Here is a 57,671-nt window from a genome sequence, read left to right as displayed (position 1 = left end):
CATTTATCTATCGGGAGAAGACGAGTTTTTAAAAATTGGAAACTTTGTTGCAGATAGTGTGCGTGGTAAGAATTATTTGGATTACCCTACTCGCATTCAACAGGGAATTATACTGCATCGAGAAATAGACACCTATACAGATGCACATCCTATTTGGCGAGCGAGTAAAAAACTATTAGTTCCGCGATATAACCATTACGCCGCTGTTATTGTAGATATGTATTACGACCATTTTTTAGCTAAAAACTGGCACCTATTCTCTGCAATACCACTGCCTGAATATGCTGCTACTTTTTACAAGTCGCTACAAGACAACTTTGAGGTGCTTCCTGAGCGAGTACAGAAGTTTTTACATATTATGGTAGATGAAAATTGGTTGGTAAAATACAGTAGTATCGAAGGATTAAAATACATATTAACGCAAATGGATCGACGAACAAAAAACGTTTCTAAGATGCAGTTTGCAACAGAAGAATTGCTATTACATTACACTATATTAGAAGAACACTTTTTGTCATTTATGACAGCCTTACAAGAGCATTTAGTATCGTTTGAAAAAACAGATCGCTTTTTATTGAAATAGATCAGCAAACACTGCTTTTTTTATAAAAGTTATTTCAATTTGTACTTTACAAAAGTTGTCTTTTACACTATTTTTGCACTATGAAAATTATTAATCTACCAAAAATAAAGTATTACGCTAACCAAGTTTTTAAATATTCAGAGGGAATATTATTCTTCCTAAAGTCTATCTTAAACAACAGGCAATTTTTATACCTTTCCTGTGTGTTAGTAGGAGCATCTTCAGCAATTGCGGTTATTATACTTAAGTATTTTGCCCACTCTGTTTTTCGCTTCGCTTCTTATATTGATAGTTTATCTCACCTACCGTACACCAACAGTATCTTGCCTATCATCGGTATCTTGCTAACGGTTTTTATCGTCAATAAATTCTTGAATGGTTCGATTGAAAAAGGGACTTATCAGATTATGATTGCGGTAGCTAAGAAGTCGGGAATTATGCCCCGCAAACAAATGTACTCACAGATTATTACCAGTTCACTTACCGTTGGTATGGGAGGTTCACTGGGATTGGAGTCGCCTATTGCGATTACTGGTGCGGCATTTGGTTCTAATTATGCTCAAAACTACAAGCTAAATTATAAAGATAGAATACTCTTATTAGGGTGTGGGGTTGCCGCAGGGGTTTCTGCTGCCTTCAATGCACCTATTGCTGGGGTATTGTTTGCTATTGAAATCATCTTGGTAGATATTTCTGTTTCGGCTTTTATTCCAATTATGATTTCAGCTGCAACGGGTACGATTGTTTCTAACCTAATCATTAAAGAAGACATCTTATTATCGTTTAAACACCAATTGATGTTTGACACTGGTAATACGGCGTACTATGTGTTGTTGGGAATCTTATCTGGTCTTTTTTGTGTGTATCACGCGAGAATGTTTAGAAAAACAGAACACTTCATTTCAAGTTTTGCTGGTAGTATATACAAGAAAGCACTTTTAGGAGCCTCGCTTTTAGCTGTTTTAATCTTCTTATTCCCTACGCTATTTGGAGAGGGATATGAGAGCATTAAAATCTTGACAAGTGAGTCGCCTCAAGATATATTAAACAATACATTGTTAGCTAAATTCTCATCTAACCAATGGGTATTGGTACTTTTTGTATTAGGAGCAGCTTTAGTGAAAACCTTTGCCGCTGGTTTAACAATGGGTAGTGGTGGTAATGGAGGTAACTTTGCTCCTTCTCTATTTGTAGGGTCTTACTTAGGGTTCGCTTTGTCTAAGATGTTACAAATCGTAGGACTGAAAGAAATACCAGTGCAAAACTTTACCGTAGTAGGTATGGCGGGAGTTATTAGTGGACTATTCCACGCTCCGTTAACAGGTATTTTCTTAATTGCTGAAATTACGGGAGGGTACGGATTAATGGTTCCCCTATTAATCGTATCGTCAATAAGCTTTGCTATTTCTAAGCAAATGGAGAAATACTCAATGGATATTAAGTCGATTGCTAATTCTGGAATGGTGTTTACATCAGACAAGGATTCGAATATCTTATCTACTATTGTGGCGCAAGATTACATTAAAAAAGAGATAAAAACGATTACATTAAACAATACCACAGCTGATGTGGTTAACTTGTTTTCAAATACGGATCAAACATTTATTCCGGTATTAGATGATGACGAAAAAATACTGGGAATTATCAATTTAAACCACGTTAGAGGAATTATATTTAGCAACTTCCACACGAAGTTTACTCCGTTAAAAGATTTGATTGAAAGCCCGATTACAGTGTCTTATAACGATTCAACTAAAATTATAATGCAAATATTTGAAACTAATAACCTTGATTTTGTATTAGTTCAATACCATAAGAAGTATGTTGGGTATATTATTAAGTCTGACTTATTGGAGGCTTATCGTAAAAATCTAAAGTCATTACTGATTGATTAAAATAAAAAAGGCTCCTAAATAGGAGCCTTTTTTTAATGTAAATTATGTCTTTTTTAGTTTCTTACTTAATGAAATAGAACAACAAAACAACAAAACCAATCCCTTATAAGTAGCCAGCTCAAAAGAAATTAAAATAAAAAATCTATTTCAGAAAACAAATAACATAATTGTGTTGAACTACTTTGCCTTCGTAATTCTTGTACAAATATAGGCCTTTAAACTACCTATAAAATATACAACAGTTCCTTTTAACATAATGTATCCTTTTTAGATACTGAGGTATGTGCCTCCTTTTTTTCTTAAAACCTTCCAAAAAAACTATATCTCAAGCAATTATTTGTTAAATATAGAACAACCTTTCACTTACAATTATTACTTTTACAGAAGCAGTCTCTAAAAAATGCGCTCATTCAAGCTTACTGATTTTAAAACTAAGCGTTATGATTTTTACAACTTGTAATTGCAATCCTAATACTATCAACTAAATAGCCTTATTGTTTATTTTTATGGATAACAGTATTACTTTCTCTTTCAGCTTTTTGTAAATATTTTTTAAAGAATAGCTATATGATAATAAAAACAACAAAAGTAAATGCACAATAAATTCGTTAAAGAGTTACTGAAACAAAATGAAAGCTCTCAGTCTTTTTTAGACAAACGTAGAATTGAAAAATATACAGATATTCTATTTCACTTCCTTTTTCAATTGGAAGACAAGAAATATTTATCTGAAGAAGCTTTAAATATTAGGTTGTCAACTTTAAAGATTGAACTTATCTCTATTCTTTTTAACATCAACAACGATGTTGAGAAGTCAGAGAGAATTGCTGATGACTTCTTTGAAGCATTGCCAGAAATATTCTTTACTTTACAGTCTGACGCTAAGGCTATTTTGGAAAATGACCCTGCTGCTACTTGTTTGCAAGAGGTTTATATTGCTTATCCTGGCTTCTATGCAATTGCTATTTATAGATTTGCAAACCAGCTTCAGAAGCAAAAAGTGAAATTACTTCCACGTATTTGGACAGAGCACGCGCATAGTAAAACAGGAATTGATATTCACCCTGCTGCTACGATTGGTGCAAGCTTCTGTATTGACCACGGAACAGGTATTGTAATTGGTGAAACTTGTGTGATTGGTACTAACGTAAAAATCTACCAAGGTGTTACTTTAGGTGCTATTTCTGTGTCAAAAGACAAAGCAAATACAAGAAGACATCCTCATTTAGAGGATAATGTTATTATCTACTCTGGAGCTACAATTCTTGGAGGAGATACTGTAATCGGACACGACACCGTAATTGGTGGTAATGTTTGGTTGACAAAAAGTGTAAAACCACATTCAGTTATATATAGTAAGAGTAAAAGTTACTCTAAAGATCAAGATTACCCCGAACCAATCAACTTTGTAATATAACTATTAATTAAATTAATGAAAAAATGAAAGTAAACAATGTATTAGAAGCTATTGGGAACACGCCTCACATCAAAATTAATAAGCTATTCCCTAAAGACATTAATGTTTGGATTAAATTAGAAAAACAGAATCCTGGAGGAAGCTTAAAAGATCGTATTGCATTAGCTATGATTGAAGATGCTGAAGCAAAAGGAATTATCAATAAAGATACAGTTATTATTGAACCTACTTCTGGTAATACAGGTGTTGGTCTTGCTATGGTTTGTGCGGTTAAAGGATACAAATTAATCTTGGTTATGCCAGAGTCAATGAGTATTGAACGTAGAAAGCTAATGGCTGCTTATGGAGCTAAGTTTGTTCTTACACCTAAAGAATTAGGAACAGCTGGTGCTGTATCTAAAGCTACTGAAATGGCTGAGGAGATGGACAACGCTTGGGTACCTCAACAGTTTAATAATATGTCTAACCCTGAAGTTCACAAAAGAACTACGGCACAAGAAATTATCAACGACTTCCCAGAAGGACTTGACTATTTAATCACTGGTGTAGGTACAGGTGGACATATTACAGGGGTTGCTGAAGTGTTAAAAGAGAAATTCCCTAACTTAAAGGTATTTGCAGTAGAACCTCTAAACTCTCCTGTTTTAAGTGGTGGTAAACCTGGTCCTCACCCGTTACAAGGTATTGGTGCTGGTTTTATTCCGAAAGTGGTAAACACTGCTCTTTTTGACGGAATCATCACAATAGAGAAAAATGAAGCTTACCAATACACAAACAGAATTGCAAGTGAAGAGGGAATCTTAGCGGGTATTTCTACAGGGACTTCATTAGCGGCTATTGCTAAGGAATTACCGAATATGAAACCGGGAGCTACGGTTCTAACGTTTAACTATGACACGGGTGAAAGATACTGGTCAGTTAGCGACTTGTTTGACGAAAAAGCTGCTGAAATAAAATAATATAGATAAAGCTACCTAAGTGATTAGGTAGCTTTTTTGTTTTTACAAATATGTATGCTTCACTCATTACTATCCCCCTCTTCAATTCATCACATTTTACTCATAAAAATTCGCTCATACCCCTTCACTAAAGGCTTAACGCTTTATTTGCATTTACAAATTGAACTATTATCAATTTAAATCGTACTTTTGCTTTTCATAACAGAAAATTTTATAAAGACATGCTTAGAAGATCTTTTCTTATTGCAGGACTTGCTTTTACAGCTTTAACTGCTTGTAAATCGGTACCACAAGGTACAGTTTCTACATCAGCAAACGCATTAAACAATATTGAAGTAAACGGAAAACTTTATTCTGCTGTTTTTCAACAAAATGCAGCTGAATACCAAGCTTTATGCGCACAAGCTTTCAATATCGCTACTTTACAGTTAGACCGTATTTTAGAAGAAAAACACAGCAAACCAATTGCAATTGTAACTGATATCGACGAAACTTTCTTAGATAACTCTCCTTATGCTGTACAAATGGCAAGAGAAGGTAAATCTTATGACCAAGCTTCTTGGACTGAGTGGACTAAAAAAGGAGATGCTATTCCATTGTTAGGTAGCCAAGAGTTCTTTAACTATGCTGCTTCTAAAGGTGTTGAAGTTTTCTACATCACAAACAGAAACCAAAATGACAAACCAGGTACTATGAAAAACTTGGTTAAATATAACTACCCTTATGCTGATGATGCTCACGTAATTGTGAGAACTGCTGAGTCAAGCAAAGAAACAAGACGTCAAAAATTAAGCGAAACTCACGAAATCGTAATGCTTTTAGGAGATAACCTTTCTGATTTCTCAACTGCTTTTGACAAAAAAACACAAGAAGAACGCTCTCAAAACGTAAAGTCTAACCAAGAGTTATTTGGTAAAAAGTTCATCGTTCTTCCAAACACTGGTTATGGTGATTGGGAAGCTGCTTTATTCCAATACCGCAAAGATTTGACTAAAGAGCAAAAAGACGAAATCTATAACAATAGCGTAAAAGGATTTTAATAAAACACAATTATAACTAATAAACACTTTTTAAACATGAAAAAATTAGTAGCTATTTGCTCTATCTTCGCTTTAGTAATCGGAACTGCTTCTTGTAATAGTGATGATAATAATAAAATTAGACCTGAAGGAAATATGGAAGGAACTTGGTATGCTGATCAAGTTATTTACAGTTTCAATGGTGATAATTTTAGTAGAAGTTTTATGGAATTAAGAGGAACTGATGCTGTTTCTGAAACTGATAAAATTGTTATTAAAGAAAACAAAGTTACTCTTTTTGAACATAAAATTATAGAGGGTAAAGAAACTCAAACAACTGGTACTATTGATGGAAAATTAATGACTTTTGAAAAGTATAAAGATAACCCTCGTACAATAATTACAGGTAATGACAAGGAGTTAAAATTACAATATAACTTTACTGCAAAAGAAGGAAAAGCTCCAATGATTGTTTCATATTCAAGAGTTAAACCTGTTTTTGTTCCTGAAAATAAATAGTAATTAATAATATTACTATAAATACATATAAGCCCTATAATCTAATTATAGGGCTTTTTTTATGCTTCACTCTGCCATTTACAATTGACAGGCAAACCATTTCCACTAACTGATAAATAAAACCAATCAGTTGCTCTAAATACACAAATAAGCCAACTTCTCTTCTTCAATTGTTACTCTTTTTCTATTTACCCCCTAAAAAATGAGTAACCTACATTTTAAAAAAGAACAAAAAGATGAAGTAACCCCACTTTTTTATAAAAATGATTCAACTTTTTTCTTATCTCAGAAACTTGTGAAACACGCAAAAAAGCTCTACTTCAAAACAATTTATTCAGTTCACTTTTCATTATTAGTAAAAAAGGAAAACTAAGATAATGTGATAGTTATGTAGAAAGACACTAAATAAGACACTTTACAACTACTCACTAAAACACCGACTACAAACTCCTTTTACCCCTACTTTGTCCTACAAACATTAAGCTACTGCTTATTATCAATAATGTAAAATTTATCATTTTATTAAGGTTTGTAATTTCATTTTATTCAAAAATATGTATATTGAAACCCGTTAATCAGCAAAAAAACATAATGAAACCAATTAAAAAAATTAAGCCAAAACCAATTACTTTATTCCAATCGCTAATACCAATGGTATTGTTGATGATCCTACTTGCTATCAACGTTTTTGTATTTGAAGACGAAGCTTTAGCGGGAACCAATCAGTTCGTACTACTTATTGGGGGACTTATTGCTATTGGTGTTGGACTATACAATAAAGTTGACTACGAAGACATCATCAAAAAGATTACTAAAAACGTACGTGAAACTACACGTGCTATCTATATCCTACTTTTAGTAGGTGCTTTATCTGGAACGTGGTTGCTAAGTGGGGTTATCCCAACAATGATTTACTACGGTCTACAAATATTAGAACCTCAAATCTTCTTACCTGCTTGTGTTATTATCTGTTCAATTATTTCATTGGCTACTGGTAGTTCGTGGACTACTTCTGCTACGGTGGGTATTGCCTTAGTGGGTATCGGAAATACAATGGGGATTCCGGTGGGAATGATTGGTGGAGCTGTATTGTCTGGAGCTTATTTCGGAGATAAACTATCACCTTTATCTGATACTACAAACTTAGCGTCTGCTATGGCTGGAACTGATTTGTTTACTCACATCAAGTATATGTTATACACTACGTTGCCAACGTATATCTTAACCTTGATCATTTTTATTATTATTAGTTTCAATATCGACATTGCAGATAATATTGATATTACATCTACTTTGAGTGCTATTGACTCTACTTTTAATATCTCTCCTTGGTTGTTTGCTGTGCCTATTATCGTAATCGGTGCCATCTTAAAAAAGATCAAACCTATCTTAGCTTTGTTGTTAGGAACACTTTTAGGAGCTGTATTTGCTTTGTTCTTCCAACCAGAAATTGTAGCTGTAGTGGGACAAGGGCAACAATTAAACGCTTACACTGCTTATAGAGGGATTATGAATGCCATTACAACAGACATCGCAATTCTTTCACCTATGGAGAGCTTAAACAGTCTTTTTGAAGCAGGGGGAATGAAAAGTATGTTAAACACAGTGTGGTTAATCATCTGTGCTATGTTCTTTGGTGGAGCTATGGAAGCAATTGGTGCTTTAAAGAAAATCACTTTAAGTTTATTGAGCATTGCTAAGTCGATGTTTGGACTATTTGCAAGTACAATGGCGAGCTGTGTGATTGTAAACTTAACTGCTTCTGAGCAATACTTATCTATTGTAGTTCCTGGTAAAATGTTTACAAAAGCCTACAAAGAAAGAGGCTTAGCACCAGAAAACTTGAGTAGAGCATTAGAAGATTCGGGAACAGTAACTTCTGTTTTAATTCCTTGGAACACTTGTGGGGCTTACCACTCAGGGGTATTGGGAATTGATACTTTTGCGTATGCGCCTTATGCTTTCTTCAACATTATTACGCCTTTTGTATCTTTAGCTTACGTAGCGTTGGATATCAAAATACGTCGTTTATTTACTCCTAAAGCAGCTTAATTAGCTACTTATAACATAACGAAAACTCCTAAGGTTGCCCTGATAAAACGGCACTTTAGGAGTTTTTTTATGTCCTCATATCAAACACAATGCTCTTATTAATAGCTGTTATACACTCTTAAAAGCTACAACAACACCCCCTTAGTAGTCTTACAAATCACTATAACACGAGTTTGACCACGCTATAAATGTGAGTTTAATCAATGTAAACAATCTGCTATACCTCTTAGAAATAAGCATAAAAAAAGACCGTTTGCATATACAAACGGTCTTTTTATGGTTTACATCAACCCTTAGACTATCTTGAGTAGTTAGGTGCTGATTTCGTAATTGTAATATTGTGAGGGTGACTTTCTCCAATTCCCGAAGCTGTTAATTGAACAAAACGAGCTACCTCTTGTAAAGTAGGAATATCCTTAGCACCACAGTATCCCATTCCGGCTCTTAAACCTCCGATAAACTGTAACATACTTTCGTTTAATTCCCCTTTGTAAGGTACACGCCCTTCAATTCCTTCTGGAACTAATTTCTTAACGTCATCTTCTACATCTTGGAAATAACGGTCTTTAGATCCTTGTTTCATTGCTGCAACTGATCCCATACCTCTATAAGCTTTGAACTTTCTTCCTTCAAAGATGATAGTTTCACCTGGAGATTCTTTCGTACCTGCCAACATTGAACCTAACATAACACAGTCTGCCCCAGCTCCAATAGCTTTAGGAATATCTCCTGTGTAACGTAGTCCACCATCACCAATAACAGGAATACCTGTTCCTTTTAATGCAGCTGCCACTTCCATAATTGCTGAGAATTGTGGGAATCCTACACCTGCTACTACACGTGTAGTACAGATAGATCCAGGTCCAATACCTACTTTCACAGCATCTGCTCCGTTCTCTACTAAGAATAAAGCTGCTTCTGGAGTAGCAATGTTACCTACAACCACGTCAATTTCTGGGAATGCGTTTTTAACTGCTTTTAATACACCAACAACACCTTGTGAGTGTCCGTGTGCTGTATCGATAATTAATGCGTCAACACCTGCCTTAACAAGTAATGAAGCTCTATCTACTGCGTCTGCTGTAACTCCTAAAGCGGCAGCAACACGTAAACGACCAAATTTATCTTTATTTGCGTTTGGTTTTAATGTAAGTTTAGTGATATCACGGAAAGTGATAAGACCAACTAATTTGTAATCAGCATTGACTACTGGAAGTTTTTCAATCTTAGCTTCTTGAAGAATTTCTTCTGCTTGTTGTAATGTAGTACCTTCAGCAGCAGTTACTAAATTCTCTGTTGTCATAACCTCTGTAATAGGACGGCTGTTTACTTTTTCAAAACGCATGTCTCTATTTGTGATGATACCTTTTAAAATACCTTTATCATCAACAATTGGAATACCTCCGATGCTGTATTCAGCCATCGCTTTTTTAGCATCCCCTACAGTTGCTTCTAACGAAAGAGTAACAGGATCTATAATCATTCCTGATTCTGCTCTTTTTACTTTGCGAACTTCTTTTGCTTGCTCCTCAGCTGTCATGTTTTTGTGGATTACACCAATCCCTCCTTCACGAGCCATAGCAATAGCCATATCGCTTTCCGTTACTGTATCCATCGCTGCAGATACAATTGGAACATTTAAAGTAATGTTTTTAGAAAATTTAGTTTTTAAGCTTACTTCCCTTGGTAAGATTTCCGAATAGTTAGGAACTAATAAGACGTCATCGTAAGTTAATCCTTGACCGATGATTTTAGCTGTGTGTGCTTTCATGTGCAATTGTAGTTGAATTGCACGCAAATTTAGCTTTTTTCTACAAACTAAAAAAATCTAATGATAAAAATTAAATATTTTTAACGCTTCATTATAAGAACTCTCAAATGACATCGCACTTAAATTAGTGTCAACCTTGTTTGCTGTGAAGTAACTTAGCATCTTCTCAGTAGGCATATTCCCTGTTAAATCATCTTTTGCCATCGGACATCCTCCATACCCTTTTATAGCGCCATCAAAGCGAATACAACCTGCTTTATAGGCTGCATCTACTTTTTCAAACCAACTATCTGCTGTGGTATGTAAGTGTGCTCCAAACTCAATATCTGGGTATGCTTTAATTAAATTGCTATATAAATAGTCGATTACCTCTGGTGTAGAACTACCCACAGTATCTGAAAGCGAAAGAATCTTCACTCCCATTTTTGCCAACTTCTCTGTCCAATTACCCACAATATCAACATCCCAAGGGTCTCCATACGGATTACCAAAGCCCATTGATAAATAAGCTACTACCTCTTTGTTTGACTTTGTTGCTATATTTAATATCTCATCTAAAGTAACAATTGACTCGGCAATAGTTTTATGTGTGTTACGCATCTGAAAGTTCTCCGAAATAGAGAAAGGAAAACCTAAGTATTGTATTTCCTTGTGTTCTGCTGCTTGCTCTGCTCCTCTTGTGTTGGCAATAATAGCCAATAACTTACTCTCCGTTTTAGACAAATCTAATTGACTTAAAACCTCAACAGTATCTTGCATTTGAGGAATTGCCTTAGGCGATACAAAACTTCCAAAGTCAATCGTATCAAATCCCACGCGAAGTAAGGATTGGATATACTGAACTTTTTTCTCAGTCGGAATAAACATTTTAATGCCTTGCATAGCATCGCGAGGACATTCTATTATTTTTACGGTTGGCTTCATAGTGTTTCAAATATATAAGAAAAGCATTGAATTCACAAAATGAAATATTTGAATTTTACAGCCTAATGAATAACGACTTATTTCATTGATACAATGCATTATAACCCCAAAAAAAGCTCCTTACTCATCAAGTAAGAAGCTTTTCTATCTATTTTTATTTTTAGCTCAACAGTAAAAAAATACCTAAACCGCTAAAAACCACTATCTGTAACCATTTCAAAAACAGATTAACCATTTTGTTATCCCTCATATAATCTGTTAGCTGTGCGGCTATACTGCAAATTATGAAGAAAATCACAAGGGCCTCCGTAATAAACACACCTCCTAAAACTAATACTTGGTGTTTTACACTTCCTGCTGCTTCTGATATAAACCCTGGAAATAATGCTAAAAAGAACATCATTACCTTCGGATTTAGGATATTCATCAATAATCCCTTTTTCATAAAACCGACTACGGTCTTATCGTTCTTTCCTGTTTGATTTTCCTCAATAACGATGGCGTTCTCTTCTTGAAAAACCTTATAAGACAACCAAAATAAGTACAACGCTCCAAATAACTTAACTCCCTTAAAGATGAGTTCAGATTGAATGATCAAAGCGGAGATACCAAAAGCAAACAATGACAAGTGAAACATTAATCCGCCCATTTGTCCAATTACCACGGCATATCCGTACTTTTTCCCTCTCGTTATACTTTGTGACACTACGTATAGTAAGTCAGGTCCTGGTGTAATAATTAATAAAAAACAAGTAATAAAAAAAGTATAAAGTACTTCAGTTGACATAGTTTTAATTAATATTTAGAAAGAATCTCTTCGTTTATTTTTTTGATTAATCCTGGTCCTTCATAAATAAATCCAGAATATAATTGAATCAAGCTCGCACCTGCTTCTAATTTTTCGATTGCATCCTCTGGCGAGTGAATACCTCCTACTCCAATAATAGGGAATGCTTTATTACTTTTTTCAGATAAGAAACGAATAACCTCTGTACTGCGTTTAGTCAATGGTTTTCCACTTAATCCTCCTGTTTCTTCTTTGTATGGCGAAACCAACCCTTTTCTCTCAATTGTAGTATTTGTTGCAATTACTCCCGCAATCTTCGTTTCTGCTATAATATCAATGATATCTAACAACTGCTCATCTGTCAAATCTGGAGCAATCTTTAATAGAATAGGCTTTGGTTTGTCTTTTTGTGCATTCTTTGTTTGCAACGCATTCAACAATGCCGTAAGTGGCTCTTTATCTTGCAACGCACGTAAATTAGGTGTATTTGGCGAACTCACATTCACTACAAAATAATCTACATACGGAAACAACGCGTCATAACAAATGTTGTAATCGTCAATTGCATTCTCATTAGGTGTTACCTTATTCTTACCGATATTACCTCCAATAAGAGTGCCCTTGTTCTTTTTCAAACGTTGAACTGCTTCTTCAACACCTCCGTTATTAAATCCCATTCTGTTAATTAATCCGTGGTCTTCTTTCAAGCGAAACAAGCGTTTTTTAGGATTACCAGGTTGTGCTTTGGGAGTTAATGTACCAATCTCAATAAATCCGAATCCGAAATTCTCCAATTCACTGTATAATTTCGCATCTTTGTCTAATCCAGCTGCTAACCCTACTGGGTTTTTAAACTTTAATCCAAAAACTTCTCTTTCAAGACGGGGATCATTAATTTGACAATTAGCTCGAATTAGAGCAGAAACTCCAGGAATCTTATTGACTAATTTTAAAGTACTAAAGGTAAAATGGTGTACTTTTTCCGGGTCAAACCTAAAAAAGATAGGCTTTATAAAGCTTTTATACATAGCCGATTACTTGTGTAGTTGTGTGTTTAAATTTTTGCAAAGGTATGCTTTTTACTCCTTATTTCATACCTCCATTTCACTACATTTTGAACCAATTTATCAAACGGTTAATTTGATGAGATTTTTATATTTAAATCCAATATAAATAAGACAGATTCTCAGCAATCTCACACTTTGTTTCGTAAATTGTGGGGAAATAAAAAAGAACATATCTTATGTTACCACTGCAATATCAACAATTCAATGATGAATTAGCGAAACAAATTGACTCTAATCGAATTATTACCAACCCTATACAACTTTTAGCGTATGGTACGGATGCGAGTTTTTATCGCTTAATTCCTAAAGTCGTAGTTCAAATTCACAATGAGAAGGAAGCAATTGCAACACTACAAACGGCTGCTAAATATCAATTACCTGTAACTTATCGCGCTGCTGGAACGAGTTTATCTGGTCAGGCAATTAGCGACTCTATTTTAATGGTGGCTACGCATAAATGGAAAGGCTACGAAATATTTGACCAAGGACTAAAAGCAAAGTTCCAACCGGGAATTATCGGTGGACGTGCAAATATCATCTTAGCGCCGTATGGCCGTAAGATTGGTCCGGACCCTGGTTCTATCAACGCAGCTATGATTGGGGGAATTGCTGCTAATAATGCCAGTGGTATGTGCTGTGGTACATCGCAAAACTCATACAACACCATTGCTGATATCCGCATTGTGTTTTATGACGGAACTGTTTTGGATACTGCGGATGAGGATAGTAAACGTGCTTTTCAAGCGAAACACCCTGAGATATTAAGAGAAATTGGTTTCCTTAGAGACAACATCAAAAATGACGATGTACTTTATGACCGTATCAAACGCAAGTTTAAAATAAAGAATACAACTGGATATAGCATCAACTCTTTCATTGATTATGAAGACCCTTTTGACATCATCAAACACTTGATGATTGGTTCGGAAGGTACGTTGGCGTTTATTTCTGATATTACTTATAATACCGTAATCAACTACAAGCACAAAGCGTGTACGTTGATGATTTTTGAAACTATCGAAAAAGCGTGTCAAGCTGTGCCTTTCTTAAAGAAAAGTCCGGTTGCTGCTGTTGAATTATTAGACAGAAATAGTATTCGTTCTATTGAAGACGAGCCAGAAGCTCCTGACTATTTCAAAACACTTCCAGAGTCGGTTTGTATCCTTCTTGTTGAGGCACAAGCAGAAAACGATGAGGAAATGCAGTCAAAACAAGCACAAATTAGAGAGGCTATCGCCACTACTCCTACTTATAAACCATTCGAATTTACGTCTGAACCTAAGCAATATGCCTTCAATTGGAAAGCCAGAAACGGACTACTTCCTACAACTGGTGCATTGCGTAAAACAGGGACAACGTGTATTATTGAAGACGTTGCTTTCCCAGTTGAGAAACTGGCTGATGCTTGTATCGCTATGAAAGCCTTGTTTGCCAAACTGAACTACCACGATGCTGTGCTTTTCGGACACGCCTTAGAGGGTAACTTACACTTAGTATTCTCTCAGGATTTCTCTACAACAGAGGAAGTGAGTCGCTATGCACAATTGATGGATGAATTGGTTGAAATTGTGGTTGACCAGTTTGATGGTTCTCTAAAAGCAGAACACGGAACGGGTAGAAATATGGCGCCTTTTGTGGAAAAAGAATGGGGGGAACAAGCGTATAAAGTGATGTTGAAAGTGAAAAACATCTTTGACCCGCATAACTTGGTTAACCCAGGGGTGATTATCAACACAAATCCTCATATTCACTTGGAGAACTTTAAACCGTCTCCTGCTACAAACGAAATTGTAGATAAGTGTATCGAGTGTGGATTCTGTGAGTCGCACTGTGTGTCTGAGGGATTAACGCTTTCGCCAAGACAGCGTATTGTAATTGGTAGAGAAATTGCTCGTCTTAAAAACACGGGGGAAGATGCTACGATGTTAGAAAGTTTAGTTAGCAATGCACAGTACTATTCAGACGAAACTTGTGCTACTGACGGTTTATGTGCTTTAGCGTGTCCGGTTAAAATCGACACAGGTAAGTACATCAAAGATGTTCGTAAAGCATCGTTAACGCCTAAAAACAGAAAAGACGCAGAGTATTACGTTGATAATATGGACCGCTTTACGGCTTTAGGGCGTACGGGATTAAAAACAGTGCGTTTCTTCCAAAACGTATTGGGTAATAAAAATATGTACAATATATCTGCTGGAATCAGAAAGATATCTAATAATAAAGTACCACAGTGGAACGTGGCAATGCCAACGGGTACAAAGAAAACAATTAAGGAAACGGTGGTTAATCCTAACCAAGACCTAAAAGTTGTGTACTTCCCTTCTTGTATTAACAGAACAATGGGTAAATCAAAAGACTATCCTAAAGACGATGTGGACTTGACAGAGAAAACAATCCAACTTTTAGAAAGAGCAGGATACACAATCATCTATCCAGAGAATTTAAACAACCAATGTTGTGGAATGCCATTCAGCAGTAAAGGGTTTAAAGAAGAAGGATACAAGAAGTCGAGCGACTTAGAACAGGCGTTGTTGAAAGCATCTGAAAACGGAAAATACCCTGTGTTATTTGATATGAGTCCTTGTTTCTATACTTTCTACGAATCTCATAAAGGGGGCCAACTAAAAATGTATGACCCTATTGAGTTTATGTTAGACTTCATTATGCCAATCTTACCAGTGAAGAACCCAAGAAAGGAAATATCAGTATTCCCAGTGTGTTCTGTAAAGAAAGTAGGCTTAGAAGGCAAGTTGTTAGAGCTTACCAAAATGTGTGCTGAAAAGGTAAACTACATCGACAGCAACTGTTGTGGTTTTGCTGGAGATAGAGGGTTTACATTTCCCGAGCTAAACAAACACGGAAACAGACATCTGAAAGAACAGATACCAAGTAGCTGTAAAGACGGATTCTCTACCAGTCGTACGTGTGAAATAGGACTAACAGAATACGGCGACGTAAACTTTAAGTCTATTTTCTATCTTATCGACGAAGTAACGAAATAACAAGATTTACATATATTCACAAAAAGGGCAGTGTATCCAATGATTCACTGCCCTTTTTGGTTTTATACAACTGCCTTTACAATCAAGTACAAAAACACCCTATCCGTTTTTATGACGAACATACGTCAATCGCGTACGACCGTTATCCAGTACATCTTCTCTTTCTAAAATCATATTGTTTGCTTGAGAAACCTTTATAGAAGCTATATTCTCTTGGTACATACGACAAACAACTTTCACCCCGTTTAACTCGTTAAACACCTTGTAAATTAAGGTAGCACATATTTCTTTCCCCAACCCTTTATTCCAATAGTTACAATCCATTATATACCCCAATTCGTATTCATTTGCAAAAGACTCATAGTTATAAATACCTGCTTCTCCTATTATAGAAGACGTAACAATATCCGTTACCACAAATAACTTTCTGTCCGATTTAGGCGAAAATCTATCCATCACATCTTCTCTCGTTATAGTCCCCTTTTTAAAAGGAATAAATCTCATATTTTCTTCCTTATTATATAAGTTTTCGAAAAACACTACATCCTCAGTTGGATTAAAATCTCTCAACAATATATTTCTCATAGTTGGTATAAATCAGACTACAATATAAAGATTACAGCATAATAAAGCTATAAAAACAAAAACGGCAACGTACTTATACTTCAAAAAAAAGGCAGCCTATCTACTGATACACTGCCTTTTCGTATTTAAAATAACCTTAATTTATTCATATAACCTCTTATACGCTGTGCTAATAGCATTGCTTATATCAGAAGCAAGCAAACTGTAAGGGTGAATACTTTCAACCGCACAATCCCCTGCTAATCCGTGTAAATAAACGCCTACAATAGCCGCATCTTCTGCTGCATACCCTTGTCCTAACAACGAAGTTATAATTCCCGTTAACGTATCACCAGAACCCGCCGTTGCCATTCCCCAGTTACCTGTCGAGTTAAAGTACACCTCCTCACTTGGCGTTACCACCATCGTATGGGCACCTTTCACTACAAAAACAAGGTTGTGTTTTTTAGCCATCGTTTTCACCTTTTCAATCTTATCAAAATCGCTGTCCCACGTTCCAATCAAACGAGAAAGCTCCTTTTCGTGGGGAGTCAAAATAGTTTGAGCTGGAACCTTATCCAAGCATTTTTGCTCACTGATAATGTTTAAGCCATCTGCGTCAATTACCATCTTAGCTTCTTTAGCGCCCTTTAAAAAGGCAACAAACCCTTTCGCCGTTTCCTTACTCGTTCCTAATCCGCAACCAACCCCTACTGCATCGTAATTTGATACATCAGGAAAGTTTACCAATTGCTTTTCATCCTCACCAACCAAACACATAACCTCAGGAATAGCTGTTTGCATTGTTGTATATCCACAACCTGGTATATAAGCAGTTACCAAGCCACTTCCCGACTTCATTGCCGCTTTAGACGCCAACACCATCGCTCCAATCTTACCAAAACTACCTCCCATTACTAAGGCGTGTCCAAAACACCCTTTGTGGTCAAACTTACTTCCTTTTTTCAGCTTGCTCTTAACCCTGTCTTTATCTACAAAATAGCTCGTAGTTTCTGCCTTAGCAATGGCATCAGCATCCAAGTTTATATCCACTACCTCAAACTCCTTCACATACTCCTTAGACTCGGGTAATAGCAGCGATAACTTAGGCAACTGAAACGTATAAACAATATTGGCTTTGAAAACATTAGCCGTTTTTGGCGTACTCACATCAGCAAATAATCCAGATGGCATATCAATAGACACGCGGTCATAGCACTTCACTTCATTGATAAGTGTAAAAAAGTCGTTCCATTCATCGCCTAAAACCTCAGACAACCCAATGCCAAACATTGCATCAATAACAATGTCGTCTGGCTTAATCTTAATCTTCGTTTTAGGTGTAAACTTCTCAACGGCAATATCTCTTTCTTCTAATAAATCTTGATTCTGCACACTTTCTGGCGTGTACTTTTTGGCTTGTAACAAGTAAACGCGTACAAAAGCCCCTCCTTCTTTCAAAAGACGTGCAAGTGCTAATCCATCTCCCCCATTATTCCCCTTGCCACATAGAATAACAAAAGAAGTTTGGTACAATTTATAACGGTCTTTCAACTTGTCAAAAACCTTCGTTGAAGCACGCTCCATTAACTTAAAAGAGGAGATATATTGACTTGCTAAAGTTTCCTTATCAATAGCAAGAACTTGTTTCGAATTTAAAATTTTCATGGTGGTCAATTAATTTGTTGTTTTAATAGAAACTAAAGATAGCAAATTGTCTATTGCAAAAACATGCAGTAGCAAGAAACGCGAATATATTAACACAAAATAGAAACCCTTAAAAAGCATTGTCAATGTCTTTTCTAACTTTTAGTATCTTTGGGTAATCCGAATCGGTTATCAGAATGAAATTATATATAAAAAATATGGTGTGTGAGCGATGCAAAATGGCAGTAGAAAACCTATTGCTATCCACTCAATATACCCCTATAAAAGTTGAACTTGGCGAAGTAGAAATCAAAGAAGATCTGACACCCTCGCAAATGAATAGTTTAACTGAAAAACTACAAAGTTTAGGTTTTCAAATATTAGACAATCAAAAGAGCAAAACGGTTGATAAAATTAAAACCGTATTGATAGAGTTAGTACAAAATCACAATGCTTATTTAGAAACCCCTTTATCGGTTTATATCACAGATAAGATTGGACAAGATTACCAAAGTTTAAGCCAGTTATTCTCTCAGTTAGAATCAACAACCATAGAGCAATACTTCATCTGCTTAAAGATTGAGAAGGTAAAAGAACTCTTGGTTTACGACGAACTGACATTAAAAGAAATCACTTTCTCATTGCACTATAGCAGTGTAGCCCACCTGAGCAAACAGTTTAAAAAGGTAACAGGGCTAACTCCTACTCACTTTAAAACTACGGGATCACAAAGGCGAAAAGTGATTGATAAATTATAGTATACTATTTACTTTTAAGAAAGACTTTATCTCTACCCCCTGTACGCATCCATCTAAAATGCTTTATTGTCACATTGAAGAATTTAGCAGAAACTTTTGTCTTTCTATCTTAAAAGCAATTACTTATAACTAAGTAATATGTTTCGAAAACCTTTAAAACAGGATTAGAGAAGTAGTATGAACATAGTTAAACCAATGAGTTAGGTTAGTAATAGCTACTTGAGTTTAGTATATTTAAATTATACATTCTATATAAATAATCAGCTAAGTCATCTTCCTTTTTAATACTGGATATAAGTTAAATAGCATTCTCATTACAGACTTCTTTCATACTTGTTTCACATAAATACCACACAAGTACCACACACCTTCGGTAAAAAGGGCTTTTTTCCGAGCCTCTGTGGTACTTGTGTGGTAGATGTCTCGAACATGGTCCGTTTAAAACTACTCTTTTCTATCTTCTTTATTGCAAGCATTACATTTTAAATCTTCGCATATTTTATTTTTTATACAAAAGAAATGTTTACACTCCCTCCCCATCTATTATGCCTGTTCTTTAATCACAGATCAGTATAAAACACAAAAAAAGCCTGCAATCTTCCTTGCAGGCTCTTATCTAATTATCACAAAAATTCTATTATTCTATTGTTTTTTGAAGCGAGGTAATTTGTTTCCAACCTATACGGCAAACAAAACCCTAACTTTTACTTAGTAACGACTTACAATCGCTCTTCTAAGTTCTTTTTAACGTGGTTAAACCACTCTTCTCTTAAAATACTAAGTATTACCGTATCTCTGCGCGAACCATCGTTAATGATAATCTCTTTGCGCAACACACCTTCTTGTACTGCACCTAAGCGTTTCATTGCCCCGATACTTCTTTCATTTCTGGCATCAGCGCGAAACTCTACGCGTTCCATCTCCATAAACTCAAAAGCGTATTTCAACAGTAAATACTTACAATGCACATTAATTCCAGTACCCTGTGTTTGCTTGCTATACCACGTATAACCAATTAGCAAACTCTTTTGTTTGTGATTAATACCGTAAAAACGAGTAGAACCAACGTATTTCTCTTTTTCTAAATCAAATACAATAAACGGAAGTGATGTACCTTTATCCCGTTCATCTAACGCGTATTGGATGTAATCTTTAATCCCTTGTTCGCCAACCAACGGGGTGTGAGCATACTTCCAAATATCCGTTTCATTAACGACATATTCGAGTAAGTCTTCCCAATTGTATTGCTCCAATGGTTTTAAAAGAACACGTTCGTCTGTTAATACAATATTTTTCATCAAAGTATTATTTTTTCACCTTCGATATCTCTTTCACTAACACATAGCGAAATGATGAGGCATCAGCCGGTGGATTAGGTACTTCTTCTCTTCTAACCTCAACTTTGTATTCAAAACCTTCTTGATAGTCTAATCCTTCAATTCCTTGATACATCAATTCCCATTCTGCATCTTCTCCTTGTTTAACTAACAAACACTTCATCGGACCTACCCCTACACAATCTTCTTTTTGAGGAGCAATGTACAATGTCATAATATCTTCTAATTCATCTGTAACCTCAATCGAATCAGTAGCTACTTGTTCTACTTCCGCAACCTCTTTTACAGGTTCGTTTGCTTGTTCTCCCTTACACGAAGTAAGTGTACCTAAGGCAATTGCAACTAACAGAATTACTTTTCTCATACTTTATTTAGTTATACTTATGAGGTAAAAGTATGAATTATATCTAAAAATCAAATCTTTTGTACAGATAAATAAAAAAAGAGCTCCCTAAATAAAATAGGAAGCTCTTGGCATATCGTTTAAACTGTTTCTAATAATGACTCGTGTAATTCTGGCTTTTCTTTTACAAAGCTATCAACCCATAAGGCTAATTGGTCTGCCTCATAAGGCAGCATATTATCCATTATTTTTTCTAATTCTTTGTAAAAAAGCTGAGGGTCAAAGCTCACGTTTTGTAAAACCACTTTCGCGTACTCTAACATTTCTCCTGTTTTCATAGTAAAAATATCTCATTAACATTTCTTACACAAATATACTAATGATATATCATATCCACCAATAACACATTCATTAATGTTAAAAAATCATATTACACTACCATTTAATCACAAAACAACCACAATAACACAAACAAAAGCCTTTAAATTCAGTAATCTCACTTAAACGCAACAAGCATTTCTCTTTTTCCTGGTGGTCCAGGTACCTTTTCTGTTCTAAATCCTACTTCTTTCATCGCTCGTTTAATAGGACCTCTACACGCATAGGTAACTAATACGCCTCCTTTACTTAATGCGTCATATACCTTTTGAAAGATTGCGACAGACCATAAGTCGGGTTGAAACTGATAACCAAATACGTCAAAGTAAACCAAGTCAAAATAACCTGCTTCTAACTGCATATCTTCAAACTTGCTGTGCATTTTATATAATGAGAATTCGTCTGAAATGCGATTCAACACATTCCACTCTCCGTAGTGCATAGCTTGAAAATTAGCCTCGTCTTCTGCCTGTGAATACAGAGCGGTGAAGCTAAGGGCTTTCATTTCTTCTTCCGTAACCGGATATGCCTCTACACTGTGATACTCAACTGTTTTACCCGCATTTCTTGCTTCCACTAAGGTTAAAAAAGCATTTAACCCCGTACCAAACCCCATTTCTAAAATGCGCAAACTCGGCTTTTCTATTCTGTCAAAACCATTGTTGATATACACGTGTTTGGCCTCTTGAATAGCACCGTGTATAGAGTGATACGTTTCTCCCCAATCTTCTATCTTGATTGAGGTTGACCCATCGGATGTTGTGATTACATTTCTTTTCACTGAATCTTTAATTTTTTTATTCTCGGTATTGGGCCACCACATTTCTGTTGGTGACACGTTAAACACGAATTGATAATCGCGTTGTACTCTTCTATTTTATTGCCTTTCTTACTTTCGTAAAATGCTTTTTCATAAGCTAAAAACTCCTTTGCTTGTGTTTCAAAAAACATATCGCGGTCAGTCGGATCGGTCATCTTTGCCTCCATAAGCTTTAAATGACTTTCTGGAAACTCGCCAAACTCCGTTTCTCCTGCTTCTAACTTTGCTTTAATAGCTAAAGCATTAGCGTGCATTTCTTCCATCAACTGAGCCATCGGACTCAGTGCATACATTTTAAAAGGCGTGTTCTCCGTTGTCTTTTCTTCTGTAACAACCTCTTGTTTCGCTTGCTTATTTTGACAAGCAAACAAGATAAGTGCTGTAAACACAAGTAAACTAATGCGCTTTAATACCAGCACCTTACTTCGCTTTATCAATTGCAATTCCATCTGCTACAAAGCTGTACGTTACTTTAGGGTCCACAATAGCGGCAATTTCCTCGTCAGACTTACCAGCGTCTTTTGCGTAGTGCTTTAATTCGTCTACAGAAATCACAGATACAAACGCCTTCCCGTCAACAACCACTTCGTGACCAGCTGCATTCATTGGAGCAAAGAATCCGTAATCTGTAAAGCGTACAAAACTATTCTTATCTCCTGGTAATTCAACACTCATCCAACATCCCTTTTTCTGACATACCTCAACAATATTAGATTGAAACTTTACTTGAAGAGTATCACCTGCCTGCATCGTTTTAAACTTCTCAAGCATCTCGTCTTTTGACAAGACATCTGCAAGGGCAATGCTATCACCGAAATACTCATATTTAGTAGCATCAAACATTTGTTCTGCCACAGGAGCAGTTTTTTCATTTTTACATCCCGTAAAAACCAAGGTTAATAAACCTAAACAAGCAACAACTTTACGCATAGGATTCCATATTTATTATAATAGTGTAAAATTAAGTCAAAAAAATACACCAAAAACAAATCGTTTAGATAAACAAAATTCATTGATTATGATAATTTCAGTAATTAATTTTGATTAAACAATAATTATCACCACATTTTAGATAAAGTTCAACAACAAACTATTTTTGAGTCCTTTTTTTGATAATTTTGTAAAGTCTTGCTTTTTTAATACATTGCAAGCATAAGTTCAAATACACGACAATTAAAAAAACATTATAAGAAATGAGTTCACAAACAATTAATGATTTCTCTATTCAAAAAGTAGAAAAATCTAAAATAGCTTCAATTGATTTTGAAAACGTAAAATTTGGTTCTGTTTTTACTGACCATATGTTAGTTTGTCATTATAAAGATGGTAAATGGGGACAAGTAGAAATCAAACCTTACGGACCAATGTCATTTGAGCCTTCTATCAATGTATTTCACTACGGACAAGCGATCTTCGAAGGAATGAAAGCATACAAAGATACTGAAGACAAAGTTTGGTTATTCCGTCCACAAGAAAACTGGAAACGTTTCAACAAATCTGCTGAGAGATTAGCAATGCCACATATAGACGAAGAGAGATTCGTTGGAGGTTTAAAAGCCTTATTAAACTTAGATAGAGATTGGGTACAAAAAGGAGAAGGTAATTCTTTATATATCCGCCCATTTATGGTAGGTACTCACCCTGGTGTTGTAGCTGGACCATCTACTGAGTTTATGTTCTGTATCATTTTATCTCCAGCTCGTACATACTACTCTGGAAAGGTAAAAGTTCAAATCGCAGAACACTACAGCCGTGCTGCTAATGGTGGTGTTGGTTCTACTAAATGTTCTGGTAACTATGCTGGACAATTCTACCCAACTAAATTAGCTCAAGATGCAGGATACCAACAAGTAATCTGGACTGATGATGCTACTCACACTAAATTAGAAGAAGCTGGAACAATGAACGTATTCTTCAGAATTGGAGATACTTTAATTACTGCTCCTACAAGTGAGCGTATCTTAGACGGTGTAACTCGTAAGAGTTTAATCGAAATCGCTAAGAGCAAAGGAATCAACGTAGAGGTTAAATCTATCGTTGTTCAAGATTTACTTGACGCACACGCTAAAGGTGAATTAAAAGAAATCTTCGGTGCTGGTACTGCTGTAACTGTTGGACAAATTGAAGGATTTGCTTTCCAAGAGAAATACTACGAATTACCAGAAGTTACAGATGAAGATTCTTTCGCTATTCAATTGAAAAAAGCGCTTCAAGGTATTCAACAAAAACACATTGAAGATACTTTTGGATGGACTCAAAGCATCTAATTACATCTTTTTAAAGATATATTTACAAAACGGCAGAATTCCTGCCGTTTTTTTTGTACCTCATATCAAGGTTTTGCCTATTTTTGCTAAAAAATAATTATGTTCACACCGGGTCAATTACAATTTGCTCTTTTTTTTATAATTACGTTTACCATTGTATTGATTATAATGTATAGAAAGGATTTGAAACTACACCGTATCTATTATAAAAATAGACTATGGGTACTTCTTGCATTCCTTGCTTTTATTGGTTCTCTTTTCATTTTGAAAAACCTTTTAAAATAAGTTATTCACTGTACTGAAGCGTTATGAAAATTCTGAAATATTTCTTCTTATTATTCGTGTTGGGACTTGTGTCCCTTTTTGTATTTATTCTTACTCAGAATCCTGAATACAAAGTAGAACGCAAGTTTACTGTAGATGCTCCTAAACAAGTAGTTTACGAATACATCAGTAATTTAGATAACTGGACTGACTGGATGAAATCAGAAAAGGTTGGGAATGGTATCTATGATATTGAATTAGAAAAATTAGGAAAATATACTATTCGTCCTGAATATACACACCCTTATGATAGCTTGTCTCAAGATATCTTGCACGATGCTACTATTTCAAATATAAAGTGGAAACTTGATAGAAAACAAGGGAAAACAAATGTGTCTTTTTCTTTTTCAGGTACGTTAGATTTGAAAACTAAAATCATCACTTTCTTTTCTGGAACGCCTAATCAAGTAGCTACAAATAGTATTGATAAAAACATCAACGCTTTTATTGTGTACTTTATCAAACAGTACAAAGATTACACCGTAACAATTGGAGAGGTACAAAAGAGTACACCTACTAATTATGTGTATGTGGAACACCTTTCTTCTTTAGGATCGTTAAATGACGATTTGGTTGCTATGCACAAAGAGCTTGACCAATTCTGTAAAGACAATAAGGTAACAAAAACAGGGGATCCTTTTTTACTGTTAGGAGAAGAAAAATCAAGAGAAACGATTAATTATAAATTTGCTATTCCGATTAAAGAAGACATCTTCTTAAATGAGGAAGAATGCTTTAAAGTGGCAAGTATTGATTCGAGCAACTACTTTGAATCGACTTTAACAGGTTACTATACTTTCTTGCCTGAGGCGGTTCAACAAACAAGAACAGCTATCGCTAATCAAGAAATGCAAATTAAAACAGACGAACCGTTTGTTTTGGTATTGAGAAATTCTGTTATTGATTCCCGATTAGCATCTGAATGGAAAACAGTGATTAAAATTCCAATCATTAAAAAAGAAGCGCCTGTTGTACCGACTTACCACTATGGTACGTCACACACTGGTGGTGCAACGCGTGATAGCATTACAACGGCTATTACACCTGCTGCTACAACAACAGTAACTCAACCTGTAAATACAGCACCTGTGGTTCCAACTACTCCACCTACGGAGGAATAGAAACGACAACTGCTTTAACTAATAAAAAAGGGTATCAATTCACATTGATACCCTTTTTACTTGTATGATCTATTGTAATGCAGGATTACTTGCCAATAGTGCTTTAGCTTTTGCTAAGTCCTCCGGTGTGTCTATCCCTACTCCAATATGTGTCGTAATTGCCATTTTAATGCGTTTACCATATTCTAAGTAGCGCAACTGCTCTAACTTTTCTGACGCTTCTAAAAACTTCATTGGCAGCGTAGTAAACTCTAACAAAGCAGCTTTTCTAAAAGCATAAACCCCAATGTGTTGGTAATACTGTACGCTCACTTCTTTATCACGCGGATAAGGAATAACCGATCTTGAGAAGTATAAAGCGGTATTTGTATCGTCAACCACCACTTTTACATTATTAGGGTTTTCAATAACCTCCCACTCGTTAATCGGAGTCATTAAAGACGCTAAATCAACTTGCTTCGTATGGTCTGCCTCAAAGATTTCAATCAAACGCTGTAGATTTTCCTTACTTACAAAAGGTTCATCTCCTTGTACATTAATAACAATATCAGCCTCCATATTTTCCACCGCTTCAGCTATACGATCACTCCCACTTTCGTGTGATTTGATACTCGTAACTGCTTTTCCACCGTGGGCTACAATATCATTGTAAATTAAGTCCGAATCTGTTACTACAAATACATCGCTAAAAAGTCCGGTTGCTACAGTAGCATCATAAGTTCTACGAATTATCGTTTTCCCTCCTAAATCTTCCATTAACTTACCAGGAAAACGCGTTGAAGCATAACGCGCTGGTATTACTGCTATAACTTTCATCTGTGTCTAAAATTAAGTACTCAAAGATAGTAATTTCATTACAACCAACGGAAAAGGATAGCGACATTTCACAGGACAAATACACACTACTTTGTGTACATCGATCAACAAAATACCCTTGTTTTTATACTGATGCCATACTTTAACACCCAATACGTAGCCAAAAGTGGTAATTGCAACTTATCAAGCAATCCTTGGCATAATTATAGCGTACGTTCAACCCTAAGATGCTAATGCTGTTTCCTTCTGAATTCTCGCTATTTTTTACTGTGTTGGTGGTGGAGATGAAAGAAGGTTAAACAGCATAAATCAGAGTTTTTTTAAATATCAATCCACGTCATAAATAAGCCACTTACAACCTATACAAACACCTAAAAAAGTAAACACGAAGTATAAATCATAAAAAAAGGCGATTACGCTATGTGCAGTAATCGCCTTTTTCTATTATTCTTGTTCAAAACTATCGTCGTTAAAGCCGATCAAGTACAGCTTATCTTTTGCCCTTGTCATAGCAGTGTACAACCATTTCACATAATCCTGTGTGATCCCTTCTGGCAAATACGGTTGTTCTATAAACACCGTTTCCCATTGTCCACCTTGTGATTTATGACACGTAATCGCATAAGAGAACTTAACTTGCAAGGCATTGAAATACTCGTTTTCCTTAACCTTTTGCATCTTTCTGTACTTCGTAATCTCATCTTCATAATCCAACAGCACCTCTTGATACAAGCGATTTGTCTGTTCATACGACAAAGCCGCAGACTCACTGGTTAATGTCTCCAAGAAGATAATCGTGTCAAACGGAATCATATTAGGATAGTCAATCATTCTAACGCGTACAGAGGCAAATCGGAAACCGTATAACTCAACTACTTTATATATCTGAAGTACCTCAATAATATCACCATTAGCAATAAAATCGGTAACTGTTGAATCTTTCAACCAAAAGTAGTTGTTCTTAACAACCATCAGTAAGTCACCCGCTGATATTTCACTCTCCTTATCTAAAATACGCGCACGTATCTGTTGGTTATAAGCATTTGCTCTTTTGTTAGAACGCACAATAAACGCTGTTTCCTCTGGCCCACTGTTAGAATAAGCTGAGTGAATAGCATCTTGAATGTCGTAACCATCTGTCAGGCGAATGATATCTTTAAACCCTTGCAATTGAAACTGAAACGCATCAAAAAAGTAAGAGTCTAACGCCATTCTCAACTCCGTAGCATTGTATAAAATACCCGAGTTTTCTTCTTGACGCATTACCTCGTCTAATTCGATGTGTTGCACATCCATATTGTATTGAAAACCTAATTGATCTATGTCCAAAGCCGGACTAATAGTCATATTAACCGGAGGTAACTGTGCAGTATCTCCAATCAAAATAAGCTTACAGTTAAACCCTGAATACACGTAGTAAATCAAATCGTCTAACAACGAGCCGTGTGGGTACATACTTGTATCTCCAGCACCGCCATCGCCAATCATAGACGCCTCATCCACAATAAAAATAGTATTTCTATTCTTATTGGCACGCATTGTATATTGTACCCCTCCCCCAGTTTTACTGGCTTTCGGGTAATAAATATTCTTGTGAATGGTAAATGCAGGTCGGTTAGAATAGTTGCTAATTACCTTTGCCGCACGCCCCGTAGGAGCCAACATAACGGAAAACTTATGAATACTCTTTAATTCGTTTACTACGGTTGACAACAACGTCGTTTTACCCGTACCCGCGTATCCTTTAAGTACAAACAACTCATCTTGCTTATCATTTGTAACGAAATTCGCTATTTTTTGCAAAAAGATGTCTTGCTTAACCGTTAGTTCAAAAGGGAATTTATTGCGCAGTAATTTATAAAACTGAGGTCCAATCATTATAAAACAGAATCAAATTTATATTATTCTTCAAAGATACTAAGCTTTTTAGGGCTTAACTATAAGATTGCCATAAAATTGTTTAATTTTGCTATTCACATTTCAATTTTATTTTTAAACTTACGATGTCAGAGAATTATCATAAACTACAAATACAGGTGTCTTTAAACAAATTTACGTTTGTGGTAAAAGATATGTTAGCTCATGAGATAACACACTTTGCATCTGAGGCTATCTCTCAGTTGAAACCTATGGATGAGCAATTAGATAAGATCTTTGCCAAGTATCCTGAGTTGTTAGAAAAATATGCTGAAATAACTGTTTTACACGACAATACCTTGAATACGTTTGTACCACAAGCATTCTTTAAAGAGGAAGCAATGGGAACGTATTTACAGTATAACACCAAGGTATTTTCTACTGACTTCTTTGCCTTTGATGAGATGACAGAACCGCAGATGAACAATGTTTATGTGCCTTATGTAAACATCAACAACTACTTGCTTGACAAGTTTGGTTCGTTTACATACCAGAACATCAATACACAGTTGACAGAAATTCTTTTAAAAAAATCACAACAGTCTAAAGAGATACAAGCTTACGCTTTTTTACAAAAAGACCACTTTGAAATTATCATTGTACAAGAGGGCAAACTCGTGTTGTTCAACTCTTTTCAATATCAAACGGCACAAGACTTTATCTACTTTGTATTGTTTGTATACGAGCAGTTATCACTTGACCCAGAGATTACGCCCTTGTTCTTAATGGGCCGCGTGGACCAAGATGATATCTTTTACCAACAAGCTTATAAATATGTTAGACACGTAAGTCTAATTGAAGATAAGTTTTTCATTAGCGATGATTTATTATTACATCATCAAGTACCAAAACAACATTACATTTTATTCCATTCATGAGAATTATATCAGGAAAACTAAAAGGAAGACGCATTAGCCCTCCAAGAAACTTGCCAGTTCGCCCTACAACGGATATGAGCAAGGAATCCCTATTCAACATTTTGAATAATCACTTTAACTTTGGTGAATTAGTCATCCTTGATTTGTTTGCAGGAACAGGTAACATCAGTTACGAATTTGCATCAAGAGGCGCTGAATCAGTAGTTAGTGTTGACGGTGATTTTGGGTGTGTTAACTTTATTAAAAAGACCGCTAAAGAATTTGAATTAAACATTACGCCTTTAAAATCAGATATCTTTAAGTTTTTAGAAAGACATAAAGCTTCTTATGATATCGTATTTGCCGATCCTCCGTATGACTTTACGCAAGAGCAATTTGAGAAAATCGTTACTGACGTTTTTGCCAATGACCTTTTAGACGTACAAGGTATGTTGGTTGTAGAGCACTCTAAGTTTACACCGTTAAACCATTTGCCTTACTTCTCTTTTGAAAAGAATTATGGTGGTTCTGTGTTTACTTTCTTTGAATACGAAACAGTTGAAGAAGACGAGGATGAAGATGATTTAGACTAATCACCTCTTCCCTATAAACATAAAAAAAAGGAATATTTGAACTTACTCAAATATTCCTTTTTTTGTTTACTGTATGACTGACATACAAATAAAAAAGAGCAAACCTATAAGCCGGATCCTGTATGTGTTCGAAAACACACCCTTATCATTTATCTCGGCTATCAATTACTCGATAGCTCTATCTGCCTACCCCTAAAGCATCGGGCGGGAACCCTCAAACGCTAAATATACATGACATTTCACCGCATAGAGTTTACCTGGTTTCACTACAGCATTACCTGTACATACTTTCTGTTGCACTTGTCCTCATGGCAAGCCACGGATGGGTGTTACCCATTATGCATCCCTATGGTGTCCAGACTTTCCTCTATTTCCATAAATGGAAGTAGCGATAAGGCAGTTTGCTCGCGACAAAAGTAGTCTATTTATGCAAACCTGAAAAATATATTTTTACTTAATCTGCGAATACTTTTAACCTTATATTATTATCAACGTCTAACTATAACTGCATTAGTAACTAAACTATTTTGTGTACTTTTGTGAACACACATTTTAAGAACATTATTAAGGTGAATTTCACAAGAATTACAGAACAGTCTTCTAATTACAACGATTTGGATAAAATGTCAGTACACGAGATTTTAGACAATATAAACAAAGAAGACCAAAGCGTTCCTAAAGCAGTGGAGCGTGCTATTCCTCAAATAGAACCTGCCGTAGATGAAATAGTCAACAAACTTAGCAATGGGGGTAGATTATTCTACATCGGAGCAGGTACATCGGGTAGATTAGGTATTTTAGATGCGTCTGAATGTCCTCCTACGTATGGAGTCTCTCCTGATTTGGTAGTCGGAATCATTGCCGGGGGTGATTATGCCATCCGCCACGCAGTTGAAAACGCAGAAGATAATCCCCTTCAAGGATGGGTGGACTTACAACAACACACGATTACCTCAAAAGATATTGTGGTTGGTATTGCCGCTTCTGGTACTACTCCTTATGTTATCAAAGCATTAGAACAATGCCAGGAAAACAATATTGTTACTTGTTGTATTACCTGTAATCCCAATAGTCCATTAGCACACGTTTCTAACTTCCCTATTGAAGTGGTTGTAGGTCCTGAATTCGTTACCGGTAGCTCGCGTATGAAAGCAGGTACAGCTCAAAAACTGGTCTTAAATATGCTCTCTACTGCTACTATGATTAAGCTGGGCAGAGTAAAAGGCAATAAGATGGTGGATATGAAAATGACCAATAGCAAACTGATTGAAAGGGGAATTCAAATGATTATAGCCGAACTAAATGTAAGCTATGACGTGGCAAAAGCATTATTAGACGAGTTTAAAAATGTGCGTGCAGCAGTTGAACACTTTAAGAATAATAGATAATGGAACAAGAACATAAAACAGACCGTAAGCTACTTGTAAAAGGAGTTAAGTACTTAATGATAACCTTGCCTTTGATGTTTTTAGGCCCGCTTGTAATCAATAGTGCTTTCAAAAACCAAGCTCACCCGTTTTACTACGTGGTGTTAGGGTTAGGATGTTTAATTTGCATTACATCTATGCTCCTTTTTTTCAAAGGATTACAAACAATTATAAAATCACTTTTTTCTAAATAAACATGAAAACAAAATTATTATACTTTTTACCATTTTTATTTATTTTTACATCTTGCTATAAACAAGAAAGAAATTGTGCTAATTTCAGAACTGGTAAATTCGAATTCGTTGCAGAAATAAACGGAGAAAAGAAAGTTTCTACTTTTATTAGAACCGACAGTTTGGAGATTGAAACATTTGAAGGTAAGACGGATACAGCTACGATTAGATGGGTAAACGATTGTGAGTTCATTCTACAAAAGATAAACCCTAAAACAATGGCTGATAAAAAAGCAGTGAGTATGAAAATCGTTACAACGGATGGAGATACGGCTGTTTTTGAATATGGTTATACAACAGATGCCAGAAGAGAAAGAGGTACGATTAAAAAAACAGCTGACTTATAAATTATAGCGACCTACTTATATGGAAGTACTATTTACAGCAGACGCCATTGTTGCGTTTATTACATTAACATTTTTAGAGATAGTCTTAGGGATAGACAACGTAATCTTTATTTCTATCGTTACTGGTAAGTTGCCAGAAGAACAAAGAAAGAAGGCTACTAAAATCGGTCTTTTCCTTGCTATGTTTATGCGTATTGGTTTGTTACTTGGGGTAACGTGGTTAATCGCAATGAAAGAGCCGTTGTTCAGTATTAACTGGAGTTGGTTTACAGCCGACTTTAACGGACAGGCGTTAATTCTTTTGGGAGGGGGAATCTTCTTGATTTACAAATCGACAAAAGAGATACACGAAAAGGTGGCTCACGTGCACAACCAAGAACCTATTGACGAAAAACCAGATGCTAAGAAAATAGCGGTTAAATCGTTTGGTAACATTATTATACAAATCTTGATGATTGACATTATCTTCTCTATCGACAGTATTTTAACTGCGGTGGGTATGACCAATGGTATTGAAGGAGCTTTGTATATTATGATTGCTGCAGTAGTTGTTTCTGTTGCCATTATGATGTTGTTTGCTATTCCAGTTGGAAACTTTGTAAACAATAACCCGTCTATTCAAATATTAGCATTGTCTTTCTTAATCTTAATCGGATTTATGCTTACAACGGAAAGTATGCATATTTCTCACGCTGTATTAGCAGGACAAGAGATAGGTGCTGTTCCTAAAGGATACTTATACTTTGCTATTGCGTTCTCTCTTATTGTTGAATTCATCAATATGAAACTGCGCAAAAGAGCAGGTAAATAACATAAAAAAGAGGCTTACAATAATTAAATTGTAAGCCTCTTTTCTTTTATATCTATTGCGTTATATAGCCTAAATCCACTATCATAGGGTATCTATACTAACGTATCTCTGTAAATTATTACCGTGTTATGTTATTGATAACTACAGCAAGCTACAAACTTGTCTAAAACCATTACAACGCCTCGTTGTTTTTACTTTCAATATAGCGTTCTGTTACAAAATCAATATCTTTAATAGACTTTCTTGCCCAATCAATTCTCTTTTCTATCAATTGTGCCTCCGTCAACTGCCAATCAATAGGTGAATTGCGAAGACGTGTTGTTAGATTCTGAATAATAATAGCCGCCGATACAGAGATATTTAAACTCTCTGTAAACCCAACCATTGGAATCTTAATATAAGCATCTGCTTGCTCAATAATCTCAGGAGATAGCCCGCTCTTTTCAGTACCAAAGAAAATAGCCGATGGTTTACTAATATCAAAATCTTCTAAGTGATTTGCCTCCACGTGTGGCGTAGTCGCTACAATCTGGTATCCTCTACTGCGGATATCATCAATAGTCGCTTGTACTGAGTTATAACGATGAATATCAACCCACTTCTCAGCGCCTAACGCAATCTCTTTATCTATTCGCTTTCCAAACTTTTGTTCAATCACACATAAGTCTTGAACCCCAAATACCTCACAGCTTCTCATTACAGCACTTGTATTGTGCAACTGATATACATCTTCTGCTACAACAGTAATATGCTTCGTACGATTTTGAAGAACTTCTTTAAAGCGTTCAACCCTATTCTCAGTTAAAAAACTTTCTAAATACTCTAAATAATCAACATCTTGAAATAGCTTTTCTGAAATATTCATTTTATATTTATTTTTAAGACAATTGCAAAGGTAACAATATTATGGAAAAAAGCTTAGTAGTCTTATCTGGTGCTGGTATAAGTGCTGAAAGTGGTATTAAGACATTTAGAGACGCAGACGGATTGTGGGAAGGCCACGATGTTATGGAAGTCGCTTCTCCTATGGGATGGGAACAAAACAAAGCGCTTGTCTTGCAGTTTTACAACGACAGACGAAAGCAATTATTAACGTGTGAACCCAATCAGGCTCATAAAGATATCACTGCTTTACAAGAGCATTTTAAGGTGCAGGTAATCACACAAAATGTTGATGATTTACACGAAAGAGCTGGTAACGCTAATGTACTACACTTACACGGGGAACTCTTTAAAGTGAGAAGTGAGGTTGACGAATCCCTTATTTACGAGTGGAAAGACGACCTACACGCTGATTCTACAAACAAAGAAGGACACTCCTTAAGACCACATATTGTATGGTTTGGAGAAATGGTACCAGAATTGAACAACGCATTACCTATCGTTGAAAAGGCAGATATCATCCTTATCATAGGAACATCGCTTCAAGTGTACCCTGCAGCCTCGTTGATTGAGTATGCTAAACGAGATGCTGTAATCTATTACATTGATCCTAATCCAGCTACTATTTACAACAACCAGCAGATTATAACAGTTCAAGATAAAGCAACAACAGGTTTACGTAGCATTATGACAGCGCTAATTGACCTTAAATAAAAGTAGGTTGTACCCTATTTTTTATTAACTTTCAAAACCATTAAACTTTAAAAGATGAAAAAATTAGTATTCTTCCTATTAACGGCAGTAGCTGTTACAGGATGTTCAAGTGACGACAATACTTCACAACCAACAAAAATAGAAGGCCCAGAAATTAACACAGTTGATTTTAGTGGCGTTAAAGTCGGAGATGAAGTAACCCTAACAGGTAAAGGATTTAGAGATTTTGACGAAAAAGACTATAAAATCCTTTTCGTAGAAAGATTACCAGAACAAACAAAAAGTATTTCAAGTATAGGAAATACAACAAGAGCACTCCCTCCTACTGAATCTGATAGAGATGTATCCGCACAGATTATAGCAGTTAAAGAAGATAAAATTATCTTTCTTGTACCCAATACAGCTGGGAATGGTGATGTGAAATTTGTTTATAAGCAAACGACAAAACCTTTTGGTTATTTCACAAGATAAAATAAATAGAAAAAGCCCCTCACGAAATTGTGAGGGGCTTTTTTTCTAACAAACTATTATGTCAATATAGTTGAATCAATTTATTTTATTTCACAATAAACTCAACTACAACTCTATAATTACCTGATTCAATAGGTGTATAAAACAAGCCACTACCTAAAGAAAATTCAATTTTTGATTTTTCTACAACAATATCTGTAATACTTACTTTTACTACTTGATTTTTTTCGTTGTACAATCTAATATCTAAAACCTCAATATTCTTATCTTGGTATGCTGGAGGAATAGCTACACCTCCTGTTTCAGCGTCAAACTCTCTTATTCCTGTATAAGCACCAAAGGTAAAAATTGTATTATTAAAAAATTTATTTCCTGTGGATACAACATCAGAACTAATGTTATAACCTAAACCATCTCTAACTGCCTCAATAATAGAAACTTCTTTTGTAAGAACCTCTTTAATCGTATGACTTAGATCAAGAAGATGTTTTTTTCCAGTATTATCGATCGTATAAAGAGCGTATGGTGTAGCATCGTTTCCATCGTGGTCACCATAATACACGTTACCACCATCCTTTGTAAAGTTATTTACGGTATTGAAAATCTCATTCTTAATCTCCTGATTATTCTTAATAGTAGTTAGAACATCAGAAGTCATATTAATGTACTGAGGAACAGGCTTTCCATCCTTATCAACTTCTTCTCCGAAGTATTCATAAAAGATTTGTCCTTTTTTCAACTTTGTTGCATCCAATGAAACCAACTCTTCTGCAACTGGCATTTTTCCATCTTCTTCAACTTTACCTTTTTTGAAGTAAGTCTTTGTTTCTGCACCTTTGATAGCGTTACTCAAATCTAAATCTACTTTCTCTACTGTACCATCTTTATTAGTAATAAGAGTATAGAACTTGTTTTCTACTTTATCGTATAAAACAACAGATGCACCAGGTTTATCTCCTTCTTTTCCTGTTAAGTTATCTACAACTGTAGTAATTTCAACAATCTTTTCTGTAGATTGTGTATCATTTTTTTCAATGATACTCAAAATTTCTGATGTATTTGCAATTCTCTCCCAACTTGTACCATTCCAAAAATAAAAGCCTTCAGTCAAACCACCTTCAGGAGCAGTTTTTGTATTAAAAACCAACAACCCTAAATTAGCTTTAGCATCTCCTTTAATTGGATCAAAAGTTTTATTACTTTTTAGCGCTACACGCGGTATTAAAACCCCTTTATCTTCAGATACAATATCAAGCATTGCAGCAGAAGAAGGTGTTTTTGTGCCAATCCCTACTTGGGCGTGTCCTAAATAAGACACCCCAAGTAGAGCAGCACAAATGATTAAATATCTTCTCATAGCATAATTTTTTTGTTATTGCTTACTTAGCAACAAATTCATAAACAACTGTATACTCACCATTTTCAATTGGTGTATAGAAGTTTCCTGTTCCAAACGAGAAAGTAAATCCTTTCTCTCCCACTCTCTCAACATCTGTAGCCGAAGTTATAACAAGATCTCCACTTTTATTTTGAACAGCAATTTTTAAAAGTCTTCCAAATTCAACATTTGGATTAGAAATCGTAATACTACCTGTAAAATCACTATCATATCCAGCAGCACCATTTACCTTAATAGTAGTCATACCTTTGTAAACTTTTTTACCATCGATTTCTTCACCTGTTTCAATAACTGCTCCTGCCTCTCCTTCTTTACCTGCCTCAACTCTAACAGTAGTAACTTCTTTAATCTTCTCAATCACAGCAGCATTGTTGTGAATTTCATTAACGATATTCGTTGCAATGTCAATGTATTTTTTATTACCGTCTTTATCTAAAGTATAAAGTACGTTACCTTTCTTAAGATCTGTAGGATCTACAGGACCGTAGTAAACGTTACCCCAGTTTTTATTTTCTTGGTTTGCGTTCCCTTCTCCTGGTTTAGTCTCTCCAGTTCCTCCTGTTCCACCTTCACCTGGTTTAGTTGGTTTAGTTGGTTTAGTTTCTACTTCTCCATCACCACCTGGAACTTCTGGATCTTTTGGTGTAGTTCCTCCTTCACCTCCAGTTCCATTATCTCCTGGTAAAGCTGGGTTATTAATAACCTTAACGATCTCATCACGAATCTCTTTACTTGTTGTTAACGTTGTCAAGATATCAGCTGTAATATCGATGTAATAAGGAGTATTTTTATCCTCACCATAGTAAGTGTACAATACTTTTCCTGCTCCAGCTTCTACTTTTACAGATGCATCATCTTCTTTTCCATTAACAGATTTCGTAATCTTAGTTTTAGTCTCTAAGTTGTTTAAATCAAATACAACCGAACCCTCTTCACCATCTTTACCATTTCCTACTTGGATTTCCCACTTAGGTTCATCAGCAGTACCATTGTTTACAATAGTTACATTACCTTCTACATTATTAATAACCTCAGTAATTTCCTTTGTATTCTCTTTAATAATTTCTTTAAAGCTTGTACCTACTGCACCAATGATATCTAACTTCTTACCAAATTCTTTTGTAATATCATCAACAGATGTTCCAATAACTACTGTTTTTTTCCAAGCTGAAATATCAGACTCACCGAAGTAATAGATCTCTTTTACTTCTTTATCCTCTTTTCCAGCTTCTTTAACAATATTAGTAAACTCTTTAAAGAATGTATTTGTTTCTGATTCTCTTAATAAATCTCCTATGTCGATTGGTAAATCATTACCTTCTCCATCTTTAATAACTATTTGTCCTGGTGTTCCTGGTTTCCCTGGCTCTCCTGGTTTCCCTGGCTCTCCTGGTTTCCCTGGTCGGTAAATCACAGTACCTCCACCTTCACCTGGCTTAACTCCTGGTTTAACTCCTTCTCCTTCACTTCCTCCTGGTGTAACACCAACTGATTTCTCAACTGTAGTAATTCTCTCAAGAATTTTAGTTGTTTGTGACTCTGAAGTAACTAATTCCCATTTACCTTTTCCTTCATTAGAAGCCGCAGACCAGTAGTAGAATCCTGTAGGAACGACAACTTTATCATTTCCATCCTTCTTTTCTACACTGTTATAGATCAACATCCCATCGTCTTTTGTATCTCCAGTTAATTGAAACACATTAACATCTTTCAATTCAATACGTGGAATAAGTACCCCTTTATTAATTGCTTTTACCTCTAATATAGCTGATTTAGATGGTGTTTTTGTACCAATACCAATCCCTGGCTTATCATCTTGAGCAAATACTCCGAAGCTTAACGCTAAAGCAAATAATGTAATTATATTTTTTTTCATAATATCTTTTATTTACACCCCCATTCTTTATTATAAAGATTAAAGAGGCAGTCTTTACTGTTTTTTTAAAACCTATCACACTTTTATTTTCACAATAGCGTGATAGGTTATATTTTTAATTGTATTCATTCTCTGATTAGAATGATCTTACAATCGTATTATTTATTTTACTTCTTTTGTAGACACGTATTCTAAAACAACATCATATTTTTTCCCTGCAGGTAATGTAGCATACATTGACCCCACACCAAATTTGAATTTCAGAACACCTGAAGCATAAGTAACATCTGTAACTGTACTCATTGCTAACTGACCATTTTCGTCTAAAATCTGAATAGATAGTAATCTACTAAATTCGTTAACTGCAAATCCAGTCGTATTAAACTCACTATTATATGATAATGTTTTATTTCCTTTTGCAACTTCTACAGCGTTAAACTGAGCTTTCATTACTGCTTTTCCATCAACAACTTCTCCTGTTTCTGTTCCCTTTGCATTTCCATCATCACCAGCAGGTTCAACTCTAACAGTAGTAACTTCTTTAATCTTCTCAATTACAGCAGCATTGTTGTGAATTTCATTAACGATATTCGTTGCAATGTCAATGTATTTTTTATTACCGTCTCTATCTAAAGTATAAAGTACGTTACCTTTCTTAAGATCTGTAGGATCTACAGGACCGTAGTAAACGTTACCCCAGTTTTTATTTTCTTGGTTTGCGTTCCCTTCTCCTGGTTTAGTCTCTCCAGTTCCTCCTGTTCCACCTTCACCTGGTTTAGTTGGTTTAGTTGGTTTAGTTTCTACTTCTCCATCACCACCTGGAACTTCTGGATCTTTTGGTGTAGTACTTCCTCCGCCTTCAGTTCCATTATCTCCTGGTAAAGCTGGGTTATTAATAACCTTAACGATCTCATCACGAATCTCTTTACTTGTTGTTAACGTTGTCAAGATATCAGCTGTAATATCGATGTAATAAGGAGTATTTTTATCCTCACCATAGTAAGTGTACAATACTTTTCCTGCTCCAGCTTCTACTTTTACAGATGCATCATCTTCTTTTCCATTAACAGATTTCGTAATCTTAGTTTTAGTCTCTAAGTTGTTTAAATCAAATACAACCGAACCCTCTTCACCATCTTTACCATTTCCTACTTGGATTTCCCACTTAGGTTCATCAGCAGTACCATTGTTTACAATAGTTACATTACCTTCTACATTATTAATAACCTCAGTAATTTCTTTTGTATTCTCTTTAATAATTTCCTTAAAGCTTGTACCTACTGCACCAACGATATCTAACTTCTTACCAAATTCTTTTGTAATATCATTAACAGATGTTCCAATAACTACTGTTTTTTTCCAAGCTGAAATATCAGACTCACCAAAGTAATAGATCTCTTTTACTTCTTTATCTTCTTTTCCATCTTCTTTAACAGTCTTAGTAAACTCTTTAAAGAATGTATTTGTTTCTGATTCTCTTAATAAATCTCCTATGTCGATTGGTAAATCATTACCTGCTCCATCTTTAATAACTATTTTTCCTGGCTCTCCTGGTTTCCCTGGTTTTCCTGGTTCCCCTGGCTCTCCTGGTTTCCCTGGTCGGTAAATCACAGTACCTCCACCTTCACCTGGCTTAACTCCTGGCTTAACTCCTTCTTCTTCACTTCCTCCTGGTGTAACACCAACTGATTTCTCAACTGTAGTAATTCTCTCAAGAATTTTAGTTGTTTGTGACTCTGAAGTAACTAATTCCCATTTACCTTTTCCTTCATTAGAAGCCGCAGACCAGTAATAGAAACCTGTAGGTATTGAAGTTGACCCTTGAGAATTATAAATTAAAATACCATCATTTTCCTTTGCAAACGAAGCCAATGTAGCGACATCTAAACCTTCAGAACCTTCTAAAGCAAATTCTGTTAAACTCAATAATGGTATGCGTGGAATAAGCACCCCTTTGTTAGAAGCTACGATATCTAACATAGCTGCTTGTGATGGCAATGGTTGCCCGATACCGATACCTGGCTTATCCTGTGCGTAAGACACAGCCCCCATTGCTAATAAAAACAGAGTAGTAATTTTCTTTTTCATCTTTTTCTTTTTTAAATGTTTGTAATCGTTAAAAAATAAGTCAGATAACAACAAGTCCGACAGAAACACTTTCTTAATAAAATCACAATACGCGACTATTCTATTGCAGTATTTCTACTACAAAGTTATAAAAAAAACGATTAAAATTACACTATATGTTAATTATCAATCATTATTTACACAAATTAACTTTATTTGGAATATTATCAATAAAACAATAAGAAATTTTAAGTAAACCTTGTTGTTAACTCTTATACATTAACAAATCAATTTCTACTCTTTTTACTATAATTCCAAAACATACTAAAAAACAGCGTTTTATGAAAAACACAAATATTTTAAATAACACAAACACCATAATTTTACATAATTTAATTATAAAAACGCATAATAAACTAAAACAAGGTTATACAGACTTAACGCAATCACCTCTTTCAGCGAGCAAAAAACTGACCTATAATCGCCTCAACTATAACCACAAATACCAATAACGCAATACCACATCACTACTTCAAGGATATTATAGCCAACAAAAAAAGGTCGGTATCTAAATAGATACCGACCTTTTAAGTCTTACGTTATATATAAACGTATATATTATTTTTTCAAGTGCTTCTTGTACTTAAAGAAAGACAACACTCCCAACACCGTAATAAACGCTGCTGAATACCAAACGGCAGCCGGAGTAATTACCTTATCTCCTGATGCGTATGAGTGTAATCCACTTAAATAGAAGTTAACTCCAAAATAAGTCATCATAATTGAGTAGTACGCTACAACACTGAATAAGTTGTATAACCAAGTACCTCTCATTGCTGGAACTAAACGAGCGTGAATCACAAAAGCATAAACCATAATACTAATCAATGCCCAAGTTTCTTTTGGATCCCATCCCCAGTAACGTCCCCAACTCTCGTTAGCCCATTGTCCTCCTAAGAAGTTACCAATAGTTAACAATACAAGTCCTACCGTAAGTGCCATCTCATTAATATAAGTCAACTCTTTAATATTAAGATCCATTCGCTTCTTGTTCTTCTCATTGGTAAGAATCATCAAGATTAACGAAACTACCCCTAATATCATTCCCAAAGTAAATGGCCCGTAACTACCTACGATAACCGCTACGTGAATGATTAACCAGTATGAGTTTAAAACAGGTTGTAAGTTAGAAATAGCAGGGTCCATATAATTAAGGTGTGCTCCCCATAAAATCATACCCGCTACGAATGCTGTAGAAGCAATTGTTAATTCAGACTTACGTCCAAAGTACAATCCGAATAAAGCTGTAGCCCAACCAACGTAAATAACAGACTCATAAGCATCACTCCAAGGTGCGTGTCCAGAAACGTACCAACGTACTCCTAAACCAATGGTGTGAATAACAAATAGTAGAACAGTAAACCAACTTCCTACTTTAATCATAGTTCTGTTGATTTTACGCGATTTTAATATTTCTGAAACGATAAAAACAAACATTAAAACAGCTGCTAACATATAGTAGCTATACAATGTTTTAAAAATATCATACTTGTTATATAAAATCTCAAACTTAATCTTACTTTCTGAAGGGATAATTGTTTTACCGTATGCCTGTTGGAAAGTTTTCAGGTTACTCAAGTACTCATCTGCCTTGTCGTAATTACCCGATTCTTTTGCTTCAAACAAAGCAGGGATATACATACGAGGTAAAATACTCTTTGCAAACGTAGAATCCATTCCTTTCAATCCAGCTTCGTTTAACTCCAACGGAGAAACCCATTTGCTGTTTTCGTGTCCAGGTATTGGAAATACCGTTAACATACGCGTCATAAATGCAGAGTTTAACAAAGCAATCTTCCCGTCCATATCTAAGAAGTCCGTTTGAAACTTATTCTTAATGGCACTGTGATTTGCTTCATCAACATAATCAGCTAACTTATAGTTTGCGTTATCATCAAAGAAATCAACAAACGTAGCATACTTCTCATTCTTTGGAAGTCCTAAAATCTCTGTCATTTTATCATTACCACGAGGTAATTTGATGATAGGCACATAATACCAAAAGTTAGGAGCACCTTGCATTTGCTGTGCCACAGTAAACTGCGTCATAGATAAAAACACCTGATCGGCATTCAATCCATTATAAGTTTCCTTTTGGTAAATTTTACGCATTAACTCAGAAGAGAATGTGTTGATAGGCTTCATACGTCCACCGTAATCTTGCACGACCAATTCTCCAAACTTAGCTGCGTGTTCCGGCTTAATCGCATTTGCCGTAATAATCGAGTCGATTACAGCAGCAGATGGTTTAGTCGGTGCTTCGTGATTGTGTTGAGCGAAAGAACCAATAGAAAAGAACAACAATAGCATAGTAAGCATTGACGCCTTTTTCTCTCTCACTTTATTTAATTTACGTTTCAAATCGCTAAATCTTGTGTTTTTATCAAATAAGATTGCTAATAACCCGATGTATAAGAACGTATATCCGATATACGTAATCCACGTTCCCCAGAAATCGTGGTTTACAGAAAGGATAGTCCCTTTCTCATCACGGTCAAACTCTGCTTGGAAGAAACGGTATCCTTTGTGATCAAGAATATTATTCATATAAATTCTCGCGTCAAAAGAATCATTACCATCAATTACAGAAACCTGGCTTTCAAAAGCAGAATAGCTTCTTTCTGTTCCAGGGTATTTATCAGCAATAAATTTGTTTAATTTAATTTTGAAAGGAGTAGTATATACTTTACTACCAAACATCATTGTAAACTCTAAGTCTCCCAATTGAAATGCTTGAGGTTCTCCCATTCTACCTGCTTTCCCCATAAGAGTTACTTCTTCCTCTTTTCCTTGAGATTTTACAGTTAGCACAAGAGCGTCAGTACTTGTTCTACTTTTGAAATCTCCGTCAGACTTCAATACTTTTTTACCTTTAATAGGCATTTCAGGCAATACAAATTGCGTACCTGCTAAGCTATATAAAGAACGGAAGTTTAACGGTTCTTTAGTTCCTGCAAACACGTCATTTTGAGCTTGTGTTGCCATTACCATAAAAGTACCGCCAAAAGGAGTCTCCATAAAATAGTTATCTCCCTCTTTAGTAATGTTAATTGCACCATCTGTAGGTGAGTTGAAAGAGAACAATACATTGTGAATGTTTGCAACTTGTCCTTCTTCTAAATAATGTTCGTGACGATCTCCATCACCTGATTCTACTAATTTCAAGAATAGCTTACCATTCGCATCTTCTTCCACTACTTCCTCAGCTCCCATAATAAAGTCTTTATACTCTATTTCGAAAGGAATACCATTAAAGTCTTTTTTCATTGTAAAACTGTTGTCTGTTACAGCTGAAAAAAGAATTGGTTTTTCAAATGTTCTTCTTCTTGTCTCTCCTTCATATTCTCCATCTGCCATTACCGTTAAAAACGTTTTGTCAGAAAAAATACTATCAGCAGTTTCACCTTCGCGAATCGGCATCATACCCTCAAAACTGATATAACGAGTAATAAACGCACCGATCAAAATAAGAATGAAAGCCGCGTGAAGCATAAATGTTGCCCACTTTTCTTTAGTAAACAATCTATACTTTTTAATATTACCGATAAAGTTAATCAGGAACACTAACATAATGGCTTCAAACCATTTAGTATTGTAAATTAGTATTCGAGCTGTGGTGGTATTGTAACGGTCTTCAATGAAAGTACCTATCGCCAAAGCAACAGCAAAAACAATGAAAAGAACCGCCATTAACCTTGTCGAAGAGAAAAAAGAAATAATTTTTTTATCCATGAGTTGTTAATACGTTGTTTTATAGTTCAACAAAAATAACCAAAAACCTAAGCTATAAGGTATATTTAACTTATTATTTAGTAATGATTTTACTATTCAACTATAACTAAAATCAATTACATTTGTGGATGCTTACACTACGCAATATTTAAAGCACACATTTAACACAGTAAAATATTGCATAAATTGACAAACTAAATTATAAATTATGCCAAAGATCTCAAAAAAAGGGCACTTGATGCCAGAGTCTCCTATTAGAAAATTGGTTCCTTTTGCTGAAACGGCAAAAAGAAAAGGAAACCACGTTTACCACTTGAACATTGGACAACCAGATATAAAAACGCCAGAACTTGCACTTCAGGCGGTTAAAAATGCTACGATTGACGTTTTAGAATACAGCCACTCTGCTGGTTTTGAAAGTTATAGAAAAAAATTAGCTAAATACTACCAAACAATTGACCCTACGGTTGAATTCACAGATATTATTGTAACTACAGGAGGTTCTGAAGCGTTATTATTTGCTTTAGGAAGTACAATGGACCCAGGAGATGAAGTAATTATTCCTGAACCATTCTACGCTAACTACAACGGATTTTCTGCTTCTAATGGTGTAAATATCGTTCCTGTTATGTCGTCAATCGACAACGGGTTTGCTCTTCCGGCAATCTCTGAATTTGAGAAATTAATCACGCCAAAAACAAAAGCAATCTTAATCTGTAATCCAGGTAACCCAACAGGTTATTTATACTCTGAAGAAGAGATGAATCAGTTGGCAGAATTAGTGGTGAAACACGATTTATTCTTAATTGCTGACGAGGTTTACCGCGAGTTTGCTTATGACGGATACAAACACGTTTCTGTATTGAGCATCCCTGCTTTGGCAAACAACGCTATTGTAATTGACTCTGTTTCTAAACGATACAGTATGTGTGGTGCTCGTATTGGATGTATTGTTTCTAAAAACAAAGAATTGATGACTGCGGTTATGAAGTTTGCTCAAGCGCGTCTTTCTCCTCCTACATACGAACAAATTGCTGCTGAGGCTGCTTTAGATACGCCACAATCTTACTTTGACGAAGTTATTACAGAATACAAAGAAAGAAGAGATGTATTTATTGCTGAACTTCAAAAAATTGAGGGAATCCAAGTAACTGTTCCTCACGGATCTTTTTACTGTGTGGCTAAATTCCCAATTAAAAACGCAGAGGACTTTGCTAAATGGTTATTGGAAGAATACGACTACAACGGAGCTACAGTAATGATTGCGCCTGCAGAAGGATTCTACTCTACGCCAGGTGTTGGTCTTGATGAAGCACGTATGGCTTATGTGTTGAAAAAAGACGATTTAATTCAGTCTGCTAAAATCTTAAATGAAGCTTTAAAAGTGTACAAAACTATCGAAAAATAGTTCATTCTACTTTTAAACCCGCTTATATACAGGGCTATCTATTTTTAGGTAGCCCTCTTTTTTTGTGTTTACTTGTCCTCTATCCCCTGCCAACCAATGCAATATTACCCTTGTTTTCTATTCACCAAACGCATAGTACAACTATCGCTCACCCCACAATAGTACAAGCTTTAGACAGGTTTTAGACGGCACTCCTTCGAGACATCTTCGACACAAGTACCACAGAAGTTCGGAAAACACCCCCTTTTTCCGAACGTCTATGGTACTAATGTGGTATTAGTCTGAAACATAGTCTAAAGCAAACCTCTACCAATCTGCGTTATAACAGCAATAACACTCTTTACACTACAATTCCTTTTTGAACCAACAACCACAGTGGGCATTGCACTTTACTATTTCAAAGAACGACCAATGAGATACAAACGCCACCCTAATATTCCTCCTTTTTTACCTCTGTATTCAAAAATAAAAAAGGGTACCTCACAGCTCGACCAACATTTAGGGGGTAATCAGAATATAACATCACAGGTTTTGTTTTTAGTTTACAAAGCAAAATTAGTCATACGCACAACAGAATATTTTCAAAGCGGTTATTTTGACATCATTTGCTATCAAATGCTATCAAATGCACTATTGACTCTGTCCCACTTTTGTCCCCAACCCCCTCCAAATGCTTATAAACAAAGGGAATGACAGTATCTCAATTGTATATTAGTCGGAGATAAGCCGTAAATAAGTCGGAGATACCTCACCTAAAGGCCTTTTTCGCGAACTAAATACGACTTATTTACGACTCATTTACGACTCAATCTCGTTTAAAACCTTGGTGAGCCCTTTAAAACAAAGGGATGAGCGCCAATTGGGGACTTCAAAATCTACTTGTCCTTTGTTTTGAATAGCCTTATCGGCACAGGAATAATTCGTCAAAAATTAGCTTATACTAACATTCTCAAATAGTGCGAACTCCTATTTCTTATAGTTCACAATGAGAAAAACCTCCAATTTCACCCCTAATCAGCGGCTTTTACGCCTTGCACAACAACTGTTTTAAGGAGATTTTACTACCTTTAAACCTTAGCAAATCAGGTATGAATATATTTAAGAGAAAACGCCGCTTTCCCAATGAGGATAAACACAGGGGAATACTACACCTCAGCGAAACGCAGATTATCATTGAAAACACAGCGTATAGCAGGGAAATAGAGGTTATCGAAATCAGTCAAATAGAATATATCTACCTTGAAATTTGCAATTATAGTAGCCCTGGATTGATGATTTACCAAGGCAGACAACACTATATTCCAGTTGATTATGTCAATACGGAAAAACTGTGCTTGCAGTTGGCTAAGCGTTTCAACTTTGATATGGCTCTTATTTATGACAACATTCACAAAGAAGAAAATGCGGTACACCAATTGTTTCGCACCACTTATCAGCAGAATTTTGAGTTGGTTTCTGGCGGACAAAACGATTATACAAAGGGCTTTGAAATTATAGCGCCCACCCCTTGTTTTGTACCGTGGACAACCACTAAAAGCGAGTTGCTAAACAATCCGCATACACACTTAGAAAACGGTTATTTGAACATCGTTTATCCGGTGCGAATTGGCAATATTATCGTGCGTGATTTTGGAGCTTATGTCGATAATATTCGCCCTGAAATAGCTCTGGAGGAATACTATGCTAAATGCTATACTACTGATGGTTCGGACAAGAGTTTATACCTTGTTAAAGAGCAGTTAGAACGCGACCTTGCGGATAAGGCTGAGTTTACTTTTCACAGTGATTTCAACTTGTTTTTCTATGCTAAAATAGGCCAAATTACCTTTGAGGCTACCTATTCCATTGACGATAATGAGATGAGAAATATCGCGTATAGTTTTACTTCCTTTAGCGCAAGGCTACAGTTTGATTATCCGGCTATGCTTATCGCTTCTGACTATGAGCAAAATGGCGTGGTATCTCAGCTGTTTATGTGGAACGAGGCTTTGAGTACACCTGATAATTACAAGACGAATACGCATATCAAACAGACACCTGAATTTGTCTTAGCGGCTTCAAAAGGAAAAGCTGTTATTTGGAAAGATGAGGCGAATAACCTACTTGGATTTGCCGATGCGGAACACGCCCAATGGTATGCTATATCTGAGGTTGAGCGTTTTACTTTGTGGAACACCTTACCCGCTAAAGGAGGTGGATTTAGTTCTCTTTCCATCACTTTTACGGATGGCCAACAAAAAACACTTTTTGAAGGAGCACACGATACAATGAGTAAACATTTAGACGAAGTAAAAGCCTTTTTAGGATTTGATATACAGTTTTACGAAGATTATAACTGCTAAAAAAAGAGTACAAAAAAAGAGACGATATTCGCATATCGTCTCTTTTGTGTTCTTATATAAAATAAGCGGCTATCACCCCAATGATAATAGCGATAAGCTTATTGATATTAAACGAGTGTTCTTCGTTACTTTCAAAAATGATAGTAGACGAAATGTGGAATAAAATACCTACCACAATGGCTGATATCTCGGCGTAGTAATGACTTAAAAAGTCTACATTACCAGAAATCAAAGTACCCAAAGGTGTCATTACTGAAAACACAAGCATAAAAAATAACACTGATTTTTTACTCATATGCGCATTGATAAAAAATGCGGTTAGAATCACTGCAATAGGCAAATGGTGTATCCCAATTCCCCACGCAAGCTCCTCGTGCTGACTGACTGGCATTCCCTCAAATAACGCGTGGATACACAAACTAATAAACAACAACCACGGAATTTTATCAAATTTGTCGTGTACGTGAACGTGTCCGTGTTCTGCACCTTTAGAAAAATATTCTAAGACAATCTGAAACACAATCCCTATCATAATGAAGAACCCGATGTTTCCTGATGCGTGGTTATGACCGTGAGCATCAGCAGCTTGTTCTACTAATGGGGTAACGTGATTGTACTGATACACATCTGGTAAAAGGTGTGTAACAGTTAATGTTAATAAGAATGATCCACTAAAAGCCATTAATAGCTTTAAGTTTTTTTTGTTCTTAGGTTCTAATATCACTGCTATTAGATACCCTATTATTACTGAAACTAAAGGAATGATATAAACCATAGGCTTATTTGAAAATCATGATTAATCGATCTGATTCGTTTTTATAGAATTTTCTTAGTTTGTAATCACCAAACACATCTAATAGATAAATTTCTTTTTCATTCATCATTTCTTCAAAATCCTCTAATCGCAATGCTTTTACTTTTTCAGTATAGTCGTGGTGTTCACCGTCTGCGTCAAATACAATGTTTTTAATGATAAACCCATCTTCGTATTTACGCGTAATATGGAAATCAATTCCGTCTACTGTTTTCACTTCAGAAGGAACAAGGTTAGCAATTACTTTATCAACATTCATAAAGTCGATAACTGCTAATCCGTATTCAGACAAACTTTGGTGAATAGCATCTAACGTACGAGCATTATCTGCTGGATCTTGAAAATACCCAAAACTTGTAAATAAGTTTAATATAGCGTCGTATTTCTGCGTTAACGGTTCTCTCATATCGTGTACGTGAAAATGAAGTGTATCACTTTCAAATTCTTTAGCACTTTCGATACTATTGCCAGATAAGTCAACTCCCGTTACGTCGTATCCCAATTTGTTTAAGTAAACAGAATGTCTTCCTTTACCACAAGCTAAATCTAAAATCTTAGCGTCTTCCTCTAAATTTAAGTAGTGACTTAAATTATCAATTAACATTTGTGCTTCTGCGTAATCCCTATCTTTGTATAAAGTATGGTAATAAGGGGTATCAAACCACGATACATACCAAGCTTTGTTCTCTTTTGACATACTTTTGTTTTAAATCTTTTATTAGCCTACAAATTTACTTTATTTTTGTGGATTAATTAGATGAAGTAAATTATTCCTTATATAACAATAAAGATGGAGAATTTTAAAATGGTTGCTAAGACATTCTTTGGTTTTGAAGATGTATTAGTAAAAGAATTGCAATTATTAGGTGCAGTAGATGTGAAACCGGGGACGCGTATGGTTAGTTTTAAAGGAGATAAGGGCTTTATGTATAAAGCAAACTTAGGCCTTAGAACAGCTTTGAAGATACTTAAACCTATTTCAAGCTTTGCAGTTTATAATGAGGAAAACTTATATAGAGGTGTTCAAACTATTGATTGGTCAGAGTATATTTCTGCTCATCAATCGTTCGTAATTGACGCTACAGTGTTTTCTGACAACTTCAACAACTCACAATTCGTTGCTTTAAAAGCGAAGGATGCTATTGTTGACCAGTTCAGAAACAAATTGGGAAAACGTCCTAATATCGACAAAGACTTCCCTGATTTAAGAATTAATATCCACTTACAACAAGATATGTGTACGGTATCTCTTGACTCGTCTGGGGCTTCATTACACCACCGTGGGTATAAAACAGCTACGAATATTGCACCGATTAACGAGGTATTAGCAGCTGGAATGTTGTTAATGTCAGGTTGGGATGGTAGAACAGATTTTATCGACCCAATGTGTGGTTCGGGTACAATCTTGACAGAAGCAGCTATGATTGCTTGTAATATTCCTGCTAATATCAACAGAAAAGAGTTTGCTTTTGAGCGTTGGAACGATTGGGATGCTGACTTATTTGACAAAATACAGGAATCGCTATTAAAAAGAGTACGCGAGTTTCATTATACAATTAAAGGGTATGACAAAGCGCCGTCTGCTATATTAAAAGCAATTGACAACGTGAGAAATGCTAACTTAGAGGAGTATATTCAGATTGAAACGGCTAACTTCTTTGACTCAAGTAAGGAAACAGAAGGACCATTACATATGGTGTTTAACCCACCGTATGGAGAGCGTTTGGACATTGACTTAGAGCGTTTTTACAGAGAAATTGGAGATACGTTAAAACAAGGATATCCGGGTACTGAAGCTTGGTTTATTACGGGTAACGTAGAAGCGTTGAAATTTGTTGGATTAAGACCATCGAGAAAGATTAAACTTTTCAACGGTAAGTTAGAGGCTCGTTTTGTAAAATACGAGTTGTATGCTGGAAGTAAAAAAGGAAAATATATAACAGATAATCAATAGATCATGAGCGTTAATACAAAGACTATCATTTTGCAGTTTGTTAGCTTTGCTATCTTATTTATTATAGCAAGAGTTATCATTGTTCAATTTACGGATTTACAAGGCTTTTGGGGCCCATTGGTAAGTGCGGTTATCGCTACTATCTTAGCTCCACAGTTTAAAGTATTCAAAACTGAGAAAGGTGATAAGATCTGTATGCGTTGGATCTTTATGAAAGGTGTGAAGGTATTGAATTAAATAAAAAAGGTTGTTATTTTAAAAATAACAACCTTTTTTGTTTCCAAAAGCTACCTCATCTAAGGTAGCTTTTCTTTATTATTTCAATCTAAATTTCAGAGGAACTGAGAAATTCAACGGATATACGTTGCCATTTCTGTCTTTTGGAAAGGTAAACTCCTCATTTGACAAGGCATCCACTACAGCCGTTAATCGCTTTGCAATAACATCATTGTCTTCTTTTGAAATACTAAACTTTGTCAAGTCGTCAAAAACCAACTTCTTCTCTCCTGTTTTTGGGTCAATGCTAACCTGCGTCATAATCACCAAAGGAATTGTGTACTTGTATTCGTTGTAAATAGCTATTGCCTCATCGCGTAATGCACAAGTAACTAATTCTCTATTTTTAGCAGCAATTTCTTTGTCCATTGTTACAAAACAACTCGCATCAGCCACCTTAGTTCCCTCTATATTATGGCACTCATATCTACTTTGTTTATTGTCTGATATTTTAGTTTCTAACAAACCATCTTCAATAAAAAAGGTAGTTACGGTTGTGTATTTCTTTGCGTCTTTATATTTATACGTACGCACACTGTTAGAATAACGCTTTTCATCAGCAGTATTAGCAGCTGCATCTTTTGTAAAAACATCACTTGTTACAATATAGTCTTTACCCTGTTTCTCTCCCTTAATCACCATTTTTCTTGTCCAACCCTCCGTATCTGTCGTTGGAAAAATTCCGTCAAAGTAGTTTACAACAGTAGTATCTTCTCCTTTTTTTACAAGATCAGTCATCACAATATTCCCTTTGGCAATATTACGCGTATCTTCTACATAGTTTTTTGGAGTCTGTGCATTAGCACTTAAAACGCTTAATAAGCTCAAAACTCCGATTAGTGTGTATTTCATCGTGTTGTGTTTAGTTGACAAACATAAAGCATAAAACACAGAAATAAAAGCAATTAATTTTACTAAAGTTGCTTTTACAACACAATAAATCACCTTAAAATGCGATACACAAGCTACACTTTAACTTAAATACACGCGGCAAGACAAGTAACAACAAGGCATAAAAAAAGCTGCCTTTTACAAGACAGCTTATCTTTATTATTTCAAGTGTTCTGATACAAACCCCATCATACATTTGTAAAAAGAGATACTGTTTTCTTCTTTTGAAAACCCGTGTCCCTCGTCGTATTTCACCATATAAGGAACGTCAAACCCTTTATTTCTTAACGCTTCAACAATCTGGTCAGACTCGGCAATCTTAACCCTTGGGTCATTAGCACCTTGTACAACAAACAGCGGTTTTGTAATCTTGTCTAACTGGTAAACAGGAGAAACCTCTTTTGCTATTTCACGTTCCTCTGGATTGTCAAGGTCATACCATATCTCCTTCACCATCTCTTTATATGGTTTCCAATATTCAGGGAACGACTCAAAGAACGTAAATATGCTCGACACCCCCACATAATCTACTCCACAACGGTATAAATCAGGGGTTTTAATCAATCCCATCAACGTAGCATATCCACCGTGGCTTGCTCCGTAAATAGCAATCTTATCTGCATCTACCCATCCTTGCGCAATTACATAGTGTACTCCATCTTCTACATCATCCATCACTTTACGCCCGATTTGCTTGAAACCAGACTTAAAGAACTCTTTTCCGTAACCACCAGAAATACGGAAGTTTACTTGTAAAGTTGCATATCCTCTACTGGCAAACAACTGCGTTTCTGGATTAAAGCCCCAACTATCTCTAATTCCTTGTGGTCCGCCGTGTGGGTTCACAATCAACGGTACTTTTTGTCCGTCCAACGCCGCTTTTGGTAAGGTAATATACCCGTGTAATTTAACCCCATCTCTACTGGTAAACGAAATAGGACGCATCTCTGCCATATCCTCCTCTTTTAACTGTGGCATCAAATCATACAAAGGCGACACCGCACTTGTAGCTGTATCGTAATTATAATACGTTCCGTACAATTTATCACTTTGAACAATGATTAAATAACGGTCTTCTTTATCTGTTTTAGCAACAATAGAGTACTCATACGCTCCGAAATGACTTTCCAAATCGGCATATATCTTTTTAAAAGTCTCACTTACTGGTTCTATGATTACCTTTTCTCCTTCATATCCCAAATAGTCAATCTCCCAATTGCGTTTGCGCGACAAGCCAATGATAGAAGCGTCAAACTCAGGATTAGCATATACCTCTTTGACTACTTGGCGAGTTTTAAAGTCGTACAACACAATGCGTTGTTTGTCAGAGTCTAAGTTTGTCAATACATACGCCTCATCTTTGTTGTCAGAAGCATAGTTAAACGCCATAACCGAGAACGTATCAGACCAGTTGATGGTTTGAAACAATTCAAACTCCTCTGCTCCGTCAACCTTAAAGAAATACTGCGATTGTACACCGTTGTACATTTTAGAGTAGCCTCTTAAGTTACCATCTTTGTCAAAATCATAACCCGCAATCGGATTAGCAGGGTCATCATTGGTAAACAACTTCACATACTCCCCTGTGTTGATATTCATTTTATACGGCTCAAACACCTGTGGATTATCTAAGTTCATCGAAATGATGATGTAGTCTTTTTGCTCTTTCAGCATATTGACAATTCCCGCTTGCACCTTGTCAAACGGCGTTAAATCCATATTATTCTGTCCGTCTACATTCACCGCATAAATGTGGTAATTCTCATCTCCACCTTGGTCCATGATATACACCAAGCGCTCATCGTTAATCCATCCATACGCACGTACCAACTCCTCTCCTTCTTCAATTACGCGAAGTACGTTACCCGTTTCAATCTCCTTCACGTAAACGTGGCGTTTATTCTTCTCGTCTTTCTCGCGATACGACAAGTATTTACCATTTGGCGACAACTGAAAAGCAGACGATTTAGGTCGCTGAAAGTAATCTTCCACTTTGTATTTATAAACCCCACTCTCCTGATTAGCCAATGCTTGCAACTCCTCATCCGTAGAAACCAACGCAGGATTACCCGGTAGTTTAATCTCCGTAGGTTCAAACACAACAGGCATTTCTTGTTCCATTTGCTTGATAACACCCACTAACTTCTCACCTTCCAACGCACCAGCAAATGAAAGTCCCATTGCGGCAACGCTAAATGATAGGCTGTCTCCTTCACAAACTACATTTGTAGCCTCTAACCCCATTGCCCCTTGAGTTGGCAAGTCTAATGTAACCGTTAATTCAGCAGAAATATGAGCAATTAAGTCTAATTGCATTTCTCCCAAGTCTAATACTGCTTTGTAATCTCCTATTATCTTGTTTGCCATAATTTGTATTTTAAAGTAACCGTACCCCTGACGTTCATCAAGCGTATCCGTTTTCTATTTGTCTATGTATACCTACAAAAATAGTCCATTTTTTGAAAACAAGTAACTGCACTATTCCTCATAAATAAACATATAACTCAATTTAGTTAACCATTAAGAATGTTAAATACCTATCTTTACGATAGTAAACAAAACGACACAACTATGTTTAAATCAATTAAGAAAATAGGTTTTACGCTTGTTTTAAGTTCATTTGCCTTTGTAATGAATGCACAAAACGGCATTGTACTTGAAAATGTAGAGATATTCAACGGAAAGGACCAAAAGACTACAAAAGGGTCTGTGTTGATTGAAAACAATAAAATCACCAAGGTTTCTACTGGAAAAATAGACACGAATAACAATCCACAAATACAAGTAATCGACGGTAAAGGCAAGTTTGTAATGCCGGGGTTAATTGATGCACACTGGCACTCATTCTTAGCGGCAAACAGCAATCAGATGATTATGTTGGGCGATGAGAGTTTCCTTTTTATCAATGCGGCAAAGGAGTCTGAGAACACGCTACAACGCGGTTTTACGACTGTTCGCGATTTAGGGGGACACGTAACGGGGATTAAACAAGCGAATGATATGGGCCTAAACAAGGGACCGCGTATTTACCCAAGTGAGGCAATGATTTCACAAACAGGGGGACACGGAGATGCTAATTTCCCTTGGGCTGAACCGCGTATGTTAGACCATACTCCTCCTCGTTTTCAAACCCTGGGTGGTAGTGTAGTAGCTGATGGAGAATATGAAGTTACTGTAGCTACGAGAGACCAGCTTAGAAAAGGGGCTTCTCAAATTAAGGTAATGGCTGGTGGTGGAGTTGCGACTATCTACGATCCGTTAGACGCAACGCAATATACAGTTGAGGAAATTAGAGCTGCTGTGAAAGCGACTGACAACTGGGGTACGTATGTAACCGTGCACGCTTATACAGCTAATGCCGTTAGACAAGCTGTAGAAGCTGGGGTGAAGTGTATAGACCACGGACATTTGTTAGATGAGGCTACGGTAAAATTATTAGCAGATAAAGGGGTTTGGTTGAGTATGCAACCTTTTGATTCTGATTCAAGTAATTATACAGACCCGTTGCAAAAAGCAAATAAGGAATATGTGGGAACGGGAACTGATAATGTGTACAAATGGGCTAAGAAACACAAAGTGAAATTAGCTTTTGGTACTGACCTGGTTACACGTCCGAAAGACCCGTTAATTCAAAACAAGATATTATTGCGTTTGAAACAATGGTTTTCAAACTATGAAATCTTAAAGATGGCTACGTATGACAATGCCCAATTGCTGAAGTTAAGCGGACCACGAAATCCGTATCCTGCTGATTTGGGTGTGATTGCTGAAGGGGCTTATGCTGATATCATATTATTAGATGAGAGTCCGCTTGAAAACATCGACATCTTACAAGACCCTACAAATAAAATATTGTTGATTATTAAAGATGGTAAGGTGTATAAAAACAAGCTGTAAACAATATTAATTTGAGCTGACATATCCTGGTAAATAAAGTAAACAATACTTATTTAAACACGAACATCAATAGTGGTAAAATGATGTGTAAACAACAGATTTTTGGCCATTTACAACAGACAAAGGAGCTGACTTAATGCGAAGTCAGCTCCTTTTTTATTTCCCCTACCTTCTACCATATTCACTTTCTAAATTTTAAGTTAATATCTAATAATGAGGACTTTCTCTACAATTCTCATAGAGTAATTATACCTCAAAGCGTTGCCCATATCTCTACATAGTGTAGTTTTTTTTTGATGAAATGCCCTCTACTCCCCATTTTAGGCGTTGGCACAACTATTGAACCTATGTAAGTACCGAATGAAAGCAAAGGACTGTTTTTTTAACATATCACCACCTTTCAAGTAAAGTCATCCTTGAGGATTAAACCTCGCTTTACTGAATTTATGCTAAAGCTTTTTTCTTTGAACAATCGGCAAAAACAAACCACATAAATACAATATTATGCGCACTGATAAAAACATCGAAACCGTAGAAAACAAACAACCTAAAAAGAGTTTTTGGGGCAAGTTTGTAGACAAGAGTTTAAACACAACAGATTACTTAGTATTATTAGGAACTTTTATGGTAATGACTATTGGGGTAATCTTAGTTTATCAATTACAACCACACTTTGAGAAATTACATTTAGAGCGTTTAGAGTCTGTTTGGGGAACGTTTATCATTAATCTGGGAATTGTTCTACTAAGCATACAAATCGCGTTCTTACTATATATTGTTTATCTGTATTTCCGCTATAAACCTGTTGCTTCTGTTAGCGATGAGGAGTTGCCAACGTGTACGGTTCTTGTACCTGCTTATAACGAAGGGAAATTAGTTTATGAAACGCTTTATAGCTTGGTTAACGGAAACTACCCTGCTGAAAAGTTGGAGATTATTTCTATTGACGATGGTAGTAAAGACGACACTTGGCAGTGGATGTTGAAAGCAAAAGAAGAATTAGGAGATAGAGTAACTATTTTACAACAACCCAAAAACCAAGGTAAGAGACACGCTCTTTACAGAGGTTTCAACATTGGAAAAGGAGATGTATTTATTACGGTTGACAGTGACTCAATCGTTAAGAAAGACACCCTTAGAAACCTTGTTAGCCCATTTGTAACCAATGAAAAATGTGGTGCTGTGGGTGGAAACGTACGTGTATTAAACACAAAAGACGGTATTATTCCTAAAATGCTAAACGTGAGTTTTGTGTTTAGTTTTGAGTTTATTCGTTCTGCGCAGAGTGCCTTAGGTTCAGTATTATGTACTCCTGGTGCCTTAGCGGCTTATAGACGAGTAGCGGTGATGAACTGTTTAGAAGATTGGATTACCCAAACATTTATGGGGCAACCATCTGACATCGGTGAAGATAGAGCAATGACTAATATGATTCTGAAACAAGGATACCACGTGCTGTTTCAACGAAATGCTTATGTATTGACAAACACTCCTGAAGAGTATAAAAACTTGTACAAGATGTTTATCCGTTGGGAAAGAAGTAACGTACGTGAAAATATTATGATGAGTAAGTTTGCTTTTACCAACTTTAGAGAAGGTTCAAAAGTTGGTCCGAGAATCTTATTGTTAAACCAATGGTTACGCGTTATTATGGCTTATCCAATGACATTCTTAATGCTGTACTTCATCATCACGCAACCGTTGTTATTCATCAGTTCTGCTTTGGTAAGTATCTTTATCTTTTCAAGTATTCAAGTATTCTTTTACTCTAAGAGATATAGCGTGGCTGAGTCATTTTGGGCATACCCATATAGCTTATTCTACACATTTACATTGTTCTGGATTACGCCTTATGCTATTGCCACAGCTAATAAAAGAGGATGGTTAACGAGAACGTTACCACAACAAAAATAAGTGCACCCATATTGTTATTATACGAAAAGAGGTTAACGTGATAAGTTAACCTCTTTTCACTTTTGTTTTGCTATATGCAATCCTACAGTTACAGCAAATAAAAAGAGTGGTGAATAAGCACATTACCACAACAAAAATAAATGTCCCCACATTATTTTATCATAGAAAAGAGGTTAACCTGATTAGGTAACCTCTTTTCACTTTTATATACTTCACATTCAACACCTTTCACGTCTTACAGTATTGTTTGTTTATAAATAAACAACAGGAAGGATACGTGATATACATCGTGTCGTATGCCGTGCGGGCGAATAATAATTCCCCTACGATGGTTAAATTGTAATGTTTTTGTTTGTAATGATACTACAGTATTGTTTGTTTATAAATAAACAACAGGAAGGATACGTGATATACATCGT

Annotated in this window: 48 protein-coding genes and 1 other RNA gene (1 of these 49 running past the window's edge); 25 read left to right on the top strand and 24 right to left on the bottom strand. The window is 35.8% G+C overall.

Features of this window, described 5'->3' with window-relative positions:
- The 7 genes from AABL81_RS07890 to nhaC form a co-directional block, all read left to right on the top strand.
- Positions 1–583 carry the 3' portion of an acyl carrier protein phosphodiesterase gene (locus tag AABL81_RS07890; protein WP_341340754.1) on the top strand. The gene continues 17 nt to the left of window position 1, outside the view, so the window shows 583 of its 600 coding nt (coding positions 18–600); the start codon falls outside the window, past its left edge; the stop codon is at positions 581–583.
- A gap of 80 nt (positions 584–663) precedes the next feature.
- Positions 664–2,478, top strand: a complete 1,815-nt coding sequence (locus AABL81_RS07885) for a chloride channel protein (protein ID WP_341340753.1) — start codon at positions 664–666, stop codon at positions 2,476–2,478.
- Between the two features lie 592 nt (positions 2,479–3,070).
- Entirely contained in the window at positions 3,071–3,895 is an 825-nt protein-coding gene (locus AABL81_RS07880) for a serine O-acetyltransferase (protein WP_158210528.1), read from the top strand.
- A gap of 23 nt (positions 3,896–3,918) precedes the next feature.
- The gene (gene cysK / locus AABL81_RS07875) at positions 3,919–4,854 is read left to right on the top strand and encodes a cysteine synthase A (protein ID WP_158210527.1); all 936 of its coding nucleotides are present in this window, start codon (positions 3,919–3,921) and stop codon (positions 4,852–4,854) included.
- A gap of 221 nt (positions 4,855–5,075) precedes the next feature.
- Complete coding sequence (locus AABL81_RS07870; protein ID WP_158210526.1) at positions 5,076–5,894, top strand: 5'-nucleotidase, lipoprotein e(P4) family; 819 nt, start codon at positions 5,076–5,078, stop codon at positions 5,892–5,894.
- 36 nt (positions 5,895–5,930) lie between these two features.
- On the top strand, positions 5,931–6,392 hold the full coding sequence (locus AABL81_RS07865; RefSeq protein WP_341340752.1) for a hypothetical protein: 462 nt from the start codon (positions 5,931–5,933) through the stop codon (positions 6,390–6,392).
- 591 nt (positions 6,393–6,983) lie between these two features.
- On the top strand, positions 6,984–8,444 hold the full coding sequence (nhaC, locus tag AABL81_RS07860; protein WP_341340751.1) for a Na+/H+ antiporter NhaC: 1,461 nt from the start codon (positions 6,984–6,986) through the stop codon (positions 8,442–8,444).
- Between the two features lie 298 nt (positions 8,445–8,742).
- Here the strand turns inward: nhaC and guaB are convergent, their stop codons facing one another.
- The 4 genes from guaB to AABL81_RS07840 all read right to left on the bottom strand — a co-directional run bounded on the left by guaB (position 8,743) and on the right by AABL81_RS07840 (position 12,954).
- Positions 8,743–10,215, bottom strand: coding sequence for an IMP dehydrogenase (gene guaB, locus AABL81_RS07855; protein WP_158210523.1), 1,473 nt, complete (start codon positions 10,213–10,215; stop codon positions 8,743–8,745).
- Positions 10,216–10,272: 57 nt separating this feature from the next.
- Positions 10,273–11,139: a hydroxymethylglutaryl-CoA lyase gene (locus tag AABL81_RS07850; RefSeq protein ID WP_090406927.1), complete on the bottom strand. Its 867-nt coding sequence runs from the start codon at positions 11,137–11,139 to the stop codon at positions 10,273–10,275.
- A 160-nt stretch (positions 11,140–11,299) separates the two neighbouring features.
- Complete coding sequence (locus tag AABL81_RS07845) at positions 11,300–11,926, bottom strand: LysE family translocator (protein WP_158210522.1); 627 nt, start codon at positions 11,924–11,926, stop codon at positions 11,300–11,302.
- Positions 11,927–11,934: 8 nt separating this feature from the next.
- A complete protein-coding gene (locus AABL81_RS07840) occupies positions 11,935–12,954 on the bottom strand; it encodes a quinone-dependent dihydroorotate dehydrogenase (protein WP_158210521.1) in 1,020 nt (339 codons plus the stop codon).
- A 215-nt stretch (positions 12,955–13,169) separates the two neighbouring features.
- Between AABL81_RS07840 and AABL81_RS07835 the strand changes: the two genes are divergently transcribed.
- Complete coding sequence (locus tag AABL81_RS07835) at positions 13,170–15,995, top strand: FAD-binding and (Fe-S)-binding domain-containing protein (RefSeq protein ID WP_158210520.1); 2,826 nt, start codon at positions 13,170–13,172, stop codon at positions 15,993–15,995.
- A gap of 99 nt (positions 15,996–16,094) precedes the next feature.
- Here the strand turns inward: AABL81_RS07835 and AABL81_RS07830 are convergent, their stop codons facing one another.
- Together AABL81_RS07830 and AABL81_RS07825 are read right to left on the bottom strand one after the other, a co-directional pair.
- Positions 16,095–16,580 carry a GNAT family N-acetyltransferase gene (locus AABL81_RS07830; RefSeq protein ID WP_341340750.1) on the bottom strand — a complete coding sequence of 162 codons (486 nt, stop codon included), beginning with the start codon at positions 16,578–16,580 and terminating at the stop codon, positions 16,095–16,097.
- A gap of 141 nt (positions 16,581–16,721) precedes the next feature.
- The gene (locus tag AABL81_RS07825) at positions 16,722–18,227 is read right to left on the bottom strand and encodes an NAD(P)H-hydrate dehydratase (RefSeq protein ID WP_341340749.1); all 1,506 of its coding nucleotides are present in this window, start codon (positions 18,225–18,227) and stop codon (positions 16,722–16,724) included.
- A 176-nt stretch (positions 18,228–18,403) separates the two neighbouring features.
- On the opposite strand from AABL81_RS07825, the gene AABL81_RS07820 reads away from it, so the two are divergent.
- A complete protein-coding gene (locus AABL81_RS07820; RefSeq protein WP_341340748.1) occupies positions 18,404–18,964 on the top strand; it encodes a helix-turn-helix domain-containing protein in 561 nt (186 codons plus the stop codon).
- Positions 18,965–19,683: 719 nt separating this feature from the next.
- On the opposite strand, the gene AABL81_RS07815 is transcribed toward AABL81_RS07820, so the two are convergent.
- From AABL81_RS07815 to AABL81_RS07790, 6 genes are all read right to left on the bottom strand, one after another.
- Positions 19,684–20,262: a GNAT family N-acetyltransferase gene (locus AABL81_RS07815; protein WP_341340747.1), complete on the bottom strand. Its 579-nt coding sequence runs from the start codon at positions 20,260–20,262 to the stop codon at positions 19,684–19,686.
- Positions 20,263–20,269: 7 nt separating this feature from the next.
- Entirely contained in the window at positions 20,270–20,665 is a 396-nt protein-coding gene (locus AABL81_RS07810) for a DUF4377 domain-containing protein (protein WP_158210516.1), read from the bottom strand.
- Positions 20,666–20,784: 119 nt separating this feature from the next.
- Positions 20,785–20,982 (bottom strand): hypothetical protein, encoded by a 198-nt coding sequence (locus AABL81_RS07805; RefSeq protein ID WP_158210515.1) that lies wholly within the window; start codon positions 20,980–20,982, stop codon positions 20,785–20,787.
- A gap of 158 nt (positions 20,983–21,140) precedes the next feature.
- Positions 21,141–21,803, bottom strand: a complete 663-nt coding sequence (mnmD, locus tag AABL81_RS07800; RefSeq protein ID WP_341340746.1) for a tRNA (5-methylaminomethyl-2-thiouridine)(34)-methyltransferase MnmD — start codon at positions 21,801–21,803, stop codon at positions 21,141–21,143.
- The gene (locus AABL81_RS07795; protein WP_341340745.1) at positions 21,800–22,261 is read right to left on the bottom strand and encodes a hypothetical protein; all 462 of its coding nucleotides are present in this window, start codon (positions 22,259–22,261) and stop codon (positions 21,800–21,802) included. The genes mnmD and AABL81_RS07795 overlap by 4 nt, the downstream gene beginning before the upstream one ends.
- A 1-nt stretch (position 22,262) precedes the next feature.
- The gene (locus tag AABL81_RS07790; protein ID WP_341340744.1) at positions 22,263–22,772 is read right to left on the bottom strand and encodes a DUF4920 domain-containing protein; all 510 of its coding nucleotides are present in this window, start codon (positions 22,770–22,772) and stop codon (positions 22,263–22,265) included.
- A 263-nt stretch (positions 22,773–23,035) separates the two neighbouring features.
- Here AABL81_RS07790 and AABL81_RS07785 point away from each other — a divergent pair, with 263 nt between their 5' ends.
- Together AABL81_RS07785 and AABL81_RS07775 are read left to right on the top strand one after the other, a co-directional pair.
- Entirely contained in the window at positions 23,036–24,109 is a 1,074-nt protein-coding gene (locus AABL81_RS07785) for a branched-chain amino acid aminotransferase (protein ID WP_341340743.1), read from the top strand.
- A gap of 308 nt (positions 24,110–24,417) precedes the next feature.
- Positions 24,418–25,554: a hypothetical protein gene (locus AABL81_RS07775; RefSeq protein WP_341340742.1), complete on the top strand. Its 1,137-nt coding sequence runs from the start codon at positions 24,418–24,420 to the stop codon at positions 25,552–25,554.
- 69 nt (positions 25,555–25,623) lie between these two features.
- On the opposite strand, the gene kdsB is transcribed toward AABL81_RS07775, so the two are convergent.
- Together kdsB and AABL81_RS07765 are read right to left on the bottom strand one after the other, a co-directional pair.
- Positions 25,624–26,370: a 3-deoxy-manno-octulosonate cytidylyltransferase gene (kdsB, locus tag AABL81_RS07770; RefSeq protein ID WP_341340741.1), complete on the bottom strand. Its 747-nt coding sequence runs from the start codon at positions 26,368–26,370 to the stop codon at positions 25,624–25,626.
- Positions 26,371–26,814: 444 nt separating this feature from the next.
- Positions 26,815–28,248, bottom strand: a complete 1,434-nt coding sequence (locus AABL81_RS07765) for an ATP-dependent DNA helicase (RefSeq protein WP_341340740.1) — start codon at positions 28,246–28,248, stop codon at positions 26,815–26,817.
- A gap of 125 nt (positions 28,249–28,373) precedes the next feature.
- Between AABL81_RS07765 and AABL81_RS07760 the strand changes: the two genes are divergently transcribed.
- On the top strand, positions 28,374–29,165 hold the full coding sequence (locus AABL81_RS07760; protein ID WP_341340739.1) for a DUF3822 family protein: 792 nt from the start codon (positions 28,374–28,376) through the stop codon (positions 29,163–29,165).
- Positions 29,162–29,737, top strand: coding sequence for an RsmD family RNA methyltransferase (locus tag AABL81_RS07755; protein ID WP_158210507.1), 576 nt, complete (start codon positions 29,162–29,164; stop codon positions 29,735–29,737). Before AABL81_RS07760 ends, AABL81_RS07755 begins: the two co-directional genes overlap by 4 nt.
- Before the next feature lie 91 nt (positions 29,738–29,828).
- Here AABL81_RS07755 and rnpB read toward each other — a convergent pair.
- An RNA gene (gene rnpB / locus AABL81_RS07750) (RNase P RNA component class A) lies at positions 29,829–30,145 on the bottom strand.
- 161 nt (positions 30,146–30,306) lie between these two features.
- On the opposite strand from rnpB, the gene murQ reads away from it, so the two are divergent.
- From murQ to AABL81_RS07730, 4 genes are read left to right on the top strand one after another with little or no spacing between them, the layout of a single operon-like run.
- The gene (gene murQ, locus AABL81_RS07745) at positions 30,307–31,125 is read left to right on the top strand and encodes an N-acetylmuramic acid 6-phosphate etherase (RefSeq protein WP_341340738.1); all 819 of its coding nucleotides are present in this window, start codon (positions 30,307–30,309) and stop codon (positions 31,123–31,125) included.
- Positions 31,125–31,358, top strand: a complete 234-nt coding sequence (locus AABL81_RS07740; protein ID WP_090406871.1) for a DUF6095 family protein — start codon at positions 31,125–31,127, stop codon at positions 31,356–31,358. Before murQ ends, AABL81_RS07740 begins: the two co-directional genes overlap by 1 nt.
- A 2-nt stretch (positions 31,359–31,360) precedes the next feature.
- Positions 31,361–31,744: a DNA topoisomerase IV gene (locus tag AABL81_RS07735; protein WP_341340737.1), complete on the top strand. Its 384-nt coding sequence runs from the start codon at positions 31,361–31,363 to the stop codon at positions 31,742–31,744.
- Between the two features lie 19 nt (positions 31,745–31,763).
- Entirely contained in the window at positions 31,764–32,555 is a 792-nt protein-coding gene (locus AABL81_RS07730; protein WP_341340736.1) for a TerC family protein, read from the top strand.
- 172 nt (positions 32,556–32,727) lie between these two features.
- On the opposite strand, the gene AABL81_RS07725 is transcribed toward AABL81_RS07730, so the two are convergent.
- Complete coding sequence (locus AABL81_RS07725) at positions 32,728–33,420, bottom strand: TrmH family RNA methyltransferase (RefSeq protein ID WP_341340735.1); 693 nt, start codon at positions 33,418–33,420, stop codon at positions 32,728–32,730.
- A gap of 41 nt (positions 33,421–33,461) precedes the next feature.
- Here AABL81_RS07725 and AABL81_RS07720 point away from each other — a divergent pair, with 41 nt between their 5' ends.
- The gene (locus AABL81_RS07720) at positions 33,462–34,151 is read left to right on the top strand and encodes an SIR2 family NAD-dependent protein deacylase (RefSeq protein ID WP_341340734.1); all 690 of its coding nucleotides are present in this window, start codon (positions 33,462–33,464) and stop codon (positions 34,149–34,151) included.
- Positions 34,152–34,205: 54 nt separating this feature from the next.
- Positions 34,206–34,622 carry a membrane lipoprotein lipid attachment site-containing protein gene (locus AABL81_RS07715; RefSeq protein WP_341340733.1) on the top strand — a complete coding sequence of 139 codons (417 nt, stop codon included), beginning with the start codon at positions 34,206–34,208 and terminating at the stop codon, positions 34,620–34,622.
- Between the two features lie 85 nt (positions 34,623–34,707).
- On the opposite strand, the gene AABL81_RS07710 is transcribed toward AABL81_RS07715, so the two are convergent.
- The 4 genes from AABL81_RS07710 to ccsA form a co-directional block, all read right to left on the bottom strand.
- On the bottom strand, positions 34,708–35,979 hold the full coding sequence (locus AABL81_RS07710; RefSeq protein ID WP_341340732.1) for a hypothetical protein: 1,272 nt from the start codon (positions 35,977–35,979) through the stop codon (positions 34,708–34,710).
- A gap of 22 nt (positions 35,980–36,001) precedes the next feature.
- On the bottom strand, positions 36,002–37,897 hold the full coding sequence (locus AABL81_RS07705; RefSeq protein ID WP_341340731.1) for a collagen-like triple helix repeat-containing protein: 1,896 nt from the start codon (positions 37,895–37,897) through the stop codon (positions 36,002–36,004).
- Positions 37,898–38,059: 162 nt separating this feature from the next.
- Positions 38,060–39,985 carry a collagen-like triple helix repeat-containing protein gene (locus AABL81_RS07700; protein ID WP_341340730.1) on the bottom strand — a complete coding sequence of 642 codons (1,926 nt, stop codon included), beginning with the start codon at positions 39,983–39,985 and terminating at the stop codon, positions 38,060–38,062.
- A gap of 597 nt (positions 39,986–40,582) precedes the next feature.
- Positions 40,583–43,756 carry a cytochrome c biogenesis protein CcsA gene (ccsA, locus tag AABL81_RS07695; RefSeq protein WP_158210498.1) on the bottom strand — a complete coding sequence of 1,058 codons (3,174 nt, stop codon included), beginning with the start codon at positions 43,754–43,756 and terminating at the stop codon, positions 40,583–40,585.
- Positions 43,757–43,964: 208 nt separating this feature from the next.
- Here ccsA and AABL81_RS07690 point away from each other — a divergent pair, with 208 nt between their 5' ends.
- Entirely contained in the window at positions 43,965–45,164 is a 1,200-nt protein-coding gene (locus AABL81_RS07690; RefSeq protein ID WP_158210497.1) for a pyridoxal phosphate-dependent aminotransferase, read from the top strand.
- Positions 45,165–46,252: 1,088 nt separating this feature from the next.
- Positions 46,253–47,506: a hypothetical protein gene (locus tag AABL81_RS07685; protein WP_341340729.1), complete on the top strand. Its 1,254-nt coding sequence runs from the start codon at positions 46,253–46,255 to the stop codon at positions 47,504–47,506.
- Positions 47,507–47,558: 52 nt separating this feature from the next.
- Here AABL81_RS07685 and AABL81_RS07680 read toward each other — a convergent pair whose 3' ends face one another.
- Positions 47,559–48,281, bottom strand: coding sequence for a ZIP family metal transporter (locus AABL81_RS07680; protein ID WP_090406834.1), 723 nt, complete (start codon positions 48,279–48,281; stop codon positions 47,559–47,561).
- A gap of 4 nt (positions 48,282–48,285) precedes the next feature.
- Positions 48,286–49,017: a class I SAM-dependent DNA methyltransferase gene (locus AABL81_RS07675; protein WP_158210494.1), complete on the bottom strand. Its 732-nt coding sequence runs from the start codon at positions 49,015–49,017 to the stop codon at positions 48,286–48,288.
- A 108-nt stretch (positions 49,018–49,125) separates the two neighbouring features.
- Here AABL81_RS07675 and AABL81_RS07670 point away from each other — a divergent pair, with 108 nt between their 5' ends.
- Both AABL81_RS07670 and AABL81_RS07665 read left to right on the top strand, forming a co-directional pair.
- The gene (locus AABL81_RS07670; protein WP_445929827.1) at positions 49,126–50,274 is read left to right on the top strand and encodes a THUMP domain-containing class I SAM-dependent RNA methyltransferase; all 1,149 of its coding nucleotides are present in this window, start codon (positions 49,126–49,128) and stop codon (positions 50,272–50,274) included.
- A 3-nt stretch (positions 50,275–50,277) separates the two neighbouring features.
- Positions 50,278–50,511 (top strand): hypothetical protein, encoded by a 234-nt coding sequence (locus tag AABL81_RS07665; protein WP_158210493.1) that lies wholly within the window; start codon positions 50,278–50,280, stop codon positions 50,509–50,511.
- 78 nt (positions 50,512–50,589) lie between these two features.
- Here AABL81_RS07665 and AABL81_RS07660 read toward each other — a convergent pair whose 3' ends face one another.
- Positions 50,590–51,402, bottom strand: a complete 813-nt coding sequence (locus AABL81_RS07660; protein ID WP_341340727.1) for a hypothetical protein — start codon at positions 51,400–51,402, stop codon at positions 50,590–50,592.
- 198 nt (positions 51,403–51,600) lie between these two features.
- A complete protein-coding gene (locus AABL81_RS07655) occupies positions 51,601–53,808 on the bottom strand; it encodes a S9 family peptidase (protein ID WP_341340726.1) in 2,208 nt (735 codons plus the stop codon).
- Positions 53,809–54,012: 204 nt separating this feature from the next.
- Here AABL81_RS07655 and AABL81_RS07650 point away from each other — a divergent pair, with 204 nt between their 5' ends.
- Positions 54,013–55,338, top strand: a complete 1,326-nt coding sequence (locus AABL81_RS07650) for a metal-dependent hydrolase family protein (RefSeq protein ID WP_341340725.1) — start codon at positions 54,013–54,015, stop codon at positions 55,336–55,338.
- 504 nt (positions 55,339–55,842) lie between these two features.
- Entirely contained in the window at positions 55,843–57,252 is a 1,410-nt protein-coding gene (locus tag AABL81_RS07645) for a glycosyltransferase (protein ID WP_341340724.1), read from the top strand.
- Positions 57,253–57,671 lie beyond the last annotated feature (419 nt).

This window comes from Myroides sp. C1519, assembly GCF_038039755.1.
Classification (GTDB): Bacteria; Bacteroidota; Bacteroidia; order Flavobacteriales; family Flavobacteriaceae; genus Flavobacterium; species Flavobacterium phaeum_A.
Note: the sequence above shows the minus strand (reverse complement) of the source record. Positions and strands in the feature narration are given on the sequence as shown.

Excerpts from the sequence above, each read along its gene's own strand:
- AABL81_RS07885 (WP_341340753.1), top strand. The coding sequence starts at position 664 with ATGAAAATTATTAATCTACCAAAAATAAAGTATTACGCTAACCAAGTT.
- AABL81_RS07880 (WP_158210528.1), top strand. The coding sequence starts at position 3,071 with ATGCACAATAAATTCGTTAAAGAGTTACTGAAACAAAATGAAAGCTCT.
- cysK (WP_158210527.1), top strand. The coding sequence starts at position 3,919 with ATGAAAGTAAACAATGTATTAGAAGCTATTGGGAACACGCCTCACATC.
- AABL81_RS07870 (WP_158210526.1), top strand. The coding sequence starts at position 5,076 with ATGCTTAGAAGATCTTTTCTTATTGCAGGACTTGCTTTTACAGCTTTA.
- AABL81_RS07865 (WP_341340752.1), top strand. The coding sequence starts at position 5,931 with ATGAAAAAATTAGTAGCTATTTGCTCTATCTTCGCTTTAGTAATCGGA.
- nhaC (WP_341340751.1), top strand. The coding sequence starts at position 6,984 with ATGAAACCAATTAAAAAAATTAAGCCAAAACCAATTACTTTATTCCAA.
- guaB (WP_158210523.1), bottom strand. The coding sequence starts at position 10,215 with ATGAAAGCACACACAGCTAAAATCATCGGTCAAGGATTAACTTACGAT.
- AABL81_RS07850 (WP_090406927.1), bottom strand. The coding sequence starts at position 11,139 with ATGAAGCCAACCGTAAAAATAATAGAATGTCCTCGCGATGCTATGCAA.
- AABL81_RS07845 (WP_158210522.1), bottom strand. The coding sequence starts at position 11,926 with ATGTCAACTGAAGTACTTTATACTTTTTTTATTACTTGTTTTTTATTA.
- AABL81_RS07840 (WP_158210521.1), bottom strand. The coding sequence starts at position 12,954 with ATGTATAAAAGCTTTATAAAGCCTATCTTTTTTAGGTTTGACCCGGAA.
- AABL81_RS07835 (WP_158210520.1), top strand. The coding sequence starts at position 13,170 with ATGTTACCACTGCAATATCAACAATTCAATGATGAATTAGCGAAACAA.
- AABL81_RS07830 (WP_341340750.1), bottom strand. The coding sequence starts at position 16,580 with ATGAGAAATATATTGTTGAGAGATTTTAATCCAACTGAGGATGTAGTG.
- AABL81_RS07825 (WP_341340749.1), bottom strand. The coding sequence starts at position 18,227 with ATGAAAATTTTAAATTCGAAACAAGTTCTTGCTATTGATAAGGAAACT.
- AABL81_RS07820 (WP_341340748.1), top strand. The coding sequence starts at position 18,404 with ATGAAATTATATATAAAAAATATGGTGTGTGAGCGATGCAAAATGGCA.
- AABL81_RS07815 (WP_341340747.1), bottom strand. The coding sequence starts at position 20,262 with ATGAAAAATATTGTATTAACAGACGAACGTGTTCTTTTAAAACCATTG.
- AABL81_RS07810 (WP_158210516.1), bottom strand. The coding sequence starts at position 20,665 with ATGAGAAAAGTAATTCTGTTAGTTGCAATTGCCTTAGGTACACTTACT.
- AABL81_RS07805 (WP_158210515.1), bottom strand. The coding sequence starts at position 20,982 with ATGAAAACAGGAGAAATGTTAGAGTACGCGAAAGTGGTTTTACAAAAC.
- AABL81_RS07790 (WP_341340744.1), bottom strand. The coding sequence starts at position 22,772 with ATGCGTAAAGTTGTTGCTTGTTTAGGTTTATTAACCTTGGTTTTTACG.
- AABL81_RS07785 (WP_341340743.1), top strand. The coding sequence starts at position 23,036 with ATGAGTTCACAAACAATTAATGATTTCTCTATTCAAAAAGTAGAAAAA.
- AABL81_RS07775 (WP_341340742.1), top strand. The coding sequence starts at position 24,418 with ATGAAAATTCTGAAATATTTCTTCTTATTATTCGTGTTGGGACTTGTG.
- kdsB (WP_341340741.1), bottom strand. The coding sequence starts at position 26,370 with ATGAAAGTTATAGCAGTAATACCAGCGCGTTATGCTTCAACGCGTTTT.
- AABL81_RS07765 (WP_341340740.1), bottom strand. The coding sequence starts at position 28,248 with ATGATTGGACCTCAGTTTTATAAATTACTGCGCAATAAATTCCCTTTT.
- AABL81_RS07760 (WP_341340739.1), top strand. The coding sequence starts at position 28,374 with ATGTCAGAGAATTATCATAAACTACAAATACAGGTGTCTTTAAACAAA.
- AABL81_RS07755 (WP_158210507.1), top strand. The coding sequence starts at position 29,162 with ATGAGAATTATATCAGGAAAACTAAAAGGAAGACGCATTAGCCCTCCA.
- AABL81_RS07740 (WP_090406871.1), top strand. The coding sequence starts at position 31,125 with ATGGAACAAGAACATAAAACAGACCGTAAGCTACTTGTAAAAGGAGTT.
- AABL81_RS07735 (WP_341340737.1), top strand. The coding sequence starts at position 31,361 with ATGAAAACAAAATTATTATACTTTTTACCATTTTTATTTATTTTTACA.
- AABL81_RS07730 (WP_341340736.1), top strand. The coding sequence starts at position 31,764 with ATGGAAGTACTATTTACAGCAGACGCCATTGTTGCGTTTATTACATTA.
- AABL81_RS07725 (WP_341340735.1), bottom strand. The coding sequence starts at position 33,420 with ATGAATATTTCAGAAAAGCTATTTCAAGATGTTGATTATTTAGAGTAT.
- AABL81_RS07720 (WP_341340734.1), top strand. The coding sequence starts at position 33,462 with ATGGAAAAAAGCTTAGTAGTCTTATCTGGTGCTGGTATAAGTGCTGAA.
- AABL81_RS07715 (WP_341340733.1), top strand. The coding sequence starts at position 34,206 with ATGAAAAAATTAGTATTCTTCCTATTAACGGCAGTAGCTGTTACAGGA.
- AABL81_RS07710 (WP_341340732.1), bottom strand. The coding sequence starts at position 35,979 with ATGAGAAGATATTTAATCATTTGTGCTGCTCTACTTGGGGTGTCTTAT.
- AABL81_RS07705 (WP_341340731.1), bottom strand. The coding sequence starts at position 37,897 with ATGAAAAAAAATATAATTACATTATTTGCTTTAGCGTTAAGCTTCGGA.
- AABL81_RS07700 (WP_341340730.1), bottom strand. The coding sequence starts at position 39,985 with ATGAAAAAGAAAATTACTACTCTGTTTTTATTAGCAATGGGGGCTGTG.
- ccsA (WP_158210498.1), bottom strand. The coding sequence starts at position 43,756 with ATGGATAAAAAAATTATTTCTTTTTTCTCTTCGACAAGGTTAATGGCG.
- AABL81_RS07690 (WP_158210497.1), top strand. The coding sequence starts at position 43,965 with ATGCCAAAGATCTCAAAAAAAGGGCACTTGATGCCAGAGTCTCCTATT.
- AABL81_RS07685 (WP_341340729.1), top strand. The coding sequence starts at position 46,253 with ATGAATATATTTAAGAGAAAACGCCGCTTTCCCAATGAGGATAAACAC.
- AABL81_RS07680 (WP_090406834.1), bottom strand. The coding sequence starts at position 48,281 with ATGGTTTATATCATTCCTTTAGTTTCAGTAATAATAGGGTATCTAATA.
- AABL81_RS07675 (WP_158210494.1), bottom strand. The coding sequence starts at position 49,017 with ATGTCAAAAGAGAACAAAGCTTGGTATGTATCGTGGTTTGATACCCCT.
- AABL81_RS07670 (WP_445929827.1), top strand. The coding sequence starts at position 49,126 with ATGGTTGCTAAGACATTCTTTGGTTTTGAAGATGTATTAGTAAAAGAA.
- AABL81_RS07665 (WP_158210493.1), top strand. The coding sequence starts at position 50,278 with ATGAGCGTTAATACAAAGACTATCATTTTGCAGTTTGTTAGCTTTGCT.
- AABL81_RS07660 (WP_341340727.1), bottom strand. The coding sequence starts at position 51,402 with ATGAAATACACACTAATCGGAGTTTTGAGCTTATTAAGCGTTTTAAGT.
- AABL81_RS07655 (WP_341340726.1), bottom strand. The coding sequence starts at position 53,808 with ATGGCAAACAAGATAATAGGAGATTACAAAGCAGTATTAGACTTGGGA.
- AABL81_RS07650 (WP_341340725.1), top strand. The coding sequence starts at position 54,013 with ATGTTTAAATCAATTAAGAAAATAGGTTTTACGCTTGTTTTAAGTTCA.
- AABL81_RS07645 (WP_341340724.1), top strand. The coding sequence starts at position 55,843 with ATGCGCACTGATAAAAACATCGAAACCGTAGAAAACAAACAACCTAAA.